Below are 57,545 nucleotides of genomic sequence, written 5' to 3'. Positions count from 1 at the left end.
TATCGGGCCCTGCGTGCTGCGATAAAGTGGCGGAACTTCCCGAGCCTGCCTTGCCCGTGACCGCGATTACCGACTACCACGCCTATCCGGACGCCTCCGGCCATTTCGGCCGCTACGGCGGCCGTTTCGTCGCCGAGACCCTGATCGGCCCGCTCGAGGAGCTGGCCGCCGCCTACGACGCCGCCCGCGTCGACCCGGCCTTCATCGAGGCGTTCGACCGCGACCTCGCCCACTACGTCGGCCGGCCCAGCCCGATCTACCACGCCCAGCGCCTGAGCGAGGAAGTCGGCGGCGCGCAGATCCTGCTCAAGCGCGAGGACCTGAACCACACCGGCGCGCACAAGATCAACAACACCATAGGCCAGGCGCTGCTCGCCAGCCGCATGGGCAAGACCCGGATCATCGCCGAGACCGGCGCCGGCCAGCACGGCGTCGCCAGCGCCACCGTGGCCGCGCGCCTGGGCCTGGAATGCGTGGTCTACATGGGCGCGACCGACATCGAGCGCCAGAAGATCAACGTCTACCGCATGAAGCTGCTGGGCGCGACCGTGGTCCCGGTGACCAGCGGCTCGGCCACGCTCAAGGACGCGCTCAACGAGGCCATGCGCGACTGGGTCACCAACGTGCGCGACACCTTCTACATCATCGGCACCGTCGCCGGCCCCGATCCGTACCCGCGCATGGTCCGCGACTTCAACGCCATCGTCGGCCGCGAAGCGAGGGCGCAGATGCTGGCCGAATACGGCCGCCTGCCCGACGCGATCACCGCCTGCGTCGGCGGCGGCAGCAACGCCATCGGCCTGTTCCACGCTTTCCTCAACGACCCGTCGGTGCGCATCGTCGGCGCCGAGGCCGCGGGCGAGGGCATCGCCAGCGGCCACCACGCCGCTTCGCTGGCGGCCGGCCGGCCCGGCGTGCTGCACGGCAACCGCACCTACGTGCTGTGCGACGACGAAGGCCAGATCATCGAGACCCATTCGGTCTCCGCCGGCCTGGACTACCCGGGCGTCGGCCCCGAGCATGCCTTCCTCAAGGACGCCGGCCGCGCCGAATACGTCGGCGTCAGCGACGACGAAGCCCTGGCTGCGTTCCACCAGCTCGCACGCACCGAAGGCATCCTGGCCGCGCTCGAATCCAGCCACGCCATCGCCCAGGCGGTGAAGCTGGCGAGGACGATGCCCAAGGATCGGATCGTGCTGTGCAACCTTTCCGGGCGGGGCGACAAGGACGTGCATACGATCGCCGGCCGCGAAGGCATCGTGTTTTAGGGCCGGGAATTAGTAGGCGAGGAAATAGGAACAAGTGGGTTCCGACTCGTCTTTCAATGGTTTCCGTCGCGTTTTCACTCGTTCTATTTCCTCTCAACCAGTTCCTCTCGCCGCCGCCCCTATGACCCGGATAGACACCCGCTTCGCCGCGCTCAAGGCGCAAAGCCGCAAGGCCCTGGTCCCCTTCGTCACCGCCGGCGATCCGTCGCTGGAGGCGACCGTGCCGGTGATGCACGCCCTGGCCGCGGCCGGCGCCGACGTGATCGAGCTCGGGGTGCCGTTCTCCGACCCGATGGCCGACGGCCCGACCATCCAGCGCAGCTCCGAGCGCGCGATCGCGCGCGGCGCCGGCTTGTCGTTCGCGCTGCGTTGCGTGGCCGAGTTCCGCGAGCGCGACGACGCGACCCCGGTGGTGCTGATGGGCTACCTCAACCCGATCGAAATCCGCGGCGCGACCCGTTTCGCGACCGAAGCGGCCGCCGCCGGTGTCGACGGCGTGCTGCTGGTCGACCTGCCGCCGGAGGAGGCCGCCGAACTGCGCGCCGCCTTCGCCGCCGCCGGCCTGCAACTGATCCTGCTGGCCTCGCCGACCACCACCGATCAGCGTCTGGCGCTGCTCTGCGACGATGCCCAGGGCTACCTTTATTACGTCAGCTTCGCCGGCGTGACCGGCGCCGACCGCCTCGACGCGGCCGCCGCCAACCAGCGCCTGAGCGAGATCCGCCAGCGCAGCCGGGTGCCGGTGGTGGCCGGTTTCGGCATCAAGGACGCCGCCAGCGCGGCCGCGATGGCGCGCGAGGCCGAGGGCGTGGTGGTGGGCAGCGCCCTGGTCGCGGCGATCGCCGCGACCCATTCCGAGGGTGCGGGCGCCGCCGCTGAGGCCGCGGCTGCGGCCGCCGCTGCATTCCTGACGCCGCTGCGACAGGCGCTGGACGGCCTGGCCTGAGTCCGGGCGGTTCCGCGAACCGCTCCTGCCTGGGCCAAACCTGGCTGCGCTAAACTGACCCGCTAGGCCGGGTTCCGCCACGGACCGTGGACCGGCACCCTCAGCAGCCTGAACGGGAAAATCGCAACGCATGTCCTGGCTCAAAAAACTCATGCCCGGCAGCCGCACCGGCATCCGCACCGACTCCGCCGGCGCCAAGCGCCGTAGCGTGCCCGAAGGGCTGTGGGAGAAGTGCGACCGCTGCGGCGCCGTGCTCTACCGGCCCGAACTCGAGGAAAACCTCGAGGTCTGCCCCAAGTGCAGCTTCCACATGCCGATTCGCGGCCGGGTGCGCCTGAACGCCCTGTTCGATCCCGGCAGCACCAGCGAGATCGGCGCCGAGCTGGGCCCGACCGACGTGCTCAAGTTCAAGGACCAGAAGAAGTACTCCGAGCGCATCAAGGCCGCGCAGAAGTCCACCGGCGAGCGCGACGCCCTGATCGCGATGCGCGGCACCCTCAAGCAGCGGCCGCTGGTCGCCGCCTCGTTCGATTTCGCCTTCATGGGCGGTTCGATGGGTTCGGTGGTCGGCGAGCGCTTCGCGCGCGCGGCCGAAACCGCGCTGGAGATCGGCTGCCCGTTCGTGTGCTTCTCCGCCAGCGGCGGCGCGCGCATGCAGGAAAGCCTGTTCTCGCTGATGCAGATGGCCAAGACCTCGGCCGCGCTCGGGCGCCTGCGCGAGGCCGGCCTGCCGTACATCTCGGTGATGACCCATCCGACCACCGGCGGCGTCTCGGCCTCGTTCGCGATGCTGGGCGACATCAACATGGCCGAACCCGAGGCCCTGATCGGCTTCGCCGGCCCGCGCGTGATCGAGCAAACCGTGCGCGAGAAACTGCCGGAAGGCTTCCAGCGCAGCGAGTTCCTGGTCGCCCATGGCGCCATCGACCAGATCTGCGACCGCCGCGAACTGCGCGAGCGCCTGGCTCACCTGCTGGCGATGATGATGAAACAGCCGCAGCCGGAAGACGACGCGGAGGCCGCCGCTTGAGCCGCAAGTACTTCGGCACCGACGGCATCCGCGGCCGGGTCGGCGAGGGCGTGATCTCGGCCGACTTCGTCCTGCGCCTGGGCAACGCCTACGGCCACGCCCTGGCGCGCCGCGACTGGCGCAATCCGGTGGTGATCATCGGCAAGGACACGCGCATCTCCAACTACATGTTCGAAGCCGCGCTCGAGGCCGGGCTGGTCGCGGCCGGCGTCGACGTGCAGCTGATGGGACCGATGCCGACCCCGGCGGTCGCGCACCTGACCCACTCGATGCGCGCCGACGGCGGCATCGTGATCTCGGCCTCGCACAACCCGCATTACGACAACGGCATCAAGTTCTTCTCGGCCGAAGGCGAGAAGCTCGACGACGCCACCGAACTGGCGATCGAGGCCGCGCTGGAACAGCCGTTCCGCACCGTGCCCTCCGAACAACTGGGCAAGGCGGTGCGCACGCGCGACGCGCTGGGCCGCTACATCGAGGCCTGCAAGGGCTCGGTGCCCAAGGGCTTCGACCTGGGCGGCATGCGCATCGCCATGGACTGCGCCAACGGCGCCACCTACCAGCTCGGCCCGCTGGTGCTGCGCGAGCTGGGCGCGCGCGTCGACGCCATCGGCGTCGATCCCAACGGTCTGAACATCAACGACGAGGTCGGCTCGACCCATCCGGAAACCGTGGCCGAGCGGGTCAAGGCCAGCGGCGCCGACCTCGGCATCGCCTTCGACGGCGACGGCGACCGGGTGTTGTTCGTCGACGGCGACGGCGTGGTCCGCGACGGCGACGACCTGATCTACGTCCTGGCCTGCGACTGGCAGGAGAGCGGGCGCCTGCGCGGCCCGGTGGTCGGCACCCTGATGACCAACTACGCCCTGGAGCGCGCGTTCCAGCAGCGCGGCATCGGCTTCGTCCGCGCCAAGGTCGGCGACCGTTACGTCCACCAGCAGCTGATCGCCCACGACGCCGTGCTCGGCGGCGAGGCCTCCGGCCACCTGCTGTGCCTGGACCGGGCCAGCACCGGCGACGGCATCGTCAGCGCCCTGCAGGTGCTGGAAGTGCTGCGCCGCCGCGGCATCAGCCTGGGGCAGGCGCTGCAGGGCTTCGCCAAGGTCCCGCAGAAGACCATCAACGTGCGTTACGAAGGCGGCGCCAAGCCGGCCGAAGCGCCGGAAGTGCAGGCCGCACTGGCGCAGGCGCAGGCCGCCGTGGCCGGTCGCGGCCGCGCGTTCCTGCGTCCCTCCGGCACCGAGCCGGTGGTGCGCGTCACCGTCGAAGCGGATGATCGGCAGCTGATGCTCGATACCCTGCAGCGGCTGTCCGACGCGGTGCGTATCGCCGCGCAATGAAACACGGCGGATCGGTGCGGCGCATCCGATCCGCGAGCGCGCCTTCGCCGGCGCGCGGAGCCCCTGAATGGTCAGCGGTTCCGAACCCATGAGACCGAATATGACTTCGCAAATCCCGACCCTCGATATCCGCCGCTTCGACACTGATCGAGAGGCCTTCGTCGCCGAACTCGGCGCCGCCTACCGCGAATGGGGCTTCGCCGGCATCCGTGGCCACGGCATCCCGGCCGCGCAGATCGACCAGTCCTACGACCTGTTCAAGCGTTTCTTCGCCCTGCCCGAAGAGGTGAAGCGCAAGTACCACGTGGCCGGCAGCGGCGGCGCGCGCGGCTATACCCCGTTCGGCGTGGAGACCGCCAAGGACTCCAAGCACTTCGACCTCAAGGAGTTCTGGCACGTCGGCCGCGAGATTCCGCGCGACTCCAAGTACGCCGCGGAGATGCCCGCCAACCTGTGGCCCGAGGAGATTCCGGAGTTCCGCGAACAGGCCTACGGCCTGTATCAGGCCCTGGACAACCTCGGTTCGCGCGTGCTCAGCGCGCTGGCCCTGCACATCGGCCTGCCGCAGGACTACTTCGCCGACAAGACCGACTCCGGCAATTCGATCCTGCGCCCGATCCACTACCCGCCGATCACCGCCGACAACATTCCCAACGAACGTGCCGGCGCGCATGAGGACATCAACCTCATCACTCTGCTGGTCGGCGCCAGCTCGGAAGGCCTCGAAGTCAAGTCGCGCAAGGGCGAGTGGGTACCGTTCACCGCCGACGCCGACACCATCGTGGTCAACATCGGCGACATGCTGCAGCGCCTCACCAACCACGTGTACCCGTCGACCACCCACCGCGTGGTCAACCCGCCCGGCGAGAAGGCGCGCCAGCCGCGTTACTCGACCCCGTTCTTCCTGCACCCGAACCCGGACTTCCTGATCGACGTGCTGCCCTCGACGATCACCCCGGACAACCCCTCGCGCTATCCGGAACCGATCACCGCGCAGGGCTATTTGGAAGAGCGGTTGCGCGAGATCAAGCTGAAGTAATCCGTGGGCAGCCCCTCTCTCATCTAAGTTGAGGGTAGTGACGCCTCGCTTTCGCTTTAGCCCCTCTCCCGCTCGCGGGAGAGGGGTTGGGGTGAGGGCGCGCGCGGTATCAAGCTCGCATCGCCGCTCATCTTTCGCGCCCTCATCCGGCCCTTCGGGCCACCTTCTCCCGCGAGCGGGAGAAGGGGAGCTACTCCGAAGCCTTCGCTTTTAGCCCCTCTCCCGCTCGCGGGAGAGGGGTTGGGGTGAGGGCGCGCGCAGGATCAAGCTCGCGTCGCCACTCATCTTTCGCGCGCCCTCATCCGGCCCATTCGGGCCACCTTCTCCCGCGAGCGGGAGAAGGGTAGCTACTCCGAGCCTCCGCTTTTGGCTTCTCTCCCGCTTGCGGAGTGAGGGGCAGCGCGCAGTGCTATCCCTGCCTCAAGCAAGCCCTCCCGCCAAGCCGCCAGCTTCGCCTCCGGCCGCTGCCCCGCATTCGCTGGGCTCGTCGAAGGCAAGCGCCGCAATACCGGCGGCGCCGACAAACCCGGCAACACCAGGCGACGAAAACTCGTCTCGGCCTGCGCGCCGTTGAACAGCACCGCGCCCACCCGCGGATGCGCGGCGAAGAAACCGGCGAAATCGTTGGCCAGCGGCGCGCGGATCGCCGCGTCCAGGCTGCCGGCCCGCTCGCAGCTGGCGAGCACGTCCCACAGCGCGATCCCGGCCTCGATCAGCCGTTGCAGACGCTGCTCGTAGGGCAGGGCGGGCGTGGCGCCGACCAGCGCGCCCATGATCGGCCAGAACCGGTTGTGCGGATGCGCGTAATAGCGCACCGCCGTCAGCGAGGCCACGCCGGGCATGCTGCCCAGCACCAGCACGCGCGCATCCGGGCCGGCCACCGGCGCGAAGCTGCTCACCCGCGCATCGGCCGCGTTCATTCGGCGTCGCGGAAATCGCTGGCGCGGCTGGCGACCAGGGCGGTGGCCAAACGCTCGGGCAGGTACTTCGACACGCCGGCGACGACCCGGTTGACTGCGCCGGTGACGCAGCGCGCGTCGCCGCGCTCGACCGCGTCCACGCCCAGGCGCGCGACCGTCGCAGCGTCCAGCCACAGCCAGCGGGGCAGCTTCGAGATCCGCTCGCGCATGCCGTTGACGTCGTGGAACTCGGTGTAGGTGAAGCCCGGACACAGCGCGGTCACGTGCACGCCGCGCGGCCGGCTTTCCAGCGCCAGCGACTCGCTGAAGCGGATCACGAAGCTTTTGGCCGCCCCGTACAGGGTGTGCCCGGCCGAGGCCGGCACCAGACCCGCCAGCGAGGCGACGTTGAGGATGCGGCCGTGGCCGCGCTGCTCCATTTCGGGCAGGTAGCGATGGGTGAGTTCCGCGACCGCGGTCACCATCACCTGCAGGAAGTCGGCGTGGACCTTCCAGTCGTCGGCGAGGTAGCGGCCGGGCACGCCGTAGCCGGCGTTGTTGACCAGGTGGCCGATCGCGAGCCCGCGCTGCCGGGTTTGCGCATGCAGCTGCGCCGGCGCCGCCGGATCGGCGAGATCGGCGGCGATCACCTCGACCGCGACGCGATCGCGCAGTTCGGCGGCCAGTGCCTGCAGGCGGTCCTCGCGGCGCGCGGTGAGCACCAGCGGCACGCCGCGGCGCGCGTATTCGCGGGCGAGGGCGGCGCCGATGCCGGCGGAGGCGCCCGTGATCAGGGCGTAGGGCGGGTTTGCGGTTTCGGGCATGCGGGGACTCGTTGCCGGTCGTGTCGGGATCCCTGACGGCGGCGCTCCGTGCGCGGCGCAGGGCTGCGGTAAACTTGCGCCCTTTCGTACCACGGAGTGGCCATGCGCCGCAGGATCGTCGCCGGAAACTGGAAGCTGCACGGCAGCCGCGAGTTCGCCTTCGGGTTGCTGGATCAGGTCGCCGCCGCGACGGCGCCGGCCGGGGTCGAACGCATCATCCTGCCGCCGTTGCCGTACCTGGGCGAGCTGGTCGAGCACTACATCGGCCAGGGTCTGGATTTCGGCGCCCAGGACGTGAGCACCAACGAGAAGGGCGCCTACACCGGTGAAGTCTCGGCCGCGATGCTTGTGGACGTGGGTGCGCGCTACGGCCTGGTCGGCCATTCCGAGCGCCGTCAGTACCACGGCGAAAGCAGCGAACTGGTCGCGCGCAAGTTCGCCGCGGCCAAGGCCGCCGGCCTGGTGCCGATCCTGTGCATCGGCGAAACCCTGGCCGAACGCGAGGACGGCCAGACCGAATACCGCCTGCAGGAGCAACTGGGCCCGGTCCTGGACCAGCTCGGCGTGGCGGCCCTGGAAGGCGCGATCCTGGCTTACGAGCCGGTCTGGGCGATCGGCACCGGCAAGACCGCCAGCCCGGAGCAGGCGCAGGCCGTGCACGCATTCATTCGTAGCGAAATCGCCGGACACGATGCTAGAATTGCTGGCTCGCTACCCATTCTGTACGGCGGTAGCGTGAAGGCCGACAACGCCGGCGCGCTGTTTTCGCAGCCCGACGTCGACGGCGGCCTGGTCGGCGGAGCCTCCCTGGTGGCCTCCGATTTCAACGCCATCGCAGCCGCGGCGGCACCCTGACGAACTTCGGGCCCGCCCGGCGGTCGTCACAACGTAGCCAAAGAAAAGAATTCAACGATGCTGTTGTTCCTCAACGTCATCTATGTACTGATCGCGATCGCCATGGTCGCGCTGATCCTGATGCAGCGCGGCGCGGGTGCGCAGGCGGGCTCGGGCTTCGGCGGCGGCGCTTCGGCGACCGTGTTCGGTGCCCGCGGTTCCTCCAACTTCCTGTCCAAAGCCACCAAGTGGCTGGCGATCGCGTTCTTTGCGATCAGCCTGTTCATGGCCTGGCAGGCCTCGCGCGGCGCGGCCGGTATCGGCAGCGCAGCCCCGGCCGAGCAGGACGCCGGCCTGGCGTCGGAGATCCCGACCACCGTTCCGGCCAAGCCCGCGACCGGCAGCACGGTTCCGGCTGCGCCTGCGCAGACGGTTCCGGCGGCTCCGGCCTCGACCGTGCCTGCCGCTCCGGCTACGACCGCGCCGCAGGCGCCGGCCGCCAGCGGGACCACGGTTCCGGCCGCTCCGGCCCCGCAGCAGACCCCACCGCAGTCGCAACCGGCTTCGGGCGGCTGACAAAGCGCGGTAACATATAGATTGTGAGTCAAGCGGCCTGGAACGGACGACCGGGGCGCGGTCAGCGATGACCGAACGGCTTCGGGCGGTACCGACGGAGCCAGGGCCAGGATGGCCAGGTTTGATTGCCCAGATGGCGGAATTGGTAGACGCACTACCTTGAGGTGGTAGCGACGCAAGTCGTGGGGGTTCGAGTCCCCCTTTGGGCACCACACCGAATCAGCTATACCACGCACCAACTACCCGAGGTGCGGCACGCAAGACGGGCCGCGCCACTGGCCTGATCGGCATTCCGAACAGCCAGACCGCCGAGCCAAGGCTGCGGAAACGCGGCCAAGTAGCCGAGAGAACACCGAGTGCTGGCCGAATACCTGCCGACCCTGCTGTTCCTGATCGTCGCCAGCGTCATTGGCGTCGCCCTGTTGGTGGTAGGCAACACGCTCGGGCCCAAGCGCCCGACTGTGGAGAAACTGTCTCCGTACGAATGCGGCTTCGAGGCCTTCGAGGCCGCGCGCATGCAATTCGACGTGCGCTACTACCTCATCGCCATCCAGTTCATCATTTTCGACCTGGAAATCATCTTCATCGTGCCCTGGGCCACCGTGTTCCGCGAACTCGGCGTGGTCGGCCTGATCGAGATGGGCATTTTCGCCAGCATGCTCCTGCTCGGCTTCGTCTACGTCTGGAAGAAGGGAGCGCTCGAATGGGAGTGATCCAAACCGTCAGCGACACCGTTTCGGGCCTGATGCACAACCCGATTCCGGAAGGCCGCCTCGACGACATCCTGCGCCCGGAAGGCGAGAACCCGCTGTTGCAGCAGGGTTTCGTCACCACCAATCTGGATACGCTCTGGAACTGGGCGCGCACCGGCTCGATGTGGCCGATGACCTTCGGCTTGGCCTGCTGCGCGGTCGAGATGATGCACGCCGGCGCCTCGCGCCTGGACCTGGACCGCTACGGCGTGGTGTTCCGCCCGTCGCCGCGCCAGTCCGACGTGATGATCGTGGCCGGCACCCTGGTCAACAAGATGGCCCCGGCGCTGCGCAAGGTCTACGACCAGATGCCCGACCCGAAGTGGGTGATCTCGATGGGCAGCTGCGCCAATGGCGGCGGCTACTACCACTATTCCTATGCGGTCGTGCGCGGTTGCGACCGCGTGGTTCCGGTCGACGTCTACGTGCCGGGCTGCCCGCCGACCGCCGAAGCGCTGGTCTACGGCATCCTGCAGCTGCAGCGCAAGATCCGTCGCGGCACCAATTTCGGCGAACACAAGCAGGGCATGCGCTGACATGACCGAGACCGTGAACGCCTTCGCAGAACGTCTGCGCGCCCGCTTCGCCGAGGCCGTCGTCATCGTCGCCCAGCCGCGCGGCGAAGTGACGCTGGAAACCAGCGCCGCCGGCTGGCTGGACGCCGCACGCGCGCTGCGCGACGAATTCGGCTTCGAACAGTGCGTCGACGTCAGCGGCGTCGACTACCTCAGCTACGGCAGCGACGAGTGGGACACCGATGTGTCCTCGGAAGGTTTCTCGCGCGGCGTCGAGGGCAAGAGCGCCGGCCGCTTCGTCTGGGGCGAGTCGCCCAACGGCGAGGCCACCGCGCCCGCGCGCCGCTACGCCGCGGTCGCGCACCTGCTGTCCTACCAGCACAACCGCCGCCTGCGCCTGCGCGCGTTCGCCGAGAACGACGACCTGCCGACCGTGCCGTCGCTGACCTCGATCTGGCCGGGCGTGAACTGGTTCGAACGCGAGGCTTTCGACCTGTTCGGCATCGTCTTCGACGGCCATCCGGACCTGCGCCGCATCCTCACCGACTACGGTTTCGTCGGTCACCCGTTCCGCAAGGATTTCCCGCTGATCGGCAACGTCGAAGTGCGTTACGACGCCGAAAAGAAGCGCGTGGTCTACGAACCGGTGTCGATCGAACCGCGCGTCGGCGTGCCGCGCGTGATCCGCGACGACGCCCGCTACCAGACCGCCGTCGGCGAAGCCGCGCAGCGCGCGGAGGTGAAGAAGTGAACGCCCAGGTTCCGAACAAGGCCAGCGGCACTTCCGGCCTCAACAACGCGGAAATCCGCAACTACACCCTGAACTTCGGTCCCCAGCATCCGGCCGCGCACGGCGTGCTGCGCCTGATCCTGGAAATGGACGGCGAAGTCGTGCAGCGCGCCGATCCGCACATCGGCCTGCTCCATCGCGGCACCGAGAAGCTGGTCGAGTCCAAGCCGTTCAACCAGTCGATCGGCTACATGGACCGCCTCGACTACGTGTCGATGATGTGCAACGAGCACGCTTACGTGCTCGCGATCGAGACCCTGCTGGGGATCCAGGCGCCCGAGCGCGCCCAGTACATCCGCACCATGTTCGACGAGATCACCCGCATCCTGAACCACCTGATGTGGGTGGGTTCGAACGCGCTCGACCTGGGCGCGATGGCGGTGTTCCTGTACGCCTTCCGCGAACGCGAAGAGCTGATGGACTGCTACGAAGCGGTCAGCGGCGCGCGCATGCATGCGACTTACTACCGTCCGGGCGGCGTCTACCGCGACCTGCCGGACCGCATGCCCAAGTACCGCGAATCGCCGTGGAAGAAGGGCAGCAGCCTCAAGCGCTTCAACGAATGGCGCGAAGGCTCGCTGCTGGACTACCTCGACGCGTTCACCGACGACTTCCCCAAGCGCGTCGACGAGTACGAGACCCTGCTGACCGACAACCGCATCTGGAAGCAGCGCACCGTCGGCGTGGGCGTGGTCTCGCCGGAACAGGCGCTGGCGCTGGGCATGACCGGGCCGATGGTCCGCGGCTCCGGCATCGCCTGGGACCTGCGCAAGAAGCAGCCCTACGCCAAGTACGCCGAGGTGGATTTCGACATCCCGGTCGGCGTCAACGGCGACTGCTACGACCGCTACCTGGTCCGGATCGCGGAAATGCGCGAGTCCAACCGCATCATCAAGCAGTGCGTTAAGTGGCTGAAGGCCAATCCGGGCCCCGTCATCGTCGACAACTTCAAGGTCGCGCCGCCCAAGCGCGAAGAAATGAAGGACGACATGGAAGCCCTGATCCACCACTTCAAGTTGTTCTCGGAAGGCTACTGCGTGCCGGCCGGCGAGACCTACGCCGCGGTCGAGGCGCCCAAGGGCGAGTTCGGCTGCTACCTGGTCTCCGACGGCGCCAACAAGCCGTTCCGCTGCAAGCTGCGTGCGCCGGGTTTCGCGCACCTGTCTTCGATGGACGAGATCGTGAAGGGCCACATGCTGGCCGACGTGGTGGCCATGATCGGCACCTACGACGTCGTGTTCGGCGAGATCGACCGCTGATCGCCCCGGGGCGAGCGGCGATCATTGAGGAAAAGAACGAATGAAGGCGACAGGCAATTTCGAAACCGCGCAGCATGTCGATCCGATGGCCGCGCTGTCGGACAAGACGCGCGCGCATATCGATCACTGGCTGAGCAAGTTCCCGCCGGATCGCAAGCGCTCGGCCGTGCTGCAGGGTCTGCATGCCGCGCAGGAGCAGAACGGCGGCTGGCTGAGCGACGAGCTGATCGCCGCGGTCGCCAAGTACCTGGACCTGCCGCCGGTGTGGGCCTACGAGGTCGCGAGCTTCTATTCGATGTTCGAGACCGAGAAGGTCGGCCGGCATAACGTCGCCTTCTGCACCAATATCAGCTGCTGGCTCAACGGCGCCGAGGACCTGGTCCGGCACGCCGAGAAGAAGCTGGGCTGCAAGCTCGGCGAATCCACCGCCGACGGCCGGGTCTTCCTCAAGCGCGAGGAAGAGTGCCTGGCCGCGTGCTGCGGCGCGCCGGTGGTCGTCGTCAACGGTCATTACCTCGAGAAGCTCGACACCGCCAAGGTGGACGAGATTCTCGACGGGCTGAAGTGAGGCAGGGCCAGATGGCGCATCACGATCACCACGACTATTCCAAGGGCTACGGCCCGGTCGGCCCGGCTCCGCAGGAGCATCAGGTCGTCTACACGACGCTGCATTTCGACACGCCCTGGTCGTACGAGAACTATCTCAAGACCGGCGGCTACGCGGCGCTGCGCAAGATCCTGAGCGAGAAGATCGATCCGGCCCAGGTGGTCGATATGGTCAAGGGCTCGGGCCTGCGCGGTCGCGGCGGCGCGGGCTTCCCGACCGGCCTGAAGTGGAGCTTCATGCCCAAGGGCAGCGGCACCCAGAAGTACATCCTGTGCAACTCGGACGAATCCGAGCCGGGCACCGCCAAGGACCGCGACATCCTGCGCTACAACCCGCACGCGGTGGTCGAGGGCATGGCGATCGCCTGCTACGCCACCGGTTCGACCGTGGCCTACAACTACCTGCGCGGCGAATTCCATCACGAGCCGTTCGAGCATTTCGAGCAGGCGCTGAAGGAAGCCTACGAGCACGGCTGGCTGGGCAAGAACGTGCTCGGCAGCGGCGTGGACATCGACATCTACGGCGCGCTCGGCGCCGGCGCCTACATCTGCGGCGAAGAAACCGCGCTGATGGAGTCGCTGGAAGGCAAGAAGGGCCAGCCGCGCTACAAGCCGCCGTTCCCGGCCAACTTCGGCCTGTACGGCAAGCCGACCACGATCAACAACACCGAGACCTACGCCTCGGTGCCGGCGATCATCCGCAACGGCGCCGAGTGGTTCCTCAATCTCGGCAAGCCCAACAACGGCGGCCCCAAGATTTTCTCGGTCTCCGGCCACGTGGCCAATCCGGGCAACTTCGAGGTTCGTCTGGGCACGCCGTTCGCCGACCTGCTGCAGATGGCCGGCGGCATGCGCGGAGGCCGCAAGCTCAAGGCGGTGATCCCGGGCGGTTCTTCGATGCCGGTGCTGCCGGGCGAGACCATGATGGGTCTGACCATGGATTACGACGCGATCCAGAAGGCCGGTTCCGGCCTCGGCTCGGGCGCGGTGATCGTCATGGACGAGACCACCTGCATGGTCCGTGCCTGCCAGCGCATCGCACGCTTCTATTTCAAGGAAAGCTGCGGCCAGTGCACGCCCTGCCGCGAAGGCACCGGCTGGATGTACCGCATGCTCACCCGCATCGTCGAGAAGCAGGCCACGCTGGACGACCTGCAGATGCTGCGCGCCGCCGCCGGCCAGATCGAAGGCCACACCATCTGTGCGTTCGGCGAAGCCGCGGCGTGGCCGGTGCAGGGCTTCCTGCGCCACTACTGGAGCGAGTTCGAGTACGCGATCGTGAACAAGCGTTTCCTGGTCGACGATCAAGCCGCCGGCACGGTCGAAAAGGTGGCCGCATGAGCGCTGCACGCTCCCGGAACCCCCATTGCCCGGGCGCGTCGCGCCCGAACAATGCGCCCCTTGCCTCAAGGGGCTCGTACGCCGCTTCGATGAGGGGCTCGCTGTGAGCGCTCAACCCGTTAATCCGAACCTGCCGCCGGATCACGTCACCGTCTTCATCGACGGCGTCGAGATGGCCGCGCCCAAGGGCTCGATGATCATCCAGGCCGCCGACAAGGCCGGCATTCCGATCCCGCGCTTCTGCTACCACGACAAGCTCAGCATCGCGGCCAACTGCCGCATGTGCCTGGTCGAAGTCGAGAAGATGCCCAAGCCGGCGCCGGCCTGCGCCACGCCGGTGATGGACGGCATGAAGGTCGTCACCCGCAGCGACAAGGCGCTGAAGTCGCAGCGCAACGTCATGGAATTCCTGCTGGTCAACCACCCGCTGGACTGCCCGATCTGCGATCAGGGCGGCGAGTGCGAGCTGCAGGACCTGTCGATGGGCTACGGCCGCTCGGTCAGCCGCTTCGCCGAGCGCAAGCGCGTGGTGCCCGACGAGGACATGGGGCCGCTGGTCGCCACCGAGATGACGCGCTGCATCCAGTGCACGCGCTGCGTCCGCTTCACCGCGGAAGTCGCCGGCACCTACGAACTCGGCGGCATGTACCGCGGCGAGAACCTGCAGATCGGCACCTACGACGGCAAGCCTTTGACCACCGAGCTGTCCGGCAACGTTATCGACGTCTGCCCGGTCGGCGCGCTGACCAACAAGGTGTTCCAGTTCCAGGCCCGTCCCTGGGAACTGACCGCGCGCGAGTCGCTGGGTTACCACGACGCGCTCGGCAGCAACCTGTTCCTGCACGTGCGCCGCGGCGACGTGCTGCGCTCGGTGCCGCGCGACAACGAAGCGGTCAACGAGTGCTGGCTGTCGGACCGCGACCGCTATTCGCACCAGGGCCTGTACGCCGAAGACCGCGCGACCGCGCCGATGGTCAAGGACGGCGGCGAGTGGCGCGAGACCACTTGGGAAGACGCGCTCGCGCGCGCCGCCAAGATCCTGCGCGACAACGGCGCCGACGCCCTCGGCATCCTGGCGCATCCGGCGACCTCGAACGAGGAGGGCGCGCTGCTGGCGCGCCTGGCCCAGGCCCTGGGCACCGGCAACCTCGACCATCGCATCGCTCAGCACGACCTGTCCGACGCCGCCGTCGCCGAAGCCTTCGCGATGCCGGTCGCCGAACTGTCGCAGGCCGACGTGATCGTGATCGTGGGCAGCAATCTGCGCCACGAACTGCCGCTCGCGCATCAGCGCGTGCGCAAGGCCTGGACCCGCGGCGCCAAGGTGCACGTGGTCAATCCGGTCGACTTCGATTTCACTTTCGACATCGCCGGCAAGCACATCGTCGCGCCGTCGCAGCTCGCCGCGGCGCTCGCCGACGCCGCTCTGCGCGACGCCGCCAAGGCCGGTACCCGCGTCGCCATCGTGCTCGGCGCTCTGGCCGAGAACGGCCCGTACGCATCCGCGATCCGCGCCGCCGCGGCCGATTTCGCCGCCGCCACCGGTGCCGCGCTGTGCCGCATCCCGCAGGGCGCCAACGCGCTCGGCCTGAGCCGCCACGGCGTGCTGCCGAGTGCGCGCGACGCCCAGGGCATGCTCGCCGATGCGCGCGGCGCCTACCTGATCTACGGCATCGAGCCTGGCCTGGATTTCGCCGACACCGCCAGCGCGCTCAAGGCGCTCGGTCAGGCCCAGGTCGTGGCCTTCAGCCACTACGCCTGCCGCTCGACCCGTGCCGTCGCCGACGTGATCCTGCCGATCGGTCTGCTGCCCGAAATCGACGCCACCCTGACCAACCTCGACGGTCGCGACCAGGCCGCCAGCGCCGGCGGCAAGCTGCAGGGCCAGGCGCGCGCCGGCTGGCGCGTGCTGCGCGCGCTCGGCGGCGAACTCGGTGCGGCCGGCTTCGACTTCACCGACCTGGCCGGTCTGCGCGCCGGCATCGAGCCGCGCTCGTTCAAGCCGGCCGCCGGCAAGGCCGCCAACGCGGCGGGCGAGGGCTTCGAGGTCGCGGCCAGCATCGCGATCTACCGCAGCGACGCCACCGTGCGCCGCGCCGCCGCCCTGCAATCGCATCCGCTCAACCTCGAACCGCGCGCCGTGCTGCATCCGCTCGACGCCCAGGCCGCCGGCCTGGCCGACGGTGCGGTCGGCAAGTTCAGCGCCGCCGCCGGCACCGCGACCCTGCCGGTCGCAACCAGCGACAAGGTCGCGCGCGGCACCATCTGGATCGAAACCGGCCACGGCGCCACCGCGCCGCTCGGCGCCGGTCGCGTCCAGGCGGGGAGGGCCTAAGCCATGACGGACGGAATGTTCACCACCCAGGTGGTCGACCCGATGCGCGACTGGTTCCTGTCGTTCGGCAACGCCGGCGCGGTCGCCTGGATCGTGCTGAAGATCCTGCTGATCGCGATGCCGGTGATCATCACCGTCGCGTTCTACGTGGTCTGGGAGCGCAAGCTGATCGGCTGGATGCACGTGCGCCGCGGTCCGATGTACGTCGGCATGGGCATCCTTCAGGCCTTCGCGGACGTGTTCAAGCTGCTGTTCAAGGAAGTGATCCAGCCGGCCAAGGCCGAGCCCTTCCTGTACAAGCTGGCGCCGCTGCTGACCCTGGCGCCCGCGTTCGCGGCCTGGGCGGTGGTGCCGTTCGACACCCGCGTGGTCCTGTCCAACGCCAACGCCGGCCTGCTGTACCTGCTGGCGATGACCTCGCTGGGCGTGTACGGCATCATCCTGGCCGGCTGGGCCTCGAACTCGAAGTACGCCTTCCTCGGCGCGATGCGCGCCGCGGCCCAGGTCGTGTCCTACGAGATCGCGATGGGCTTCGCCATGGTCGGCGTGATGGTCGGCGCCGGCAGCCTCAACCTCACCGACATCGTGATGGCGCAGTCCGGCAACGCCGGCGCGCTGGAATGGTTCATGGTGCCGATGCTGCCGCTGTTCGTGGTCTATTTCATCTCCGGCGTGGCCGAGACCAACCGCGCGCCGTTCGACGTGGTCGAAGGCGAGTCGGAAATCGTCGCCGGTCACATGGTCGAGTATTCGGGTTCGGCGTTCGCGCTGTTCTTCCTGGCCGAATACGCGAACATGATCCTGATCAGCTTCCTGACCTCGATCTTCTTCCTCGGCGGCTGGCTGAGCCCGTTCCAGGGCCTGGGCATTCCGTTCCTCTCGGTCGACGGCTGGTGGTGGCTGTTCGCGAAGGTGTTCTTCTTCGCCAGCTGCTTCATCTGGTTCCGCGCTTCGTTCCCGCGCTACCGCTACGACCAGATCATGCGCCTGGGCTGGAAGGTGTTCATTCCGCTGACCATCGCCTGGATCTGCGTGGTCGCCGTCATGGCGTACTACAACGTGTTCCAGCCGGGCGTGTAAGGACAGGCTCAAGACATGAATCGCATCGTTTCCTACTTCAAGAGCCTGCTGCTCATCGAGCTGGCGCAGGGCCTTGGGCTGACGCTCAAGTACCTGTTCAAGCCCAAGTACACGCTGATGTACCCGATGGAGAAGACGCCGCAGTCGCCGCGCTTCCGCGGCGTGCACGCGCTGCGCCGCTATCCCAACGGGGAAGAGCGCTGCATCGCCTGCAAGCTGTGCGAGGCCGTGTGCCCGGCGCTGGCGATCACCATCGACTCGACCAAGCGCGAGGACGGCACCCGCCGCACCACGCGTTACGACATCGACCTGTTCAAGTGCATCTTCTGCGGTTTCTGCGAGGAGTCCTGCCCGGTCGACTCGATCGTCGAGACCCACATCCACGAATATCACTTCGACCAGCGCGGACAGAACATCGTCACCAAGCAACAGCTGCTGGCGATCGGCGACCGTCTCGAGACCGAGATCGCCGAGCGCCGCGCTGCCGACGCCGCCTTCCGCTGAGTGCCCGATATGGATCTCGCCCAGATCGCTTTCTTCGTCTTCGCCTTCGCGGCCACGGCCGCCGCCGTGGCGGTGATCAGCGTCAAGAATCCGGTGCACGCCGCGCTCAGCCTGGTGCTGACCTTCTTCTCGGTCGCCTGCGTCTGGATCATCGCCGGCGCCGAGTTCCTCGGCGTGGCCCTGATCCTGGTCTACGTCGGCGCGGTGATGGTGCTGTTCCTGTTCGTGGTGATGATGCTCGACATCGATGTCGCGCCGCTGCGCGAGGGCTACGTGCGCTACCTGCCGGTCGGCCTTCTGGTCGCGGTGGTGATGCTGGTCGAGATGCTGACCCTGATCGGGGTCAAGGCCAACGTCGCCACGCCGCTGACCGCTGACCCGTCCGGCGGCGAAAACACCGCCTGGCTGGCGCGCGCGCTGTTCACCGAATTCCTGCTGCCGTTCGAGGTCGCTGCGGTGATCCTGACCGTGGCGGTGATCGCCGCGGTCATGCTGACCCTGCGCCGTCGTCCGGGCGCCAAGCACCAGAACCCGTCCGAGCAGGCGCGCGTCCGCGCCAGCGACCGCCTGCGCATGGTCAAGATGGACGCGGTCAAGCCGCTGCCGCCGGAACCCGAAGCGCCCGCCGAGGAGGCCAAGCCGTGAACGAATTCTTCGGAGCCGGTCTGGCCCTGGGCCACTACCTCGCGCTGGGCGCGGTGCTGTTCTGCATCAGCGTCGCCGGCATCTTCCTCAATCGCAAGAATGTGATCGTGCTGCTGATGTCGATCGAGCTGATGCTGCTCGCGGTCAACATCAACTTCGTCGCGTTCTCGCGCCAGCTGGCCGATCCGGCCGGTCAGGTGTTCGTGTTCTTTATCCTGACCGTCGCCGCCGCCGAGGCCGCCATCGGCCTGGCGATCCTGGTCACGCTGTTCCGCAACCGGCGCACGATCAACGTCGCTGAAATCGACTCGATGAAGGGCTGACCGGCATGCAACCCGTCGTACTCTCCAAGTCCGTCCTGCTCGCCATCGTGCTCGCGCCGCTGCTGGGCGCGATCGTCGCCGGCCTGTTCCGGCGTCAGGTCGGCCGTGCGGGTTCGCACACCGTCACGATCCTTGGCGTCGCGGTCAGCTGCGCGCTGTCGTGCTACGTGCTGTGGCAGCTGCTGGCGCAGGCCGCGATCCCGTTCAACGAGAACATCTACACCTGGTTCCAGGTCGGCGGCATCGAGGCCAATGTCGGCTTCATGGTCGACAAGCTCACCGCGATGATGATGGTGGTGGTCACCTTCGTCTCGCTGCTGGTGCATGTCTACACCATCGGCTACATGGCCGAGGACCCCGGCTACCAGCGCTTCTTCAGCTACATCTCGCTGTTCACCTTCTCGATGCTCATGCTGGTCATGAGCAACAACTTCCTGCAGCTGTTCTTCGGCTGGGAAGCGGTGGGCCTGGTGTCGTACCTGCTGATCGGCTTCTGGTTCAAGCGCCCGAGCGCGGTGTTCGCCAACCTCAAGGCCTTCCTGGTCAACCGCGTCGGCGACTTCGGCTTCCTGCTCGGCATCGCCGGCGTGCTTTGGGCGACCGGTTCGCTGGACTACGGCGTGGTGTTCGCCAAGGCCACCGACATCGCCGGCCGCACCATCGGCATCTGGGGCGGCACGGTCAGCCTGTTCGGCCAGACCTGGTCGGTCACCGCCGAACCGGTGGTCTGGTCGGCCGCGACCGCGATCTGCATCTGCCTGTTCATCGGCGCGATGGGCAAGTCGGCGCAGGTGCCGCTGCACGTCTGGCTGCCGGACTCGATGGAAGGCCCGACCCCGATCTCGGCCCTGATCCACGCCGCGACCATGGTCACCGCGGGCATCTTCATGGTCGCGCGCATGTCGCCGTTGTTCGAGCTGTCGCAGACCGCGCTCAACTTCGTGCTGTTCATCGGCGCCACCACCGCGTTCTGGACCGGCCTGATGGGCATCGTCCAGAACGACATCAAGCGCGTGGTCGCGTACTCGACCCTGTCCCAGCTGGGCTACATGACCGTGGCGCTGGGCGTGTCGGCGTACTCGTCGGCGGTCTACCACCTGATGACCCACGCCTTCTTCAAGGCGCTGCTGTTCCTGGCCGCGGGCTCGGTGATCATCGGCATGCATCACGAGCAGGACATGCGCAAGATGGGCGGCCTGCGCAAGTACATGCCGATCACCTACTGGACCAGCCTGCTGGGCACGCTGGCCCTGGTCGGCACGCCGTTCTTCTCGGGTTTCTATTCGAAGGACACCATCATCGAGGCCGCGCACCACGCCGCCACCGGCGCGCACGCGACCTGGGTCGCGCAGTACGCCTATTGGGCGGTGCTGCTGGGCGCCTTCGTGACCGCGTTCTACAGCTTCCGTCTGCTCTACATGACCTTCCACGGCAAGGAGCGTTTCCGCGACGCCCACGCCGATCACGGTCACGACGCGCATCACGACGCGCACGCCCACGATGAGCATGCCCATGACGACCATGGCCACCACGGCGCGCACGAGCCGCACGAGTCGCCCTGGGTGGTCACGCTGCCGCTGATCCTGCTGGCGATCCCGTCGGTGCTGATCGGCTACTTCACTGCAGGCCCGATGCTGTTCGGCACCGACTGGGCCGGTCACGTCCAACAGCTGCCGTTCTTCCTGGGCTCGATCGACCTGGCGCCGGCGCGCGACACCGTCGCCCTGGTCGGCGAGGAAGCCTGGCACGGTCCGCTCAAGTTCGCCCTGCACGGCCTCACGGCTCCGGCCTTCTTGCTGGCCTTCTCCGGCTTCGTCCTGGCCACGATCATGTACTGGTGGAAGCCCGAGCTGCCCGCCAAGGCGCGCCGGATGTTCGCCTGGCCGGTGCGCGTGCTCGAGAACAAGTACGGCTTCGACAAGCTCTGGATCGACGGCTTCGCCGCCGGTGGCGTGCGCCTGGGCAAGGCTTCGCGCGAAGTCGACAGCCGCGTCATCGACGGCGGCATCGTCGAGGGCAGCGCGCGCGCGGTCGACCTCGTCGCCGGAATCGTGCGCCGCGTGCAATCCGGTTATCTCTATCACTATGCCTTCGCGATGATCCTCGGCCTGATTGCACTGCTGGCCGTGCTGATTCGTTACTGGCGCTAACAGGACAAGGACCGAGACGTGAGCCCCGAGCCCTTGCTGAGCGTGGTTTCCCTGAGCACGCCCCCCTTGCTGAGCACGCACCTGCTGTCGGCGATCATCTGGCTGCCGATCGTCGGCGGCCTGGCCACCCTGGCGTTCGGCAACCAGCGCGCCGGTTCCGCGCGCTGGTTCGCGCTGGCCATCGGCCTGATCACCCTGGCCCTGAGCGTGTTCCTGTTCACCGGCTTCGACGCCGCCAACGCCGGCATGCAGTTCGTCGAGGATCGCGCCTGGATCCCGGCCTACGACATCCGCTACCACCTCGGCGTCGACGGCATCTCGATCGCCCTGATCGCGCTGACCACCCTGACCACGGTGCTGGTGCTGATCAGCGCCTGGGGCTCGGTCGACAAGCGCGTGAGCCAGTACTACGCCGCCTTCCTGGTCCTGGAGGGCCTGATGGTGGGCGTGTTCTCGGCCATGGACGCGATGCTGTTCTACGTGTTCTTCGAGGGCATGCTGATCCCGATGTTCATCATCATCGGCGTCTGGGGCGGCCCGCGCCGCGTCTACGCCGCGGTGAAGTTCTTCCTGTACACCTTCCTCGGCTCGGTGTTCATGCTGGTCGGGCTGATCTACCTGTACCTCAAGAGCGGCAGCTGGCAGCTGGCCGACTGGTACACCCTGCCGCTGACCGCGACCGAGCAGATGTGGTTGTTCTTCGGGTTCCTGATCGCGTTCGCGGTCAAGGTGCCGATGTTCCCGGTCCACACCTGGTTGCCGGACGCGCACGTCGAGGCACCGACCGCCGGTTCGGTGATCCTGGCCGCGATCATGCTGAAGATCGGCGGCTACGGCTTCCTGCGCTTCACCCTGCCGGTGGTGCCGGACGCGGGGCAGGAGTGGGCCTGGCTGGTGATCGCGCTGAGCCTGATCGCGGTGGTCTACGTCGGCCTGGTCGCGCTGGTCCAGGAGGACATGAAGAAGCTGATCGCGTACTCGTCGGTCTCGCACATGGGCTTCGTAACCCTGGGCACCTTCATCTCCTTCGCCCTGGTCCGCGACTACGGCAACGTCGACGCCGCCCGCCTGGGCCTGCAGGGCGCGATGGTGCAGATGATCAGCCACGGCTTCGTGTCGGGCGCGATGTTCACCTGCGTCGGCGTGCTCTACGACCGCATGCACAGCCGCATGATCAAGGACTACGGCGGCGTCGCCAACGTGATGCCCTGGTTCGCCGCGTTCGTGGTCCTGTTCGCCATGGCCAATTCCGGCCTGCCGGGCACCTCGGGCTTCGTCGGCGAGTTCATGGTCATCCTGGCCGCATTCCAGAAGCACCCGATGATCGCTTTCGCCGCGGCGACCACCCTGATCATCGGCGCCGCCTACACCCTGTGGCTGGTCAAGCGCACCATCTGGGGCGAGGTCGGCAACGCCCACGTCGCCGAACTGGAAGACATCAACCCGCGCGAGGCCCTGGTCCTGGGCGTGTTCGCCGCCGGCGTGCTGATCCTGGGCATCTGGCCCAAGCCGCTGACCGACCTGATGGAACCGGCGATCGCCAACCTGGCGACGCAGATCGCCACCTCCAAGCTGCAGATGGGGCTGTAACGCATGAACATGCCTGTACGAGGACTCGCCGACCTGATGCCGTTGCTGCCCGAGCTGGTGGTGATCCTCGGCGCGTTCGCGCTGCTGATGATCGACCTGTTCGTCCCCGAGCGCCGCCGCATCTTCAGCCACGCCTTCGCGATCGCGGTTTTGATCGCGGCGACCGCGCTGGTGGCGTTCGGCGTGGGCGGGCAGGGCACCGTGCTCAGCGGCATGTTCGTGCGCGACACCACCGCCGACGTGCTCAAGCTGGCGATCGGCGTGGTCAGCGTGCTGTCGATGATCTACACCTGGTCTTACCTGCGCGAGCGCGAGCTGTACAAGGGCGAGGTCGCGGTGCTGATGCTGTTCGCGACCGCCGGCATGATGCTGCTGGTCTCGGCCGGCAGCCTGGTGATGGTCTACCTCGGCCTGGAAATGCTGGCCCTGTGCTCGTACGCGCTGGTCGCGATCGACCGCGACAGCCCGCTGGCCTCGGAAGCGGCGATCAAGTATTTCGTGCTCGGTGCGCTGGCCTCGGGCCTGCTGCTGTACGGCCTGTCGTTGATCTACGGCGCTACCGGTTCGCTGGACCTGGGCCAGATCGGCGCCAGCGCCTACGGCAATCCGTCCTCGCTGATGCTGATCACCGGCGTGGTGTTCGTGGTCGCCGGCATCGCCTTCAAGTTCGGCGCCGCGCCGTTCCACATGTGGCTGCCCGACGTCTATCAGGGCGCGCCGACCCCGATCACCCTGTTCATCGGCTCGGCGCCCAAGCTGGCCGCGTTCGGCATGACCTACCGTCTGCTCGAGGTCGGCGCCGGCCCGCTCGACGACCACTGGCGCCTGGCCCTGGCCTGGCTGGCGGTGATGTCGCTGGCGATCGGCAACCTCAGCGCGCTGGTCCAGAGCAACCTCAAGCGCCTGCTGGCCTATTCGACGGTCTCGCACGTGGGCTTCCTGTTCCTGGGCATCGCCGGCGGCGGCGAGCAGGGACTGGCGGCGGCGATGTTCTACGCGATCAGCTACTCGCTGATGTCGGCCGCGGCCTTCGGCGCGATCGTGGTGATGTCCAACCGCGGCTTCGAGGCCGACCGGATCGACGACTACAAGGGCCTCAACGCGCGCAGCCCGTGGATGGCCGGCCTGATCCTGTGCGTGATGGCCTCGCTGGCCGGCCTGCCGCCGTTCCTGGGCTTCTGGGCTAAGCTCGCCGTACTGCGCGCCGCGCTGCAGGGCGGGATGCTGTGGCTGGCGATCGTGGGCATCGTGTTCGCGGTGGTCGGCGCCTTCTACTACCTGCGCGTGATCAAGGCGATGTACTTCGACGAGCCCGACGGCGAGCTGCCGGCGCTGCGCGAGGACCGTCCCTTGAACGTGGTGTTCGGCGTCAACGCCCTGGCGCTGCTGGCGCTGGGCCTGGCCTGGAACCCGATCATGGCCTGGTGCCAGAAGGCTTTTGCGGGCTGAGATTTTTAATTGCGGCCGGCGCTTGAAAACCGGCCGTGCGCCTACATGTTGTGTGTCGCGGCAAACCCCAATCACTGGATGTTGAAATAAAAGTGAATGCGGGCTTGCAGGAAGGTTAGCCGGCCGTTATGATGGTCGGCCTGATGCGGGGTGGAGCAGTCTGGCAGCTCGTCGGGCTCATAACCCGAAGGTCGCAGGTTCAAATCCTGCCCCCGCTACCAGCTTCGGTTCGAAGCCGCCGGTTCAACGGCGGTTAGCAGAAAGCCTCATCACTGAGGCTTTCTTTTCGAACCAGGTCGGGCTTTGTGATGGCGCTCTGCTCGCGCCGTCACACCGAAATCCAGTTGTACGGACAAGGGGCCCACCGGGCCCCTTGTTGTTTTTCGCGTTCGGTTTTCGCAAACAACGTTCAACGAAGCGATCGATCCCGCAAGCGCTGTCGGTCGATCGAAGCTGCAGGAGTCATGCGCGTGTCGGATAAAGCAGTCCAAATCGCCGCGATGCTCGCCCCGACGATCCGTTCGCTGGGCGTGGAGCTGCTCGGTGCCGAATACCTGCCGTCGCCCGGCAGCGCGGTGCTGCGCCTGTACATCGACGTGCCCGCCGACGACGCCGGCGGCGCCGACGGCGAGCCGCGTCTGGTCACCATCGAAGATTGCGAAGCGGTGAGCCGCGAAGTGTCGGCCCAGCTCGACGTCGAAGATCCGATCAGCGGCAATTACACCCTCGAAGTGTCGTCGCCGGGCATCGACCGCCCGCTGTTCGCGCTGGAGCACTACGTGCGCTTCGCCGGCGAGACTGCCAAGGTCGGCCTGAAGCTGCCGCACGAGGGCCGGCGCAGGCTGCAGGGCGAGATCGTCGGCGTGGAAGGCGCGCAGGTGGTGTTCGCGATCGACGGCGCGCGTTTCAGCGTGCCGTTCTCGAACATCGACAAGGCGCGCCTGGTTCCGGACTGGGCCGCGCTGGGTCTGGCGCCGACCAAGCCGGGCAAGCCGAAGCCCAAAGACGGCAAGAACAAACCGGCGAAGCCCAAGGCTTCATAAGAACCAGGCTTCGCGACGAATTGGCAGTCTAACGAGCATTAACCAACCCTAGAGCCGGCGGCCCGCGAGCCGACCCGTGCGGAGTGACGAGATGAGCAAGGAACTGTTGCTGGTAGTTGACGCGGTCGCCAACGAAAAGGGCGTGCCGCGCGAGGTCATCTTCGAGGCCATCGAGGCCGCGTTGGCGTCCGCCGCCAAGAAGCGCTACCACGACGAAGACGTGCTGGTGCGCGTCTCCATCGATCAGAAGGACGGCAGCTACGAGACGTTCCGCCGCATGGAAGTCGTGGCCGACGACGTGGTGATGGAATCGCCCGACCGCCAGGTGCGCCTGATGGACGCGATCGACGAAGTCGAAGGCGTCGAAGTCGGCGACTACATCGAAGAGCAGATCGAGAATCCGGACTTCGGCCGCATCGCCGCCCAGGCCGCCAAGCAGGTGATCGTGCAGCGAGTGCGCGAAGCCGAGCGCGCCCAGGTCGTCGACCAGTGGAAGGACCGCGTCGGCGAGCTGGTCACCGGCATCGTCAAGCGCGTCGAGCGCGGCAACATCTACGTCGACCTGGGCGGCAACGCCGAGGCGATCATCCCGAAGGACAAGGGCATCCCGCGCGACGTGCTGCGCGCTGGCGACCGCGTCCGCGGCTACCTGTTCGACGTGCGCACCGAGCCGCGCGGCCCGCAGCTGTTCATCAGCCGCGCCGCCCCGGAATTCATGATGGAGCTGTTCAAGCTCGAAGTGCCGGAAGTCGGCCAGGGCCTGGTGTCGATCAAGGCCTGCGCGCGCGATCCGGGCGATCGCGCCAAGATCGCCGTGCTCGCGCACGACAACCGCACCGATCCGATCGGCGCTTGCATCGGCATGCGGGGTTCGCGCGTGCAGGCGGTGTCGAACGAGCTCAACGGCGAGCGCGTAGACATCGTGCTGTGGTCGGACAACCCGGCCCAGTTCGTCATCAACGCGATGGCGCCCGCTGAAGTGCAGTCGATCATCGTCGACGAAGAAAAGCATTCGATGGACCTGGCCGTGGCCGAGGACCGTCTGGCCCAGGCGATCGGCAAGGGCGGCCAGAACGTGCGCCTGGCCAGCCGCCTGTCGGGCTGGCAGCTCAACGTCATGACCCAGGACCAGGTCACCGCCAAGTCCGAGGCCGAGCAGACCGCCGCGCGCCAGCTGTTCCAGGACAAGCTCGAGGTCGACGAGGAAATCGCCGGCATCCTGGTCTCGGAAGGCTTCAGCACGGTCGAGGAAATCGCCTACGTGCCGGTCGGCGAGCTGCTCGCGGTCGAAGGCTTCGACGAGGACATCGTCGAGGAACTGCGTGCCCGCGCCCGCGACGCGCTGCTGAACGAAGCTCTGGCCGCCGAGGAAGAGGTGGACGAGCATCAGCCGGCCGAGGATCTGCTGTCGCTGGAAGGCATGGACGACGAGCTCGCCTTCGTGCTGGCCGGCCGTGGCGTGGTCACGCGCGACGACCTGGCCGACCTGGCGACCGACGAACTGACCGATATCGAAGGTGTGGACGAGGCCCGCGCCGCGGCCCTGATCATGGAAGCGCGCAAGCACTGGTTCGAGTGAGGATTTAGCTTCAGGTCGGAAGAGGCCCCTGGCGGGCGTCTTCCGGCACCCCGGATCGAGGCCAACGCCCTGATCCGGCTTCGCTGGACCGGGCATGGGCCCGGTCCGCGGGCAGGCCATCCGGGCCTGTGCGGCGCCGAGGTGTTGGGCGCTGCGCAGGGCTAGAATGGCGCCACCACGCGCGGGACACGTCCCGCGCCACGAAGGAAACGGACACCGAATGTCGCAGCAAACCACCATCCGCAAGCTGGCCGAACTGGTGAACACGCCGGTCGAAAAGTTGCTGGAGCAGCTGGCCGAGGCCGGCATGAGCTTCAGCGGCCCCGACCAGGTCGTGACCAGCATCGAGAAAGTAAAGCTGCTCGGCTTCCTGAAGCGCTCGCACGGCAAGGTCGACAAGCCTGCCGAAGAGAGCGAAGCGGCGAAGAAGATCACGCTTAACCGCAGCCGCAAGCAGGAACTCACCGTCGGTGGCGGCAAGAACCGCACCACCGTCGACGTGGTCGTGCGCAAGAAGGTCACCCTGGTCAAGCCGAACGAGGCCCAGGGCGACCCGAGCGACGAGCGCGCCGAGATCCTGCGCAAGCTCGAAGAGTCCAAGCAGCGCAACCTGGCCGAGCAGCAAAAGCTGGCCGAGGTCGACAAGCGTCGTGCCGATGCCGCCGATGCCGCGCGCCGCGAAGCCGAAGAGGCTGCGCGCGCCAAGGCCGAGGAGGAGCAGAAGGCCAAGCTCGCCGACGCCAGCGCGATCGCCCCGGCCGCGGAAGACGAGGCTCCGGTGCGCAAGCCCCCGGCCACGCACGGCCACGGCCATCCGAAGCCGGCGCCCGCGCGTCCGGAACCGGCCCGCGTCGATCACAACGCGCCGCGCCACAAGACCCGCGGCTCGCACGCGATGGTCGCCGGGGTCGAGGACGACGATGCCGCCAACCGTTTCGCCGGTCAGCTGCACCTGAGCGCCACCGACCGCGCGCGCCGCACCAGCAGCACCCGCGGCAAGTCCAAGCCGCGCCGTCAGGCCGAGCAGAGCCGCTCCGGCGGCGGCGCCCACGGCTTCTCGCGTCCGACCGCACCGATCGTGCGCGAAGTCGCGATCGGCGAGACCATCACGGTCGCCGACCTGGCCCAGAAGCTCGCGCTCAAGGGCGGCGACGTGGTCAAGGCGCTGTTCAAGATGGGCGTCATGGCGACCATCAACCAGGGCATCGACTACGACACCGCGGCCTTGGTGACCGAAGAACTCGGCCACACCGTGGTCCGCACCAACGTCAACGCCGCCGAGGACGCGCTGATCGCGCATGCCGAGGAAGTGCAGGGCGACCGCGTCGCGCGTCCGCCGGTGGTCACGATCATGGGTCACGTCGACCATGGCAAGACCTCGCTGCTGGACTACATCCGCCGCACCAAGGTCGCCTCGGGCGAAGCCGGCGGCATCACCCAGCACATCGGCGCGTACCACGTCGAAACCGCTCGCGGCGTGATCAGCTTCCTCGACACGCCCGGCCACTCCGCCTTCACCTCGATGCGCGCGCGCGGCGCCAAGCTGACCGACATCGTGGTGCTGGTGGTGGCCGCGGACGACGGCGTCATGCCGCAGACCAAGGAAGCCGTGCAGCACGCCAAGGCGGCCGGCGTTCCGCTGATCGTGGCGATCAACAAGATCGACAAGTCCGGCGCCGACCCGCTGCGGGTCAAGAACGAACTGCTGGCCGAAGAAGTGGTCGCCGAGGATTTCGGCGGCGACACCCAGATGGTCGAACTGTCGGCCAAGACCGGCGACGGCGTCGACGATCTGCTCGACGCGATCTCGCTGCAGGCCGAAGTGCTGGAACTGCGTGCGGTGCCGATCGGCCGCGCCACCGGTACGGTGATCGAATCCGCGCTCGACAAGGGCCGCGGCCCGGTCGCGACCGTGCTGGTCCAGCAGGGTCAGCTCAAGAAGGGCGATTACCTCGTCTGCGGCGTGCAGTACGGCCGTGTGCGCGCGCTGTTCGACGAGACCGGCAAGCAGGTGGAATCCGCCGGCCCGTCGATCCCGGTGCAGGTGCTGGGCCTGTCGGGCGTGCCCGATGCCGGCGACGACTTCGTCGTGGTCGAGGACGAGCGCCTGGCCAAGGACGTGGCGCAGCAGCGCGACGCCAAGCGCCGCGAATCGCGCCTGGTCGCCGCCGCCGGCAACCGCATGGAAGACATCATGGCCCAGATGGGCAAGGGCGAGGGCCAGCTGAGCCTCAACCTGGTCATCAAGGCCGACGTGCAGGGTTCGGTGGAAGCGCTGCGTCAGTCGCTGATGGCGCTGTCCAACGACCAGATCCGCATCAACGTGATCAGCTCCGGCGTGGGCGGCATCACCGAGTCCGACGCCAACGCCGCGGCCACCGCCAAGGCCACCGTGATCGGCTTCAACGTCCGTGCCGACGCCTCGGCGCGTCGCATCATCGAAGGCAACGGCGTCGACCTGCGCTACTTCTCGATCATCTATGACGTGATCGACCAGGTGAAGCAGGTGGCGTCGGGCATCCTCGGCGTCGAGATCCGCGAAGAGATCATCGGCATCGCCGAAGTGCGCGACGTGTTCCGCAGCTCCAAGTTCGGCGCGGTTGCCGGCTGCATGGTGGTCGAAGGCGTGGTCAAGCGCTCCAAGCCGATCCGCGTGCTGCGCGACAACGCAGTGGTCTTCGAGGGCGAGCTGGAATCGCTGCGCCGCTTCAAGGAGAACGTCGACGAAGTGCGTAACGGCACCGAGTGCGGCATCGGCGTGAAGGCGTACAACGACGTCAAGCCGGGCGATCAGATCGAGTGCTTCGAGCGTATCGAAGTGCAGCGCACGCTGTAATCGAAATGGCGCAGAAGACGTTCTATCGCAGCGATCGCGTTTCCGCCCAGCTCCGTCGCGAGCTGGGCCGGATCGTGCACGAGGCCGTGCGCGAGCATTCCCTGCCGTCGGTCAGCGTGTCCGACGTCGAGGTCACGCGCGACCTGGCCCATGCCAAGGTGTTCGTGACCGCTCTGCAGGCCGAGCGTTCCAAGGAAGCGGTCAAGGCGCTGAAGGAACTCTCGCCGCAGATCCGCTTCCAGCTCGGCAAGGCGATGAAGCTGCGGCACGTGCCGGAACTGCATTTCCACTACGACGACTCGGTCGATCGCGGCGAACGCATCGACAACCTGCTGCGCGATCTGCCGCCGCAGGAGCCGGAGTCCGGGCAGGACTGATCGCCTCTCGACCAGCCTCGCGCCGCCTGGCTTCCTGTGGGAGCGGCGTGAGCCGCGATCGGTACCCGAACGGCACTCCAACTGGCGATGCGGTCGCGGATGCGCGATCGCGGCTCACGCCGCTCCCACAGCGTGCAGCGGACCATCCTCCTTCATTTCGTCGCGCCCCAGCGTCTGCCCGCCGGGCTGGTGCGCGCCCGCATCGCTCCTACAATGCCCGCATGAGCAAGAAGCCCCGCACCGTGTTCCGGGCCCTGGACGGCCTGCTGCTGCTCGACAAGCCGCCGGGCCTGAGTTCCAACCAGGCCCTGCAGCAGGTGCGGCATCTGTTCCGCGCCGAGAAGGGCGGCCACACCGGCAGCCTGGATCCGCTCGCGACCGGCTTGCTGCCGCTGTGCTTCGGCGAGGCGACCAAGATCGCCGGCCTGTTGCTGGGTGCGCGCAAGGCCTACGAGACCGTGGCCGTGCTCGGCGCGGTCACCGACACCGACGACGCCGACGGCGCGACCCTGCTGGAACGGCCGGTGCCGGAACTCGACGACGCGGCGATCGAAGCCGCGTTGGCGCCGCTGCGCGGCGAGATCCGCCAGCGCGCGCCGATCTATTCGGCGCTCAAGCAGGGCGGCGAACCGCTGTACGCGAAGGCGCGCCGCGGCGAGGCCATCGAGGCCCCCGAGCGCGACGTCAGCGTGCACGCCTTGGACCTGCTGGAGCGCGACGGCGCGCGCCTGAAGCTACGGGTCGAATGCGGCTCGGGCACCTACGTGCGCAGCCTGGTGCGCGACCTGGGCGAGCGCCTGGGCTGCGGCGCGCACGTGGCCACGCTGCGCCGGCTCTGGGTCGAGCCCTTCGTGCAGCCGCGCATGTACACCCTGGACGAGTTGCGCGCGCTGGCCGAGCGCGGCGAGTCCGAACTCGACGCCTGCCTGCTGCCGATCGAGGCCGGCCTGACCGCGTTTCCGCAAGTGCATCTGGACGCGGACGGCCAGCGCCGGCTCGGCTACGGTCAATCGGTGGCCGGTGTCGAGGGCGAGCCGGGGATGGTGGTGGTGTTCGGTGCCGACGGCCGTTGCCTGGGCCTGGGCCACCGCGACGAGCAGCAGCGCCTGCAACCGCAGCGGCTGTTCCGCTGGACGGTCTTGAGCGGCAGCCCGGGCGCGGCCAGCGTCGCCCGGGAACAGGCGTCCGGCACGGACGCGTAAGGGCCGCCGGCATTCGGCGTGTCCATGGACGGAGTAGGGGATCGATGATGAAGCGCTTGAACCTGATGCTGGCGACGGCACTGACCGCCGCCGCGGCGCCCGCCTGGGCGGTAGCGGCCGCCGTCGATACCCATAGCCCGGAAGCGGTGGTCGAAGCCACCGCGCAGTGCAGTCGCCGCGCGGACTGGCCATGCCTGGCCCGGCTGATGGACCCGGTCGCGCTCAAGCACATGCGCGGGTTTCTCGGCGAGGCCATCGAAATGTCGCCCGACGATCCGAATATCGCGGCGATGTTCGGCGGCAAGAACCTCGAACAGATCAAACGCCTGGACGATGCGGAGTTTTTCGCCGCCTTCCTGAGCGGCGCCGTCAGCAATATGGCCGGGGCCAAGGTCGAGAGCGTGCAGGTGGTGGGCGGCGTCGCCGAAGGCGAGGACCAGTACCACGCGGTGACCCGCACCAGCGTGCGCATGGGGCCGGCGCAGACCCGCCTGACCACCATGGGCGTGGTCAGCCTGCGCAGGATCGACGGCCAATGGCGGCTGCAGCTCAAGGGCGACATCAGCGCCATGACCGAGGCGATCCGGCAGGCGCGTGCCAAGGACGGTCCGACCGGGGCTGGTCCGACCGGGGCCGACGGCGAACCGGCCTCCGATCCGGCCGAAAGCCAGCCGGTGCGCTAGCGGTTCCAGGCCGTCCGGCAGCGGCGGACCGAGACTCCGGGAGGTCCCGGCTCCGGCATCGGCCGTCGCAAGCTGCACCGCAGCAACAGCCCGGAGCCGAAGACCGAAGCTGAACGCGGCGCGGCCCAAGGACCGAAGCTCTGAGCGCCATGGCGGCCGGGCCCCGCATCGATGCCGCTCGTCTGCCGCTGCCCCGCGCAGCCCAGGCCCCTTGCGCATCGGGCCGCGATTCAGGTCGCATTCGCCGCCGCGGGCTGGTACAATTCCGCCGCTTTTCAAGCACTTCCCAAGCACTTCGGCTTGAACGGCATCCCTAATCAATAGCAAACGGCGGGCCAGGCGGTGCGTCGGGGCGGCAATGCCGCGACCGATTCGCTTCTGCGGGCCGCGCATCGGAAGAGAAGATCATGTCCATCGACACCAGCAAAGTCATCGAAGATAACAAGCGCGGCGCCAACGACACCGGCTCGCCGGAAGTCCAGGTCGCCCTGCTCACCGCTCGCATCGAACAGCTCACCGGTCACTTCAAGCTGCACAAGCAGGACCACCACAGCCGGCGCGGCCTGCTGCAGATGGTCAACCGCCGCCGCAGCCTGCTCGACTACCTGAAGCGGAAAGACAACGAGCGTTACAAGGCCCTGATCGAGAAGCTCGGTCTGCGCCGCTAAACGATACCGACCGCGGCGCAGCGATGCGCCGCGGTTTCTTTTGCGGGATCGGAATCTCCGGAACCGCGCCCGCGGCGATGCAGGATGCAGCGCCAGCCGTTCGGTCTACAGGACCGCTTCGGCCCGGGTCCGGCGCCGCCGGACCGCGCGACCGGCCAGGGCGGATACCTGGCCAGGATGCACACCAAACCGCAGGCCGTTACGGCGGCCGACCGGGTGGGGCAAGGGCCCCGACCGGAACGTATCGAACCGAAGGAACCCAACGTGGCAAAAATTACCAAGACCTTCCAGTACGGCAACCATCAGGTGACCCTGGAGACCGGCGAAATCGCCCGTCAGGCCGGCGGCGCCGTCATCGTCAAGATGGAGGACACCGTGCTGCTGGTGACCGCCGTCGCCGCCAAGAGCGCGCGCGAGGGCCAGGACTTCTTCCCGCTCACCGTGGATTACCAGGAGAAGTTCTACGCCGGCGGTCGCATCCCGGGCGGCTTCTTCAAGCGCGAAGGCCGTGCGACCGAGAAGGAAACGCTGATCTCGCGTCTGATCGACCGTCCGATCCGTCCTCTGTTCCCGGAGGACTACCGTAACGAAGTCCAGATCATCGCCACGGTCATGTCGATGAATCCGGAAATCGACGGCGACATCCCGGCCCTGATCGGTGCCTCGGCCGCGCTCGCGCTGGCCGGCACCCCGTTCCAGGGTCCGATCGGCGCCGCCAAGGTCGGTTACAAGAACGGTCAGTACCTGCTCAACCCGACCGCCGCCGAGCTGGCCGACTCCGAGCTCGAGCTCGTCGTCGCCGGTACCTCGAACGCGGTGCTGATGGTCGAATCCGAAGCCAAGATGCTGTCCGAGGACGTCATGCTCGGCGCGGTGATGTTCGGCCATCGCGAGATGCAGAAGGTCATCAACATCATCAACGAGCTCGTCGTCGAAGCCGGCACCAAGCCGTCGACGTGGGAAGCTCCGGCGAAGAACGAAGCGCTCATCGCCGCGCTCAAGGAAGCCGTGGGCGACCAGCTCAACGCCGCCTTCCAGGTGCGCGACAAGCTGCAGCGCCGCGACGCCATCGGCGCGATCAAGAAGGACGTGCTGCAGCGCCTGGCCGGCCGCGCCGAAGCCGACGGCTGGAGCACCTCGGAGCTGTCGAAGGAATTCGGCGAGCTCGAATACCAGACCATGCGCAACTCGGTGCTCGACACCAAGGTCCGCATCGACGGCCGCGCCCTCGACACCGTGCGTCCGATCGCCTCGCGCGTCGGCGTGCTGCCGCGTACCCACGGCTCCTCGCTGTTCACCCGCGGCGAGACCCAGGCCATCGTGGTCGCCACCCTCGGCACCGCGCGCGACGGCCAGATCATCGACGCCGTCTCGGGCGAGTACAAGGAACACTTCCTGTTCCATTACAACTTCCCGCCTTACTCGGTCGGTGAAGCCGGCCGCATGATGGGCCCGAAGCGTCGCGAAATCGGCCACGGCCGCCTCGCCAAGCGCGGCGTGCTCGCGGTCATGCCGACCATGGAAGAGTTCCCGTACACGATCCGCATCGTGTCGGAAATCACCGAGTCGAACGGTTCGTCCTCGATGGCTTCGGTCTGCGGCAGCTCGCTGGCGCTGATGGATGCCGGCGTGCCGATCAAGGCGCCGGTCGCGGGCATCGCGATGGGCCTGGTCAAGGAAGGCGACAACTTCGTCGTCCTGTCCGACATCCTGGGCGACGAGGATCACCTCGGCGACATGGACTTCAAGGTGGCCGGTACCAGCGCGGGCATTTCCGCCCTGCAGATGGACATCAAGATCCAGGGCATCACCGAAGAAATCATGAAGGTCGCGCTGGGCCAGGCCAAGGCCGGTCGTCTGCACATCCTCGGCGAAATGGCCAACGCGCTGACCGCGCCGCGTCCGGAGCTGAGCGACTTCGCGCCGCGCCTGATCACCATCAAGATCCACCCCGACAAGATCCGCGAAGTGATCGGCAAGGGCGGTTCGGTGATCCAGGCGATCACCAAGGAAACCGGCACCCAGATCGACATCCAGGACGATGGCACCATCACCATCGCGTCCGTGAACGCGCTCGCCGGCCAGGCCGCCAAGTCGCGCATCGAGCAGATCACCTCGGACGTCGAGCCGGGCCGCATCTACGAAGGCAAGGTCGCCAAGATCATGGACTTCGGCGCCTTCGTCACCATCTCGCCCGGAAAGGACGGTCTGGTCCACGTGTCGCAGATCTCCAACGAGCGCGTCGAGAAGGTCAGCGACAAGCTCAAGGAAGGCGACGTGGTCAAGGTCAAGGTGCTGGAAGTCGACAAGCAGGGCCGTATCCGCCTGTCGATGAAGGCCGTCGAGGAAGGCGAGGGCGTCTCGGCCGAGTAAGCCGACGCGCAACGCTGCACTCCGGAAAAGCGGGCTTCGGCCCGCTTTTCTTTTGTGCGTTTGCCGCGAACGGCGAATACCCGGGATGGCGCGCGATCGCTTGGCTCGGCCTACATGCGGCTGCGAGTACCGGCCCGCGCACGGCCTTGGGTCGGTACGAGCCCGCGCGTGCGCCCCCGCACGCGCAGCGGGACGTAGCTCCGCCCGCACCCGCCGGTAGCGTAGGGCTAGACCCTGGCGATCGTCGGGAGCCTTGCTGGCGAAGCTGCTAGATTCGCCTCGTCCATACACGGAGAACGGGGCATGGCAGCGGGAACCCAGGAACTGGAGCTGTTCGTACGCGAAGCGCTGTTGCGCGGCCAATCCAAGGAGGCGATCGCCCAGGCCCTGGGCCAGGCCGGTTGGACCTCCGAGCAGACGCGCGGCGTGCTCGATGCCTATGCCGACGTGGGCTTCGTGGTGCCGGTGCCGAAACCGCGCGCTTCCTTGTCCGCGCGCGAGGCCTTCCTCTATCTGGTGCTGTTCGCGACGCTGTACTTCGTCGCTTTCAATCTGGGCAGCCTGCTGTTCGACCTGATCGACACCTGGCTGGCGGATCCGGTGGACCCGATCCAGCAACTGCATTTCCGACTGGGGCCGGAACTCCACTGGTCGGTGGCGGCCGTCATCATCTCCTTCCCGGTGTTCGCGTTCGTGAGCGCCTATCTGGCGGGCGAGGTCGCGCGCTATCCGATCAAACGCTTGTCGCCGGTGCGGCGTTGGCTGACCTATCTGACTCTGTTCGTGGCCGCATCGGTGCTGATCGGCGACATGACGGCGCTGGTCTACAACCTGCTCGACGGCGAGCTCAGCCTGCGCTTCGCGCTCAAGGTGCTGGTGGTCGCCGCGATCGCCGGCACGGTGTTCGGCTACTACCTGCGCGACCTGCGGCGCGAGGAGACCGAGGGCCCCAGTGGACGCGCGGTGGGGCGCGGGCTGCTGATTCTGACCGGCGCCGTGATGGTCGCGGCGGTGGCGACGGCGCTGTGGATCACAGGCGGGCCCGGTGCGCAGCGGCTGATCCGTCTGGATCAACGTCGCGTGCAGGATTTCGAGCGTATCCGCACCGCGGTGGCCGGCTACGTCATCCAGCACGATCGTCTGCCGCCGGATCTGAAGACGCTGGCCGAGCAGCCTGGTGTGAGCCTGCCGCATGCCGATCCGGTCAGCGGCGCGCCCTATGCCTATGAGCCGGGCGCGGGCCATGCCTATCGTTTGTGCGCCAGCTTCGCCACCGACACCGGCGCCGACGGCAAAGACGGCTGGTACGAGCGGGAGTGGCCGCATCCGGCCGGCAAGCACTGCTTCGATCTGAATGGCGACAAGCGGTAGTCCTGCCGCGGTCGCGGACGGTTTGCACGTGCGCCGACGATGACGTGACGTCGTCGGCGGGTGCGGTCCGAACGGGATGGCATCATGTCCGCACCCGTTTTTCCGCACCCGTTGTCCGCACCTTTTTGGATCGCAATCGCATGCCGTGCCCCGCGTCGGCCCTGGCCTCGTCGTATCGAAACGCGCAACCGCAGCGGCGCTGTCTTGCGGTCGCCTGCGGCCTGTTCTTGAGCGCGCTGCTAGCCGCGCCGGCATCGGCGCAGCAGGCCGTGCCGGACGCGCGCACCCTGGACACGGTCGAGGTGGTCGCGCCGCGACGCCCCCTGGCGAGTTTCCCGGGCGCGGTCACCGTGATCGACGGCGAAACCCTGCGCGCCGGCCAGCGCCAGGTGAATCTGTCCGAGGCGCTCGCGCGGGTGCCCGGAATCAGCGTGCTAGACCGCCAGAATTACGCCCAGGATCTGCAGCTGCAGAGCCGCGGCTTCGGCGCGCGTTCGACCTTCGGCATCCGCGGCATCCGCCTGGTGGTCGACGGCATTCCGGCTTCGGCCGCGGACGGGCAGGGCCAGGCGGCGACCTTTCCGCTGGATGCGCTGGATCGGATCGAGGTGCTGCGCGGTCCGCTGGCGCTGCAGTACGGCAACGCCGCCGGCGGCGCGATCGTCGCCGCGACCGATCTGGAACGCCTGCGCGGCGCCAGCTTGCAGGCCTGGGGCGGCGATCACGGCAGTTTTCGTCTGAGCGCGGTGGCCGACGCGGCCAGCGACGACGGACGCTGGCGCGGCCGGGTCGGCGCCAGCCGCTTCCGCACCGACGGCGAACGTGAGCACTCCGCCGCGCAGCGTACGCAGTTCGACGCGGTGGCCGAGTGGGCGCCGCGCGAGGGCGAGCGCCTGCGCCTGGTACTGAATTCCCTGTCGCAGCCCGACACCCAGGACCCGCTGGGCCTGGACCGTGCCGGCCTGCGCGCCGATGCGCACGGCACCGACGCGGTCGCGCTGCGTTTCGACACCCGCAAGCGGATCGAGAACCACCAGGCCGGTCTGCGCTGGCAGCGCGACTACGCGCCAGGGCGTGAGTTCTGGATCGGCGGCTACCGCATCGAGCGCGACGCGCTGCAGTACCTGGCCTTGCCGGTGGCGGCGCAGACTGCGCCGGGCAGCGCCGGCGGCGTGATCGATCTGGGCCGGCAGTCGACCGGCATCGACGCCGGGCACCGCTGGCGCGGCGCGCGCGGCGCGTTCGCGCTCGGGGTCGAACTCGCGCGCCTGGACGAGGACCGTCGTGGCTACGAGAACTTCGTCGGCGACCGGCTCGGCGTGCGCGGCCGGTTGCGGCGCGACGAGCGCAACCGCATTTCCGACCGCGAGCTGTACGCCATCGGCGACTACGCCCCGGCGCCGGGCTGGACCGTACTCGGCGCGGCGCGGCATGCGCGACTGGATTTCCGTTCCGACGACCGCTACTTCGCCCCGGGCAACGGCGACGACGGCGGCGCTGCCGACTACCGCGAAACTTCGGCGGCGGTCGGCGTGGCGCGCGCGTTCGCGCACGGCGAAGCTTTCGCCAGCGTGGGCCGCGGCTTCGAAACGCCGACCGCGACCGAACTGGCCTATCGAGCCGACGGCAGCGCCGGCTTCAACCGCGAACTGCGGCCGGCGCGCTTCGACACCGCCGAACTCGGCCTGCGCTGGCGCTACGGCGGTGGGCGCTTCAGCGTGGCGGCGTACCGGGTCGAAGGCGAGCACGAGATCGTGCCCGCCGACAGCCGCGGCGGCCGCGCCAGTTTCGCCAACGCCGGCCGCACCCGCCGCGACGGTATCGAACTGGGCCTGGACGGCGCCTGGGGCGAGCAGTGGCGCTATGCGGTGGCGGCGAACTGGATCGACGCGCGCTTCGAACAGAGCTTCGCTTACCGCGTGCAGGGCGCGACGCGCACGGTCGCGGCCGGCAACCGCGTGCCCGGCGTGCCGCGCGCCGACGGCTACGCCGAAATCGCCTGGCGTTCGCGCGAGGGCGCCTTGGCTGCGGCGCTGGAAGGGCGTTTCAGCGACCGCATCGCGGTCGACGATCGCAACACCGACGCCGTCGCCGGCAACGCGCGCTACGCGCTGCGCCTGGAATGGCGCCCGCGCAACGCGCGCGGCTGGCGCGGCTTCGCGCGCATCGACAATCTGTTCGACCGCGACTACGTCGGCTCGGTGATCGTCAACGAAGGCAATGCACGCTACTTCGAGCCCGGCGCCGGCCGCGGCTTCACTCTAGGCCTGGCCTGGGACGCCGTGCCGCGCGCCGACTGAGCCGCGAAGCTCAGGCCAACCAGCGCAGCAGCTGGCGATAGACGCCGGCGTCGCCGAGCAGTTCCAGATGATGCACGCCATAAGCGATGTGCTGGCGGGACTTGGCGATGCGCAGATCGTAGGCGCGATCCGGGTGCCGGCCCAGCGCGCTGGCGACCGGGACCAGACCGTCGCCCTTGGGCAGTTCCCCGTCGCCCGGCATGGCCTGCGCGCTGGCGGTGCTCGCGGCGATCGCATGGCAGCGCACGCCTTTGGGCAGCGGCGAGGGCAAGCGGCCGTCCTCGTGGCCGTCGCCGTCCGCGTCCAGCCAATCTTCTTCGCGCACGTTGCCATGGCGCAGGTCCTGGATGCCGGCGCTGCGGACCTTGCCCAGGCGCGCGAACGGCGCGGTATAGGGGCTCAGGCCGATCAGCCGGTCGACCCAGCTGCCGGCGCGTTCCAGCGGCGCGCCCTGGTGCGGGGTACCGAGGAAGACCAGCCGATCCAGTCGCGCCAGCCAGTCCGACTGCTCTTGCTGCGCGACCAGGCAGGCGCTGCGTGCGACCAGGCCGCCCATGCTGTGGCACAGGATCGCCAGCCGCTCGACCGGCACCGGCCAGTGCTGCAGCAGTTGCTCCATCAGCGCGGCGAACTCGCGCCCGTTGACCGAGATATGCCGGCCGCTGTTGTAGTGCAGGTACAGCGGCGTGTAGCCCAGCTCGCGTGCGAGCGCGGCACCGTGGTCGTGGCCGGCGTACTCCCATTGCAGGTCGTTCATGCACAGGCCGTGGACCAGCACCAGCAGCTTGCCGCCGGCCTCGGGCAAGGCCGCCGCCAGCTCGCGGCGGCGCAGCTTCAGCGTCACGCCTTGGTGGCGCAGGCGCATTTCGATCGCCAGCGGATTGCGGGTCGCGTCGAGGTGGTCGCCGAGCACGCCGTTGACGGCGGCGACCACGGCTTCGCGTTGCGGCGGTGGGCGTACCACGTCGAGCAGCGGCGCGAGCTTGGCGAAGGCCAGATCGAGGCCGTCGCCGACGAAACGGGTGACCCCGCGCACGCTGCGGTAGACCAGGCCGGCGATGCCGGGGGCCGGGCCGGCGGCGGCGTCGCCGAGCACGCCCGGCAGCCGACTGATGTTGGCGTGCATCGCCTCGACCAAGTCGGTGACGCCGGTGATCGCGTCGATGGTCAGGCGGTTGACGCCGCGCAGGTCGTTGCCGTTGCGCGCCCGGCTGCGGCCGGACGCGGATGGGGAGCTCGGCATGAGGGCCTGCGCGCGCTGTGGATACGATTCAGCGTATAGCACGCGGGCGGCGTCGCCCGCAGCGGCTTCAGACCAGTCCGGTGGCGTAGTACAGGCTGATCACCACGAACACCGCCAGGGTCTTGACCAGGGTGATCGCGAAGATGTCCTTGTAGGCCTGGCGATGGCTGAGGCCGGTGACCGCCAGCAGGGTGATCACCGCGCCGTTGTGGGGCAGGGTGTCCATGCCGCCGGAGGCCATGGCCGCGACCCGGTGCAGCACCTCCATCGGGATGCCGGCGGCGTTGGCGTTGGCGATGAAGGTCTCCGACATCGCCGCCAGGGCGATGCTCATGCCGCCGGAGGCCGAGCCTGTGATGCCGGCCAGCGCGGTCACGGTGACGGCTTCGTTGACCAGCGGGTTCGGGATCGAGCTCAGCGCATTGGCGACGATCAGGAAGCCCGGCAGCGCCGCGATCACCGCGCCAAAGCCATATTCGGAGGCGGTGTTCATCGCCGCCAGCAGAGCGCCGCCGATCGCCGACTTGGTGCCTTCGGCGAAACCGGCCATCACCGGCTTCCAGGCGAAGGCGAGCACACTGAGGATGCCGATCAGCAGCGCGCCTTCCACCGCCCAGATCGCCGAGACCTTGGCCACTTCCTGTACCACCGGCGCGGTGTTGCCGATCACCGCCGGGTCGAAGCTGTGGCTGGCGCCGTAATAGCTCGGTATCCACGAGGTCAGCAGCTTGTTGGCGACGCCGACCAGCAGCAGCGGCAGGATCGCCAATGCCGGATTGGCCAGCTTTCCGCCCACGAACGGCGCCGGTTCGTTGAGCAGTTGGTCGCCGTAGCCTTCGCCGGCCTTGAGCGCGCCGCGCCGGCGCCAATTCAGATAGCTCAGGCCGACGATCAGGATGAACACGCCGCCCAGCGTGCCCAGCCACGGCGCGGCCCAGGCGTTGGTGCCGAAGAACGAGGCCGGGATGATGTTCTGGATCTGCGGCGTGCCCGGCAGCGCGTCCATGGTGAAGGTGAACGCGCCCAGCGCGATGGTGCCGGGGATCAGGCGCTTGGGGATGTCGCTCTGGCGGAACAGCTCGGCCGCGAACGGATACACCGCGAACACCACCACGAACAGCGACACGCCGCCGTAGGTCAGCAGCGCGCACACCACCACGATCGACAGCATCGCGCGCTCGCGGCCGAGCAGGCGGATGGTCGCGGCCACGATCGCCTTGGAGAAGCCGGACAGCTCGATCAGCTTGCCGAAGATCGCGCCGAGCAGGAACACCGGGAAGTACAGCTTGAGGAAGCCGACCATCTTGTCCATGAACAGGCCGGTGAACATCGGCGCGACCAGCGACGGATCGGTCAGCAGCACCGCGCCCAGCGCCGCCACCGGCGCGAACAGGATCACGCTGTAGCCGCGGTAGGCCACGAACATCAGGAAGCACAGCGCGGCCAGCACGATCAGAAAATCCATTGAACAGTCCCAGTCCCGTCTGCGGGCGGTTGTCCCCGCGTAGGGGCGCAGTGTCCGCATCGCGGCGGCGCGCGGGCATTGTCCGAAGGTACAGCTGCCGCCGGCCGCGGCCGCCTCCTAGTCTGTGCCGCATGACGGGAATGCCCGTCCGCCGCCTGCGCGGGTCGCACCGCCGCCGGCGTCACCTTGAGGAGGAGAGCATCGTGATCGGACGTACCACCATGAGCCGTCGCAGTCTGAGTCTGGCCATCGCCTGCGCGCTGTTGGCGCCGACGGCCTGGGCGCAGGAGGCCGCGCCCGCCGCCGAAGGCAGCCAGGCCAAGACCCTGGGCTCGGTCACCGTCACCGCGCGCAAGCGCGAGGAGACGCTGCAGGAGGTGCCGGTCGCGGTCACCGCGTTCACCGCCGATTCGCTGGATCGGCTCAACGTCGAGGACCTCAGCGACCTCGACGCCCAGGTGCCCAACCTGACCATCTACGCCGCGCGCGGCTCCAGCAGCACCATCACCGCCTACATCCGCGGCGTCGGCCAGTCCGATCCGCTGTGGGGCGTGGATCCGGGCGTGGGCATCTACATGGACGACGTCTACATCGCGCGGCCGCAGGGCGCGCTGCTGGACGTGTTCGATGTCGACCGCATCGAAGTGCTGCGCGGCCCGCAGGGCACCCTGTACGGCAAGAACACCATCGGCGGCGCGATCAAGTACATCTCGCGCGGCCTGCCGACCTCGTTCGACGGCTTCGCCTCGGTGACGGTGGGCAACTACAACCAGCTCGACGTCAAGGCCGCGATCGGCGGCCCGATCGGCGGCGACGACGCGCTGCGCGGCCGGATCGCGGTGGCCAGCCTCAACCGCGACGGCTTCGGCGAGAACGTGGTCACCCACCAGGACGTCAGCGACAAGGAAATCCTGGCCCTGCGCGGCCAGCTCGGCGCCTACGTCAGCGACGACCTCAACATCCAGTTCGCCTTCGACTGGATGGACGACCAGTCCGGCGTGCGCGGCGCCAAAATGCTCGGTGCGAACCGCTTCGCCCCCGGCACCCAGCCCTTGAACAGCCGCTACGACGTGCGCAACGGTATGCCCAACGTCAACGACACCACGATCAAGGGCGCCTCGGTCGCGGTCAACTGGAACGCCAACGAGAACTGGGGGTTCAAGTACGTGCTGGCCAAGCGCGAGTCCGACACCGAGACCAACATCGACTTCGACACCCTGCAGAACAAGATCGCCGACGTGAAGGCGTTCTACAGCGACCAGCAGGTCAGCCACGAGCTGCAGGCCAACTACGACGGCGGCGGCCGCGCGCGCGGCGTGATGGGCATCTACGCCTTCGACGGCGAGGCCGGCGGCCAGGTCCTCAACAACTTCTTCAACCTGTCCTTCGGCGACACCCAGGGCATCGTCTACACCAAGAGCATCGCCGCCTACGCCGACTGGACCTTCGACCTGACCGAGCAGCTCAAGCTCGACGTCGGCGTGCGCTACACCGACGAGGACAAGCGCGCCAAGGTGCTCAACCGCGGCTATCGCGACGCCAGCTTCACCGTTCCCAACGGCGTGGTCGCGGCCAACTTCGACAAGCGCATCGGCTTCAAGAACACCTCGCCCAAGGTCTCGCTGGACTACCAGATCACCCCGGACATCCTGCTCTACGGCCTGGCCACGCGCGGTTTCAAGTCGGGCGGCTACAACATCCGCGCCCAGGCCACCGCGGTGCCGCGCTCGGCCGAGCCGTTCGACGACGAGGTCGTCGACAGCTACGAGATCGGCAGCAAGATGTCGTTCCTGGACCAGACCATGTTCTTGAACCTGGCCTACTTCCACAACAAGTACAAGGACATCCAGCTGTCGGTGTTCACCGCCTACGACAGCAACGGCGACGGCACCAACGATGCCTTCTTCGGCGACTTCACCAATGCCGGTTCCGGCACGGTCGACGGCCTGGAAGTCGAGTACCAGTGGCTGCCGAACCAGAACTGGCTGATCTCCGGCAACCTGGCCTGGCTGGACGCGAAGTACGACGAGTTCCTGTACGCCGGCGTCAACATCGCCAAGGAGCAGGAGTTCACCAACGCTCCGGAATTCTCCGGCGCGCTCAACGTCGAATACCGCACCGACCTGGCCAGCGGCGGCAACTTGGCCGCGCGCGTGGGCTACAGCTACCAGAGCGACGTGGTCGCGACCACCGAGATCGTGCGCACCGGCGCGGTGCCGATCACCCAGGACGGCTACGGCCTGATCAACGCCGGCGTGACCTGGAAGAGCGGCGGCCCGTGGACGGTATCGCTGCAGGGCACCAACCTGGCCGACAAGGAATACCGCACCACCGGTTACAGCCTGAACTCGGCCCTGGGCGTGTTCACCGGTTTCTACGGCGCGCCGCGCCAGTACACGCTGTCGGTGCGCTACGACTTCTGATCGGCAGCGGCGGCGGATCGAACACGTCCGATCCGTCGCCGCAGGCCAAGGGGAGGGCGGTGGTTCGCGGTCGAGCGCCCGTCTGGGGAGACCGGGCGCTCGATCGCGGCTCACTTCGCTCCCGCACGGGGATACGCCGTCCGTTTCGACCCGCCGCCAGCGATCCCGCGGCCTTCTGTGGGAGCGGCGTGAGCCGCGATCGCTTTCCCCGCGCCGCGCCATGCAAGGCCGGCATCGCCGCCGCCTCCGCCGCATCCGCCGCATCGCCTGCGTCGCGCCCTGGCCCTGATCGCCGGCTACGTTATTCTCAGCCGATGCCGCCGCAACGCCACCCATGCTGAGCCTCACCGCCGTCGCCCTGGCCAGCATGGCCTGGCTGGCGCTGATGTTCGGCACCGCGCTCTACGCCGAGCGCCGGCCGGCCGTACTGGCGCGGCATTGGCGGCATATCTATTCCCTGTCGCTGGCGGTGCACTGCACCTCCTGGACCTTCTACGGCACCGTGACCCAGGCCGCGCGCTACGGCTGGCCGCTGCCGCCGACCTTCCTCGGCTCGATCCTGCTGTACGCGCTCGCGGTCGGTTTCATGATGAAACTGGTGCGGCTGGCGCGCGAGACCAACGCGACCTCGCTGGCGGACCTGATCGCGACGCGATTGGGCAAGGATGCCTGGCTGGCCGCGACCGTGACCCTGATCGCCGCGCTCGGCCTGATCCCCTACATCGCGCTGCAGCTCAAGGCCGTGGCGATGAGCTTCGCGATGCTGACCACGCGCTCGCCGGATGCGGTCGCATCGCCGGCCTGGCAGGACAGCGCGCTGTACGTGGCGCTGGCGATGGCGCTGTTCGCGATGCTGTTCGGCACCCGCCGCGCCAGCGCCGCCGAGCACAACCGCGGCCTGGTCCTGGCGATGGCGTTCGAGTCGGTGTTCAAGCTCGCCGCGATGCTGTCGCTGGGCCTGTTCGTGTGGTTCGGCCTGGACGTGCCGACGACGGCGGCCGCGCCGCCGCCGCCCGCGGACCCGGCCGGCGGCTTCGCGCCGCTGGTGCTGCTGGGCGCGCTGGCGATGTTCATCCTGCCGCACCAGTTCCATGTCGGCGTGGTCGAGTGCCGCGACGAGGGCGACGTGCGCACGGCGCGCTGGCAGTTTCCGCTGTACCTGGTGCTGATCGCGCTGCCGGTGCTGCCCTTGGCCAAGGCCGGGCAGGCCTTGCTGGGCGGCAGCGGGGTGCCTTCGGATCTGTACGTGCTGGCGCTGCCCTTGTCGCAGGGGCACGAAGGGCTGGCCCTGTTCGCGTTCCTCGGCGGGCTCAGCGCAGCCACCGGCATGGTCGTGGTCAGCACGCTGACCCTGAGCCTGATGATCGGCAACCACTGGTTCGCGCCGGGTCTGCTGCGCGGGCTGTGGTCGCGCAACGACGGCAGCGATCTGCGCGGTCACGTGCTGGCGCTGCGCCGCAGCGGCATCGTCGTGATCATGCTGCTGGCCTGGGCTTACAGCCGCCTGATCGCCGGCAGCGAAGCGCTGGCGGACGTCGGCGCGGTGTCGTTCTCGGCGCTGGCGACGCTGGCGCCGGCGCTGGGCTTCGCGGTGTGGCGGCCGCAGACGCCGCCGCGCGCGGCGGTGATCGGCGTGCTTGCCGGTTTCGCCGCCTGGGCCTGGGTGCTGCTGCTGCCGATGATGCTGTCGGCGCGCGGCGTGGCTCCGGCCTGGCTGGAGAACGGGCCGTTCGGCCTGGGCTGGCTGTCGCCGGAAGGGCTGTTCGGGCTCACCGGCTGGAGCCGGCTCGGGCGTGCGGTCGGCGCCAGCCTGTTCGTGGGCACGCTGACCACGGTGATCGCGGCGGTGTGGCGGCGCGAGGCGCCGCGGCGCGCGCAACGCGGCCTGGACGTGCAGACCCTGCGCGACACCGGCCTGCGTTTCCTGCCGCGCGAGCGCGTCGCGCAACTGCTGCAGGGCGTGCCCAGCGGCGAAGCGGTGGCGGCGCAGATCGAGGCCCGGGTCGAACGCGAACTCGCGGCGGTGCTGGGTTCGGCCTCGGCGCGCGTGCTGCTGGACGCCGCGCGCCGCGACGCCGGACGCGATCTGGACACGGTCGCGGCGATCGTCGGCGAGGCTTCTGCCGACCTGCGCTTCAACCAGCGCGTGCTGGAAGCGGCGCTGCAGAACATGAGCCAGGGCATCAGCGTGGTCGACGCGCAGTTGCGCCTGGTGGCCTGGAACCGGCGCTACGCCGAGCTGTTCGATTTCCCGCCCGAACTGCTGCAGGTCGGGCGTCCGATCGCCGAACTCTCGCGCTGGGCCTTGCAGCGCATGCCGCCCTCGGGCCGGCCCTTGCAGGGCCAGCTCGAACGCGCGCTGGAACGGCGCCTGGCGTTCATGCGCGCCGGCACCCCGCACCTGTCCGAACGCGTGCTGCCCGACGGCAGCATCGTCGAGATCCGCGGCAACCCCATGCCCGGCGGCGGCTTCGTCGCCACTTTCACCGACGTCACCGCGTTCCGCCGCGCCGAGGCCGGGCTGATCCAGGCCAACGAAACCCTGGAACAGCGCGTGATCGAGCGCACGACCGATCTGGAGATCGCCAAGGGCGAAGCCGAACGCGCCAACGACGCCAAGAGCCGCTTCCTGGCCGCGATCGGCCACGACCTGATGCAGCCGCTGCACGCCGCGCAGTTGTTCGCCGACGCGCTGTCGCAGCAGGTGCAGGGCGCGCAGCAGCGCGAAACCGTGGCCCAGATCAGCGGCGCGCTGGATTCCACCGGCGACCTGCTGACCGGCTTGCTCGACATGTCGCGCCTGCAGGCCGGCGGCCTGGTGCCGCAGCCGCGCGAGTTTCCGCTGGCCGAGGTGCTGGAGCCGCTGGCTTCGGAATTCGGCGCGATCGCGGCCGCGCGCGGGCTGCGCTTCCGCTTCATCGCCACCGACGCCTGGATCCACAGCGACCCGCAGCTGCTGCGCCGGGTGCTGCAGAACTTCCTCGCCAACGCGGTGCGCTACGCCCTGCGCGGCAGCGTGCTGCTGGGGGTGCGTCGCGACGGCGGCCACCTGCGCATCGAAGTGCACGACACCGGCCCGGGCATCGCCCTGGAACATCAGGTCGCGATTTTCGAGGAGTTCCGCCGTGGCGAAGACGCGCCTGGGCAGGGCCTGGGCTTAGGTCTGTCGATCGCCGACCGCATCGCCCAGCTGCTGGATGCGCCGCTGAGCCTGCGCAGCCATCTCGGCCGCGGTACCGCATTCGCGGTGCGGGTGCCGCGGGTGCCCGCGCGCGGCGCGCATACCGGCGCCTACGCCGGGGCGCATCGCGCGCGCGGCCGCGCCGGCCTGCGCGTGCTCGCGGTCGACAACGATGCGCAGGCGCTGGCGGCGCTGGCCGAACTGCTGCGGCGCTGGGGTTTCGAAGTCGCGACCGCGGCCGACGGCGAGCATGCCCGGCAGCTGATGCACGATGCGCCGGCCTCGCTGTGGCTGTTCGACTACCATCTCGACCGCGGCGATACCGGCGTCGCCCTGGCCGAACGCCTGGCGGCTGAGTTCGGGCCGCGGCCGAGCCTGATCCTCAGCGCCGACAGCGGCGAGAGCGTGCGTCGCGCCGTGCACGAGGCCGGGCTGTCGCTGCTGACCAAGCCGCTCAAACCGCTGGCGCTGAAGTCGGTGCTGGACCGGATGCTGGCGGCGCGCGAGTTGGAGTGTTCGTAGCTGGAGTCGGCTGCGGTCACTGCAGCGCCGTATCCGAGTTGTCGGGTGGGCATCGAGTGCCGGCTCTCGCAATAGCGCGATGGGCGCTCGACCCGCATCCACGCAGTCGCGCCGCCATCGACCTCCGTTCCTCGCAATGATGCGATGCGCAACGTCCCATCGATGAATGCGACGATTTTCTTGCGCTGCGTCCAGGAATCGCGCATCGCCGCGGCTTTCCGGCGACCTGCGGCCCGGGCCTGAGATAGGGTCCGCCCGGCAGGGGGTTCGCGTTTCAAAGGAGAGGAACGATGAAGACCAAGTCGATGGTGCTGTCGTATATGTTGGCGGCCGGTATCGGCCTGTTCGCGGCGCTGCCCGCGCAGGCTTCGTGTCAAAGCATCTGCGTGCGTCTGTACAACATCTGTCTGGCCAGCGGCGAGACGCCGGCCGCGTGCGAGGCCGAACGCGCGGCGTGCTTCGCCGATTGCGGGTCCGGGGGCGGGGCCATGGCCCTGACCCTGCAGCCGCACAAGCAAACGTGCGAGGCGGCGGCGCAGCGGGCGCAGTGCGACTACCGCGCGCCGCAACGGCTGCGGTTGAGCGCGAGCTGATTCGGGTCCGGATCGGTTCCGGATTGGGCCCGCGTCGGGAGCGGCGTCCATCGGCGCCGCTCCCCTTGCTGGGTATCCCTGCTTCCTGTGGGAGCGGCGTAAGCCGCGATCGCGGCATTCAGTAACGACGCAAGCTCGCTCGCCCATGCTCTGCTTTGCATGAGGAGCCGAATCTCGTCGCCGGAGGAGTGTCCTTATCGCGGCTTACGCCGCTCCCACAGGAAGCGGCGGCATCGCTCAGTCGGCGATCCGGCGCGCCGGATCGCTGAGTTCGAGTTCGCGCAGGACCACGCCGGCCTGGGTGCGGTTGCGCACGCCGAGACGGTCGAAGATCGCCGACAGGTGAGCCTTGACCGTGCGTTCCTGCACGTCCAGGCGGTCGGCGATCTGCTTGTTGAGCAGACCGTCGGCGACCAGGGCCAGCACCCGGAACTGCTGCGGCGACAGGCTGGCCAGGCGCGCGGCGAGGTCGGCGTCGGCCGTGGCGCTGTCGGTGCGCGCGACCGCGGCGCGCAGCGAGGCCGGCAACCATTGCTCGCAAGCCAGCACGGCACGGATCGCGTCGCGCAGCTCGTCCAGGCCCGAACTCTTGGGCAGATAGCCGGCGGCGCCGTGGTCGAGCGCGCGCCGGACCACGCGTGGGTCGTCGTTGGCCGAGACCACGACCACCGCCACGCCCGGGTACTGGGCGCGGATCGCCGCCAGTCCGGCCAGGCCATGGTTGCCGGGCATGTGCAGGTCGAGCAGGACCAGGTCGATCCCCGGTTCGGCGTCGAGCACGGCGAGTACGCCGTCGAGGGTGTCGGTCTCGCGCACCTGGGTGTCGGCGACCGCGTCCGCGGCGGCCTGGCGCAATGCGGCGCGGAACAGCGGGTGGTCGTCGGCGATCAGCAGGGTCGGCATCTTCGCTAGCCTAGCGCACCGGGCCGCCGCGCACGGCGGGCCTGTACGAAAGTACGATGAGGGCGCAACGGCGGCTTGCTACGCTCGGCGTATGAATCCGCCCAATAGAAAGCCGCCCGTCCTGCGTGCCGCCGCGGCCTGCGCCGCACTGCTCGTTCCCTTCGTGCTCGCCGCCTGCGCCAGCGGCGGCGCGCGCCTCGCCAAGGAGTCCGCGCCGATGTTCACCGCGCAACGCGTCAGCGAGCACCGCGGCGACGACGATCTGCTCACCGCCGGCCTCGGCTTGGCCGGGCTGCGCGCGCTGGCGCCGCCGGCGTTCGCGCAGGCCGACGCGCCCAGCGTGGCGGAGCTGCGCCGGCGCGCGATCTGGGCCAACTGGCGTGGTATCGCCGACCTCGCTCCGGGCGGTGGTTACGGCGAGCTCTACGGCAGCACCGTCGCGGTGCCGGGCCGTGAGTTCAGCGCTCTGGCCACCGTGCCCGGCGCCAGCAAGCCGCACCGCGTGCTGGTGCAGGTGCCGGACGGCTTCGACGCCGGCAAGCGTTGCGTGGTGGTCGCCGCTTCCTCGGGCTCGCGCGGGATCTACGGCGCGATCTCGGTCGCCGCGGCCTGGGGCCTGCCCAAGGGCTGCGCGATCGCCTACACCGACAAGGGCACCGGCACCGATTACTTCGATCTGGACGCGGGCGAGGGCGTGCGCGCCGACGGCACGGTCGGCGCGCGCGACGCGACGCTGGCGTTCCCGCCGGACGCGGCCGTCGGCGTCACCGGCATCGCCTTCAAGCACGCGCATTCGACCGACAACCCCGAGGCCGACTGGGGCCGGCACGTGAAGCAGGCCGCGCAGTTCGCCTTGCATGCGTTGGACCAGGCGCTGCCGCAATCGGCTCCGTTCACCTTCGCCAATACCCGGGTGATCGCGGTCGGTATTTCCAACGGCGGCGGCGCGGTGCTGCGCGCGGCCGAACTCGAAGGTGACTGGTTGGACGCGGTGGTCGCCGGCGAACCCAGCGTGCTCGCCGAAGGCGGCCGCGCCCTTTACGACTACACCACGCAGGCCGCGCTGCTGATGCCCTGCGCGCTGCTCGATCCCGCCCTGGGCCCGCTGCCGCAGCCGCCGCTGGCGGCCCAGGTCGCGCCGCTGTGGACGCAGCGCTGCGCCTCGCTCAAGGCCGCCGGCCTGGTCGAAGGCGACGACACCGCGGCGCAGGCGCGTTCGGCGCACGAGCAACTCAGGGCCCAAGGCTGGACCGAGCAGGCGCTGCGCTCCGGCGCGCTGTCGGTCGGTTTCGACCTGTGGCGCGCGGTGGCGGTCACCTACGCCTCGGCCTACGGTCGCTATCGCGTCGGCGAGCACCCCTGCGGCTATTCGTTCTCGGCCTTGAATCCGGATTTCAGCCCGCGTGCGGCCACCGCCGCCGAGCGCGCGGCGTGGTGGGCCGATGGCAGCGGCATTCCGCCGGGCGCGGGCGTGGGCATCGTCGATAGCAAGATGCAGCTGCCCGATCCCGGTTTCGCCGGCCTGCAATGCCTGCGCGCACTGTGGCAAGGGCAGGGCGCCGACGCCGATCGCGTGCGCAAGGGCGTGGCCGAAACCCGCGCCGGCCTGCCGCGTGCGGGGCTGCCGGTGCTGGTGATCCACGGCAGCGACGACGGCCTGATTCCGCCCGCGTTCACCAGCGCGCCCTACGTGCGCCAGGCCCAGGCGGCCGGACGCGACGTGCGCTACTGGCAGGTGCGCAACGCCCAGCACTTCGACGCCTTCCTCGGCCTGCCGGACTACGGCGCGCGTTATCTGCCGCTGCTGCCCTACGTGTACGAGGCGCTGGATCGGGTCTCGGCGCACCTGGACAGCAGCGCGCCGCTGCCGGCCGACGCGACCATCGCGACCGTGCCGCGCGGCGCCGGCAAGCCGATATCGGCGGCGAATCTGGCGATGCCGCGCTGAGGCGCTCGCGGCCTCGACCGGGTCGAGGCCGTCCTGTGACGACAGGAACGAGCTCAGTCGCGTTCGCCAGCCCGCGTCATCGCGACTGACCTCGCTCTCAGCAGACGCCGCCATGACGGGCCGTCGCGGCACGCCCTGACATAGGGCTTCCGCGTCAGATTCCTGTCCGCTCAGCGCATCGCCGCGGGCAACCGCGCCCCTCCGCCCATTCGTCAAGCCCTTGCCTGCCTCGCACCGCCTTTGGCAGGCTGTCGGTTTCCACCACCGGTCCTCGTCCGCGACGGCCGGCCCAGGGAGCGCCGCATGAAGCGCCATTTTTCGATGCTCCGCGATTTCCACCTTGCGGACTGGTTCACCCTCGCCAACGCCTTCTGCGGCACCGGCGCGATCTTCGCGGCGATGCGTTTCCTGCAGGAGGGCGGGGTGCGCGATCTGATGATCGGCATGGCCCTGATCCCGCTGGCCTTCATCTTCGATGCGCTGGACGGCCGCGTCGCGCGCTGGCGCAAGTCTTCGTCCACGCTCGGGCGCGAGCTGGATTCGCTGGCCGACGTGATCTCTTTCGGCGTGGCTCCGGCCGCGCTGGCCTACGCCTGCGGCCTGCAGGGCGGCTGGGACTGGGCGGTGCTGAGCTACTTCGTCGGCTGCGGCGTGAGCCGCCTGGCGCGCTACAACGTCACCGCCGAGGCGCTGGCGGGCGAGGACGACAAGGTCAAATACTTCGAAGGCACGCCGATCCCGACCAGCCTGCTGCTGGTGGTGGTGCTGGCGGTCGCGGCCTGGCAGGGCGCGATCGGCCAGGATCTGTGGCTGGGCGTGGTCCGGCTCGGCCCCTGGCAGTTCCACCCGCTGGTGCTGATGTTCGCGCTCTCGGGCTCGCTGATGATCAGCAAGACCTTGCGCATCCCCAAGCCCTGAACGGGTCCCCCGGCGCGTGCGCGCGAGCCACGGCGCGGCGCGGCGCGAGCGACCTGGGTCGCGATGGGGCCTGCGGCCTTCTATGCCGCCACGACCGTTGCCCGCATCGACCTTAGGGCGATGCGAGGCGGCTGATTCGCCCGATCGCGTGCCGCCCGGCACAGGCTGACGCGACGCAACATCGCGTTGTTATGATCGACCCAAACTTGGAGGGTGCGATGGCCAATCACGGATTCGGCGGTTTCAAGCCAGGCGGCGGCTTCGATGCGGGCAGCTTTGGACAGGGCGGCCTTGGACAGGGCGGCTTCGGACAAGGCGGCTTCGGACAAGGCGACTTCGACGCGGTCGCGCGCCAGTACTGGAACGCCTGGGGCGAAATGATGCGCGGCGCGCCCGCGCCGACCCAGACCGCGGCGCCAGGCTGGAACGAGGCCGTGCAGTGGTGGTCGCAGTTGGCCCAGGGCGGCCGCAGCGAGGCCAACGAGGCGCTGGAGCGTTTCAACACGCAGGCGCGCGGCTGGTTCGGGCAGATGCAGCAGCTGGCGGCGCAGTTCGCCGGCCGCGACGCCTCCGCCGGCGACATCGCCCAGGCCTGGAAGCAGGCGCTGGGCGGCGCCGGCGCCAATCCCTTCGCCGACGTGTTCGGCAGCATGCGCGGCCCGGGCCAGAACGATCTTTCGCAGTGGCTGGAACAGGCCGCGCCATATCTGCAGCAATGGCAGCGCGATGGCCAGTCCTGGCTGGGCATGCCCGCGTTCGGCTTCGCCCGCGAGCACCAGGAACGCCTGCAGGCGCTGGCCTTGGCGCAGTCGAACTACCAGCAGCAAAGCCAGGCCTACAACGCCCTGATGGCCGAAGCCGGGCAGAACGCGTTCGCGCGCTTCGAGGACAAGCTCGCCGAGCGCAGCGAACCGGGCCGCCAGCTGCAGTCGGCGCGCGCGCTGTTCGATCTGTGGATCGACGCCGCCGAAGACGCCTACGCCGAGATCGCGCTGTCGCCGCGTTTCCGCGACGCCTATGCCGCGCTGGTCAATTCGCAGATGAAGCTGCGCGGCGCGATCCAGACCGAAATCGAGCACGCGACCGGCCAGTTCGGCATTCCCACCCGCACCGAGATCGACGCCGCGCACCGCAAGATCGTGCAGCTGGAACGCGAAGTGCGGCGCCTGCGCGACGCCATCCAGGCGCCGGCGCCCGCGCGCGCGAACCCGCGCACGAGCGAGCCGGCCGCCAACGACGCTGCGCGCGCCAAGCCAGTACCTGCGCCTGCACCGAAACCAGCGGCGACGGCGAAGCAGGCCAGCGCCAGCAAACCCGCCGCGAAGAAAGCCGCCGCGAAGAAATCGGCGATCGCCCGTCCGCAACCGCCGGCGCGGCCGGTCGCGAGCAAGGCTGCCGCCAAGCAGGCCAGCAAGCCGACCAAGGTGAGCAAGCCGGGCAAGGCCGGCAAGACCCAGGGAGCGCGCTGACATGACTGGTCCGATCCAGTTCACTCCCGAATCGCTGGCCCAGGAAGCGATGCGCACCCAGGCCAAGCTGCGCGCCGGCCTGGACACCTTGCGCGAGGTCGACGACGTCGACTACGGCGCGACCCGCAAGGAAGAAGTCTGGCGCGACGGCAAGGTCGTGCTGTACCGCTACCGCGGCGAAACCGCGCCCACGGCCAAGGTGCCGCTGCTGATCGCCTACGCCCTGGTCAACCGGCCGTACATGGTCGATCTGCAGTCGGACAAGTCGATCGTGCGCGGCCTGCTCGAGCGCGGCGAGGACGTCTACATCCTCGACTGGGGCTACCCCGACCGCTCCGACCGCTACCTCGAACTCGAGGACTACATCCAGCGCTTCCTCGGCGGCGCCGTGGACTACCTGCGCGGCGCCCACCGCATGGATGCGGTCAACCTGCTCGGCATCTGCCAGGGCGGCGCGTTCTCGCTGTGCTACAGCGCCCTGAACCCGGGCAAGATCCGCAACTTCATCGCCATGGTCACGCCGGTGGATTTCCACACCGGCGACAACATGCTGTCGAACTGGACCCGCAACCTCGACGTCGATCAGTTCGTCGACACGCTCGGCAACGTGCCGGCCGACCTGATGAACTGGTGCTACCTCACGCTCAAGCCCTGGCGCCTGTTCGTGCAGAAGTACGTCGGCCTGGTCGACATCCTCGACGACAAGCGCGCGCTGGAGGATTTCCTGCGCATGGAAAAGTGGATCTTCGACTCGCCCGACCAGGCCGGCGAAGCCTTCCGCCAATTCATCAAGCAGTTCTACCAGGGCAACGGCTTCGTCAAGGGCGGCATCGACATCGGCGGGCGCGCGGTCGACCTGCGCTATCTGGACATGCCGGTGCTGAACATCTACGCCGAGCAGGACCATCTGGTCCCGCCCGACGCTTCGCGCGCGCTGCGCGGGCTGGTCGGCACCACCGACTACACCGAACTCTCGTTCAAGGGCGGCCACATCGGCATCTACGTGTCCAGCCGCGCCCAGCGCGAAGTGCCCAGCGCGATCCACGAGTGGCTGGAGCAGCGCTCGCGCTGAAGGCCGGAGGGCAGGGCCCGGCTTCAGGGCCCTGACGCCTGCGGCACGACAGTCCGCGCACCGTCGCGCTAGGCTAGGGCCCCCACGCCCGAGACCGCCCCGCGTATGCGCCGTCTGCTCGTACCGCTGCTGCTGATCCTGCTCGCCGCCTGCCGCGGCACCGCTCCGGCGGCCGATACCGCCGCGGCTTCGCCCGTACCGGCGACTGCGCCGGCTGCTGCGGCGCCCGCGCCCGCGCAGCCGAAAGCCCCCAACGACTGGGCCCGATTCGAACCCGACATCGCCGCCTTCGAGGCCGAAGACAGTCGCGTGCGCCGCATGCCCGGCGCGGTGGTGTTCGTCGGCAGTTCCTCGTTCCGGCTGTGGACCACGCTGCACGAGGATCTGCCCGGCATCGTTGCGATCAACCGCGGCTACGGCGGCTCGCGCGTGTACGACTCGGTCCATTACGCCGACCGCATCGTCACCCCGTACCAGCCGCGCGCGGTGGTGTTCTACGCCGGCGACAACGACCTCCAGGAAGGGCGCACGCCGCGCGAAGTCGCCCAGGATTTCGCGGCCTTCGTCGAGCGCGTGCGTGCGGCGCAGCCGAAGCTGCCGGTCGCCTTCGTCTCGATCAAGCCCAGCCCGGTGCGCGCGCAGCTGCTGCCGCAGGTGCGCAGCGCCAACCTGCTGATCCGCGAATACGCCGCCAGCCACCAGGTCGCCTATCTGGATGTCTACACGCCGATGCTCGACGCCCGGGGCCAGCCGCGCGAGGAGCTGTTCGTCGCCGACCGCCTGCACATGAACGAAAAGGGCTATGCGATCTGGGCGGGCGTGCTCGGTCCCTGGCTGCGTGGGTTGTAATGCCGGCATGAATACGCGTCTGTCCGCCGTCCTGTTCGCGCTGTTGGCCCTGGTCGCGGCCCCGGCCCAGGCCGCGCCGCCGCCGCAGGCCGAGCGCGAGATCGAACAGCTGATCGCCGCCCTGGCGCGCTCGGGCTGCCAGTTCCAGCGCAACGGCAGCTGGTACGACGCGGGCCAGGCCCAGGCCCATCTGCGCAAGAAGTACGCTTACCTGCGCAAGCGCGACATGGTCGCCAGCGCCGAGCAGTTCATCGAGCGCGCCGGCAGCGAAAGCAGCATGAGTGGACGCGCCTATCAGATCCGTTGCGGTACCGCCGCGGCGCTGCCGTCGGCGAACTGGCTGCGCGCGCGCCTGAACGAAATTCGCGGCAAGCCCGCAGCCAAACCGGCCGCCGCGCCGCCGCCGCGCTGAGGCGTTAGACTGCCGGCGTCGCCGCCAGGAGCGTGTATATGAGCCAAGCATCGCGACCCTTCGTCCGTTCGCGCCACGACCGCATGATCGCCGGCGTGGTCGGCGGCATCGCTCAGCGTTTCGGCTGGAACGCGACCCTGCTGCGCGCGATCTACGTGATCGTGTCGATCGCCTCGGCCGCGTTTCCCGGCATCCTCGTGTACCTGATCCTGTGGCTGCTGATGCCCGAAGAGGGCTCTTCCTGAATCCGCAGCTGCGCGTCGTCGGTCGCGCGCTCGGCGTCGTCTGGGCGTCGCCGGTGAGCGTGTTGGGCCTGCTCGCGGGCGTGGTCGGAATGGCCTTCGGCGCTCACGCCCACCTGCGCCGGCGCGAGTTCGCGCTGGTGTTCCACCGCTGGCCCTGGGGGCCGGGCGGCGCGATCACCCTCGGCAACGTGATCCTGCACACCGGCGACAGCCTGGATTCGCCCTGCGTGACCTATGCCCATCGCGCAGGTCACGGCGACGAGCCGGACATCCAGCTCGCCGACCACGAACGCGCGCACGTCTACCAGTACATGGTGCTGGGGCCGCTGTTCCTGCCGCTGTACCTGCTCTGCGGCGGAGTCAGCGTGCGCAACCGTTTCGAGCGCGCCGCCGACCGTTATGCCCAGTCCGGCCGCGGCTGGTGGCCTTGGACGAAGTGATGTGGGCCATCGTTACAGAAATTTGACCGGGTCCTAACGCTGCCGCGGATATCCTTCCAGCGTCGGAGAAAAACCAACGGGCGCAAGCCCGATGCAACCGCTCCGACACGGAAGGCCCGGCCACCGAGGTAACACTCGAAGACTGGGCCTTCTCATTTTTGCGGCATCTATCCGCAAAACCTTTCTGGCCCCCTGTGGGAGCGGCGTAAGCCGCGATCGCGCGATCCCACGCGCCCGCGCGGCCATCGGCAAGCTCATCGCGGCTTACGCCGCTCCCACAGAAAGCGGCGAAGGTGCTTGGGGCTGCAGCGTTGGTGCGGGAACGGGAGCCGGATCCCCAGCGCTCGCGGATCGTCGCTATCGGCGAGTTCTTCGCGGCTTACGCCGCTCCTACAGAAAGCGGCGAAGGTGCTTGGGGCTGCAGTGCTCGCGGATCGTCGCCATCGGCGAGTTCTTCGCGGCTTACGCCGCTCCTACAGAAAGCGGCGAAGGTGCTTGGGGCTGCAGCGCTCGCGAATCGTCGCTGTCGGCGAGTTCATCGCGGCTTACGCCGCTCCCACAGAAAGCAATGTACGCCGCGCCACAGAACGCGATGCCGGCGCTCAGCCTTGCAGCGGCAACACCGCCGCCGTCTCGCCGCCGGGCGCGGCATCCGGGCCGTAGCGCCTTTCCACGAACACGATCGACTCCGAGCCGACCAGCACGATGGTGCTGCAGCGGGTGCCGTAGCGTTCGCCGCGCACGAACGGCGGCGACAGCACGCGTTCGAGTTCCAGGCCGACGCCGGTATCGGGCAGTTCCGCATCCGGCGCGGGCGTGGTGTCGGCGAGCGCGGCGAACAGCGGTCGCAAGGCCGCGGCATCGGGCCGGGCCTGTGCGGACGCGGGCGAGTCCAGCCAGGCCGAGAGCGCGCGCGTGGCGTGGCCGCTCTTGGGCCACTGCGCATCGAAGGCGCCGTTGGACATGGCGTGCACGCCGGGCGCGATCGGGTATTCGGTGTATGTCGGGTAGTTGCTGGCGAAAGCCAGCGCCTGTCCGTCCCACAGCACCAGGTTGAAGCGGCCGTAGTCGGGCGCCTGTTCGCGTACCGTCGCCAAGGTCTCGTGCGCGGATGCGCTGCCGCGCACGAAGCCGCGCACCAGCGCGCCGCGCGAACGCGGCGCGGCATCGGGCGCGAGGCCGGCGCGGACGTTGGTGACTGCGGCCAGGCGCCCGCGCGTGGACACCATCAGCCAGCCGCCGCCCTGGACCAGGTCGCGGCCGCCATAGACGTCGGGCGATTCGGGGTCGGGACCGGCCGCGGCGGCGGCGCGCACGTGCGATTCGTCGCGGTTG

At 68.8% G+C, this 57,545-nt stretch carries 48 protein-coding genes and 2 tRNA genes (1 of these 50 cut by a window edge); 44 read left to right on the top strand and 6 right to left on the bottom strand.

Going from position 1 to position 57,545, the window contains the following annotated elements; translation table 11 throughout:
• Positions 1-50: 50 nt before the first annotated feature.
• From trpB to ASD78_RS11945, 5 genes are all read left to right on the top strand, one after another.
• The gene (trpB, locus tag ASD78_RS11965; protein ID WP_056101628.1) at positions 51-1,268 is read left to right on the top strand and encodes a tryptophan synthase subunit beta; all 1,218 of its coding nucleotides are present in this window, start codon (positions 51-53) and stop codon (positions 1,266-1,268) included.
• A gap of 121 nt (positions 1,269-1,389) precedes the next feature.
• On the top strand, positions 1,390-2,214 hold the full coding sequence (trpA, locus tag ASD78_RS11960) for a tryptophan synthase subunit alpha (protein ID WP_056101626.1): 825 nt from the start codon (positions 1,390-1,392) through the stop codon (positions 2,212-2,214).
• A 130-nt stretch (positions 2,215-2,344) separates the two neighbouring features.
• Entirely contained in the window at positions 2,345-3,244 is a 900-nt protein-coding gene (gene accD / locus ASD78_RS11955) for an acetyl-CoA carboxylase, carboxyltransferase subunit beta (protein WP_055899776.1), read from the top strand.
• Positions 3,241-4,584, top strand: coding sequence for a phosphoglucosamine mutase (gene glmM / locus ASD78_RS11950; RefSeq protein WP_055899773.1), 1,344 nt, complete (start codon positions 3,241-3,243; stop codon positions 4,582-4,584). The genes accD and glmM overlap by 4 nt, the downstream gene beginning before the upstream one ends.
• Before the next feature lie 100 nt (positions 4,585-4,684).
• Complete coding sequence (locus tag ASD78_RS11945; RefSeq protein WP_055899770.1) at positions 4,685-5,623, top strand: 2-oxoglutarate and iron-dependent oxygenase domain-containing protein; 939 nt, start codon at positions 4,685-4,687, stop codon at positions 5,621-5,623.
• Positions 5,624-5,970: 347 nt separating this feature from the next.
• Here the strand turns inward: ASD78_RS11945 and ASD78_RS11940 are convergent, their stop codons facing one another.
• Both ASD78_RS11940 and ASD78_RS11935 read right to left on the bottom strand, forming a co-directional pair.
• Positions 5,971-6,543 (bottom strand): DNA-deoxyinosine glycosylase, encoded by a 573-nt coding sequence (locus ASD78_RS11940; protein WP_055899767.1) that lies wholly within the window; start codon positions 6,541-6,543, stop codon positions 5,971-5,973.
• The gene (locus tag ASD78_RS11935; RefSeq protein ID WP_055899764.1) at positions 6,540-7,346 is read right to left on the bottom strand and encodes an SDR family oxidoreductase; all 807 of its coding nucleotides are present in this window, start codon (positions 7,344-7,346) and stop codon (positions 6,540-6,542) included. Before ASD78_RS11935 ends, ASD78_RS11940 begins: the two co-directional genes overlap by 4 nt.
• A gap of 102 nt (positions 7,347-7,448) precedes the next feature.
• On the opposite strand from ASD78_RS11935, the gene tpiA reads away from it, so the two are divergent.
• From tpiA to ASD78_RS11795, 28 genes are all read left to right on the top strand, one after another.
• Positions 7,449-8,201, top strand: coding sequence for a triose-phosphate isomerase (tpiA, locus tag ASD78_RS11930; RefSeq protein WP_056101623.1), 753 nt, complete (start codon positions 7,449-7,451; stop codon positions 8,199-8,201).
• Between the two features lie 57 nt (positions 8,202-8,258).
• A complete protein-coding gene (gene secG, locus ASD78_RS11925) occupies positions 8,259-8,756 on the top strand; it encodes a preprotein translocase subunit SecG (RefSeq protein WP_055899758.1) in 498 nt (165 codons plus the stop codon).
• Positions 8,757-8,883: 127 nt separating this feature from the next.
• A tRNA-Leu gene (locus ASD78_RS11920) sits at positions 8,884-8,968 on the top strand.
• 144 nt (positions 8,969-9,112) lie between these two features.
• A complete protein-coding gene (locus ASD78_RS11915) occupies positions 9,113-9,469 on the top strand; it encodes an NADH-quinone oxidoreductase subunit A (protein WP_055899755.1) in 357 nt (118 codons plus the stop codon).
• Positions 9,460-10,044 (top strand): NADH-quinone oxidoreductase subunit B, encoded by a 585-nt coding sequence (locus tag ASD78_RS11910; RefSeq protein WP_055899751.1) that lies wholly within the window; start codon positions 9,460-9,462, stop codon positions 10,042-10,044. Before ASD78_RS11915 ends, ASD78_RS11910 begins: the two co-directional genes overlap by 10 nt.
• A 1-nt stretch (position 10,045) precedes the next feature.
• Positions 10,046-10,774, top strand: coding sequence for an NADH-quinone oxidoreductase subunit C (locus tag ASD78_RS11905; protein WP_055899748.1), 729 nt, complete (start codon positions 10,046-10,048; stop codon positions 10,772-10,774).
• Positions 10,771-12,072 carry an NADH-quinone oxidoreductase subunit D gene (locus tag ASD78_RS11900; protein WP_055899745.1) on the top strand — a complete coding sequence of 434 codons (1,302 nt, stop codon included), beginning with the start codon at positions 10,771-10,773 and terminating at the stop codon, positions 12,070-12,072. The genes ASD78_RS11905 and ASD78_RS11900 overlap by 4 nt, the downstream gene beginning before the upstream one ends.
• Positions 12,073-12,112: 40 nt before the next feature.
• Entirely contained in the window at positions 12,113-12,640 is a 528-nt protein-coding gene (nuoE, locus tag ASD78_RS11895) for an NADH-quinone oxidoreductase subunit NuoE (RefSeq protein WP_055899743.1), read from the top strand.
• Positions 12,641-12,651: 11 nt separating this feature from the next.
• Positions 12,652-14,019 carry an NADH-quinone oxidoreductase subunit NuoF gene (nuoF, locus tag ASD78_RS11890; protein ID WP_055899742.1) on the top strand — a complete coding sequence of 456 codons (1,368 nt, stop codon included), beginning with the start codon at positions 12,652-12,654 and terminating at the stop codon, positions 14,017-14,019.
• Between the two features lie 103 nt (positions 14,020-14,122).
• Entirely contained in the window at positions 14,123-16,354 is a 2,232-nt protein-coding gene (gene nuoG, locus ASD78_RS11885; protein WP_056101618.1) for an NADH-quinone oxidoreductase subunit NuoG, read from the top strand.
• A 15-nt stretch (positions 16,355-16,369) separates the two neighbouring features.
• On the top strand, positions 16,370-17,434 hold the full coding sequence (gene nuoH / locus ASD78_RS11880) for an NADH-quinone oxidoreductase subunit NuoH (protein WP_156087743.1): 1,065 nt from the start codon (positions 16,370-16,372) through the stop codon (positions 17,432-17,434).
• A 15-nt stretch (positions 17,435-17,449) separates the two neighbouring features.
• Positions 17,450-17,938 carry an NADH-quinone oxidoreductase subunit NuoI gene (gene nuoI / locus ASD78_RS11875; protein ID WP_055899736.1) on the top strand — a complete coding sequence of 163 codons (489 nt, stop codon included), beginning with the start codon at positions 17,450-17,452 and terminating at the stop codon, positions 17,936-17,938.
• A 9-nt stretch (positions 17,939-17,947) separates the two neighbouring features.
• Positions 17,948-18,583: an NADH-quinone oxidoreductase subunit J gene (locus ASD78_RS11870; RefSeq protein ID WP_055899734.1), complete on the top strand. Its 636-nt coding sequence runs from the start codon at positions 17,948-17,950 to the stop codon at positions 18,581-18,583.
• A 26-nt stretch (positions 18,584-18,609) separates the two neighbouring features.
• On the top strand, positions 18,610-18,906 hold the full coding sequence (gene nuoK, locus ASD78_RS11865; protein ID WP_200944187.1) for an NADH-quinone oxidoreductase subunit NuoK: 297 nt from the start codon (positions 18,610-18,612) through the stop codon (positions 18,904-18,906).
• A gap of 5 nt (positions 18,907-18,911) precedes the next feature.
• Positions 18,912-21,056 (top strand): NADH-quinone oxidoreductase subunit L, encoded by a 2,145-nt coding sequence (nuoL, locus tag ASD78_RS11860; RefSeq protein WP_056101615.1) that lies wholly within the window; start codon positions 18,912-18,914, stop codon positions 21,054-21,056.
• A 66-nt stretch (positions 21,057-21,122) separates the two neighbouring features.
• Positions 21,123-22,646, top strand: a complete 1,524-nt coding sequence (locus ASD78_RS11855) for an NADH-quinone oxidoreductase subunit M (protein WP_055899730.1) — start codon at positions 21,123-21,125, stop codon at positions 22,644-22,646.
• Positions 22,647-22,649: 3 nt separating this feature from the next.
• Positions 22,650-24,095 (top strand): NADH-quinone oxidoreductase subunit NuoN, encoded by a 1,446-nt coding sequence (gene nuoN, locus ASD78_RS11850; RefSeq protein ID WP_056101612.1) that lies wholly within the window; start codon positions 22,650-22,652, stop codon positions 24,093-24,095.
• Between the two features lie 144 nt (positions 24,096-24,239).
• A tRNA-Met gene (locus ASD78_RS11845) sits at positions 24,240-24,316 on the top strand.
• A gap of 249 nt (positions 24,317-24,565) precedes the next feature.
• A complete protein-coding gene (gene rimP, locus ASD78_RS11840) occupies positions 24,566-25,138 on the top strand; it encodes a ribosome maturation factor RimP (RefSeq protein WP_056101900.1) in 573 nt (190 codons plus the stop codon).
• A 91-nt stretch (positions 25,139-25,229) separates the two neighbouring features.
• Entirely contained in the window at positions 25,230-26,717 is a 1,488-nt protein-coding gene (gene nusA / locus ASD78_RS11835; RefSeq protein ID WP_055899726.1) for a transcription termination factor NusA, read from the top strand.
• Positions 26,718-26,937: 220 nt separating this feature from the next.
• Positions 26,938-29,553 carry a translation initiation factor IF-2 gene (infB, locus tag ASD78_RS11830; protein WP_055899724.1) on the top strand — a complete coding sequence of 872 codons (2,616 nt, stop codon included), beginning with the start codon at positions 26,938-26,940 and terminating at the stop codon, positions 29,551-29,553.
• A gap of 5 nt (positions 29,554-29,558) precedes the next feature.
• Positions 29,559-29,930 (top strand): 30S ribosome-binding factor RbfA, encoded by a 372-nt coding sequence (gene rbfA, locus ASD78_RS11825; RefSeq protein ID WP_056101608.1) that lies wholly within the window; start codon positions 29,559-29,561, stop codon positions 29,928-29,930.
• A gap of 221 nt (positions 29,931-30,151) precedes the next feature.
• Positions 30,152-31,132 carry a tRNA pseudouridine(55) synthase TruB gene (truB, locus tag ASD78_RS11820; protein WP_082575589.1) on the top strand — a complete coding sequence of 327 codons (981 nt, stop codon included), beginning with the start codon at positions 30,152-30,154 and terminating at the stop codon, positions 31,130-31,132.
• Between the two features lie 44 nt (positions 31,133-31,176).
• Positions 31,177-31,815 (top strand): hypothetical protein, encoded by a 639-nt coding sequence (locus tag ASD78_RS11815; protein WP_156087723.1) that lies wholly within the window; start codon positions 31,177-31,179, stop codon positions 31,813-31,815.
• 407 nt (positions 31,816-32,222) lie between these two features.
• On the top strand, positions 32,223-32,483 hold the full coding sequence (gene rpsO / locus ASD78_RS11810) for a 30S ribosomal protein S15 (RefSeq protein ID WP_055899718.1): 261 nt from the start codon (positions 32,223-32,225) through the stop codon (positions 32,481-32,483).
• A 264-nt stretch (positions 32,484-32,747) separates the two neighbouring features.
• Positions 32,748-34,856, top strand: a complete 2,109-nt coding sequence (gene pnp / locus ASD78_RS11805) for a polyribonucleotide nucleotidyltransferase (RefSeq protein WP_055900197.1) — start codon at positions 32,748-32,750, stop codon at positions 34,854-34,856.
• A 303-nt stretch (positions 34,857-35,159) separates the two neighbouring features.
• On the top strand, positions 35,160-36,227 hold the full coding sequence (locus ASD78_RS21220; protein ID WP_200944169.1) for a DUF5671 domain-containing protein: 1,068 nt from the start codon (positions 35,160-35,162) through the stop codon (positions 36,225-36,227).
• A gap of 227 nt (positions 36,228-36,454) precedes the next feature.
• Positions 36,455-38,527 (top strand): TonB-dependent receptor, encoded by a 2,073-nt coding sequence (locus ASD78_RS11795; RefSeq protein WP_162250166.1) that lies wholly within the window; start codon positions 36,455-36,457, stop codon positions 38,525-38,527.
• A gap of 10 nt (positions 38,528-38,537) precedes the next feature.
• Here ASD78_RS11795 and ASD78_RS11790 read toward each other — a convergent pair whose 3' ends face one another.
• Together ASD78_RS11790 and ASD78_RS11785 are read right to left on the bottom strand one after the other, a co-directional pair.
• Complete coding sequence (locus ASD78_RS11790) at positions 38,538-39,770, bottom strand: alpha/beta hydrolase (protein WP_056101601.1); 1,233 nt, start codon at positions 39,768-39,770, stop codon at positions 38,538-38,540.
• Positions 39,771-39,837: 67 nt separating this feature from the next.
• The gene (locus tag ASD78_RS11785; protein ID WP_055899712.1) at positions 39,838-41,235 is read right to left on the bottom strand and encodes a GntP family permease; all 1,398 of its coding nucleotides are present in this window, start codon (positions 41,233-41,235) and stop codon (positions 39,838-39,840) included.
• 221 nt (positions 41,236-41,456) lie between these two features.
• On the opposite strand from ASD78_RS11785, the gene ASD78_RS11780 reads away from it, so the two are divergent.
• The 3 genes from ASD78_RS11780 to ASD78_RS11770 all read left to right on the top strand — a co-directional run bounded on the left by ASD78_RS11780 (position 41,457) and on the right by ASD78_RS11770 (position 47,954).
• The gene (locus ASD78_RS11780) at positions 41,457-43,658 is read left to right on the top strand and encodes a TonB-dependent receptor (RefSeq protein ID WP_056101596.1); all 2,202 of its coding nucleotides are present in this window, start codon (positions 41,457-41,459) and stop codon (positions 43,656-43,658) included.
• 334 nt (positions 43,659-43,992) lie between these two features.
• On the top strand, positions 43,993-47,361 hold the full coding sequence (locus tag ASD78_RS11775; protein ID WP_056101592.1) for a PAS-domain containing protein: 3,369 nt from the start codon (positions 43,993-43,995) through the stop codon (positions 47,359-47,361).
• Positions 47,362-47,651: 290 nt separating this feature from the next.
• Positions 47,652-47,954 carry a hypothetical protein gene (locus ASD78_RS11770; protein ID WP_056101589.1) on the top strand — a complete coding sequence of 101 codons (303 nt, stop codon included), beginning with the start codon at positions 47,652-47,654 and terminating at the stop codon, positions 47,952-47,954.
• 237 nt (positions 47,955-48,191) lie between these two features.
• On the opposite strand, the gene ASD78_RS11765 is transcribed toward ASD78_RS11770, so the two are convergent.
• Positions 48,192-48,857 carry a response regulator transcription factor gene (locus tag ASD78_RS11765; protein WP_056101586.1) on the bottom strand — a complete coding sequence of 222 codons (666 nt, stop codon included), beginning with the start codon at positions 48,855-48,857 and terminating at the stop codon, positions 48,192-48,194.
• Between the two features lie 91 nt (positions 48,858-48,948).
• Here ASD78_RS11765 and ASD78_RS11760 point away from each other — a divergent pair, with 91 nt between their 5' ends.
• From ASD78_RS11760 to ASD78_RS11725, 8 genes are all read left to right on the top strand, one after another.
• Complete coding sequence (locus tag ASD78_RS11760; protein WP_082575588.1) at positions 48,949-50,805, top strand: 3-hydroxybutyrate oligomer hydrolase family protein; 1,857 nt, start codon at positions 48,949-48,951, stop codon at positions 50,803-50,805.
• A gap of 303 nt (positions 50,806-51,108) precedes the next feature.
• Positions 51,109-51,723 (top strand): CDP-alcohol phosphatidyltransferase family protein, encoded by a 615-nt coding sequence (locus tag ASD78_RS11755; RefSeq protein WP_055899699.1) that lies wholly within the window; start codon positions 51,109-51,111, stop codon positions 51,721-51,723.
• A 218-nt stretch (positions 51,724-51,941) separates the two neighbouring features.
• Positions 51,942-53,192 carry a class III poly(R)-hydroxyalkanoic acid synthase subunit PhaE gene (phaE, locus tag ASD78_RS11750; protein WP_056101581.1) on the top strand — a complete coding sequence of 417 codons (1,251 nt, stop codon included), beginning with the start codon at positions 51,942-51,944 and terminating at the stop codon, positions 53,190-53,192.
• 1 nt (position 53,193) lies between these two features.
• Positions 53,194-54,264, top strand: coding sequence for a class III poly(R)-hydroxyalkanoic acid synthase subunit PhaC (locus ASD78_RS11745; protein ID WP_055899693.1), 1,071 nt, complete (start codon positions 53,194-53,196; stop codon positions 54,262-54,264).
• Between the two features lie 105 nt (positions 54,265-54,369).
• A complete protein-coding gene (locus ASD78_RS11740) occupies positions 54,370-55,113 on the top strand; it encodes an SGNH/GDSL hydrolase family protein (protein WP_056101577.1) in 744 nt (247 codons plus the stop codon).
• Between the two features lie 7 nt (positions 55,114-55,120).
• Entirely contained in the window at positions 55,121-55,525 is a 405-nt protein-coding gene (locus ASD78_RS11735) for a DUF5329 domain-containing protein (protein WP_056101574.1), read from the top strand.
• 38 nt (positions 55,526-55,563) lie between these two features.
• The gene (locus tag ASD78_RS11730; RefSeq protein WP_055899684.1) at positions 55,564-55,770 is read left to right on the top strand and encodes a PspC domain-containing protein; all 207 of its coding nucleotides are present in this window, start codon (positions 55,564-55,566) and stop codon (positions 55,768-55,770) included.
• Between the two features lie 89 nt (positions 55,771-55,859).
• A complete protein-coding gene (locus ASD78_RS11725) occupies positions 55,860-56,210 on the top strand; it encodes a hypothetical protein (RefSeq protein WP_235566493.1) in 351 nt (116 codons plus the stop codon).
• 602 nt (positions 56,211-56,812) lie between these two features.
• On the opposite strand, the gene ASD78_RS11720 is transcribed toward ASD78_RS11725, so the two are convergent.
• Positions 56,813-57,545 carry the 3' portion of an NRDE family protein gene (locus ASD78_RS11720; RefSeq protein WP_056101570.1) on the bottom strand. 59 nt of this gene lie beyond the right edge of the window, so only the last 733 of its 792 coding nucleotides appear in the window; the start codon falls outside the window, past its right edge — the gene reads right to left on this strand; the stop codon is at positions 56,813-56,815.

The organism is Lysobacter sp. Root667, assembly GCF_001427715.1.
In the GTDB taxonomy this organism is placed as follows: Bacteria; Pseudomonadota; Gammaproteobacteria; order Xanthomonadales; family Xanthomonadaceae; genus Lysobacter.
The sequence above is the reverse complement of the archived record's forward strand: the minus strand, read 5'-3'. Positions and strand labels throughout refer to the sequence as shown.

What these genes read in the sequence shown, in the direction of transcription:
- nuoN (WP_056101612.1), top strand. Translation starts at nt 22,650, where the DNA reads ATGAACATGCCTGTACGAGGACTCGCCGACCTGATGCCGTTGCTGCCC.
- nuoL (WP_056101615.1), top strand. Translation starts at nt 18,912, where the DNA reads ATGCAACCCGTCGTACTCTCCAAGTCCGTCCTGCTCGCCATCGTGCTC.
- ASD78_RS11745 (WP_055899693.1), top strand. Translation starts at nt 53,194, where the DNA reads ATGACTGGTCCGATCCAGTTCACTCCCGAATCGCTGGCCCAGGAAGCG.
- ASD78_RS11755 (WP_055899699.1), top strand. Translation starts at nt 51,109, where the DNA reads ATGAAGCGCCATTTTTCGATGCTCCGCGATTTCCACCTTGCGGACTGG.
- nuoI (WP_055899736.1), top strand. Translation starts at nt 17,450, where the DNA reads ATGAATCGCATCGTTTCCTACTTCAAGAGCCTGCTGCTCATCGAGCTG.
- ASD78_RS11780 (WP_056101596.1), top strand. Translation starts at nt 41,457, where the DNA reads ATGAGCCGTCGCAGTCTGAGTCTGGCCATCGCCTGCGCGCTGTTGGCG.
- phaE (WP_056101581.1), top strand. Translation starts at nt 51,942, where the DNA reads ATGGCCAATCACGGATTCGGCGGTTTCAAGCCAGGCGGCGGCTTCGAT.
- ASD78_RS11740 (WP_056101577.1), top strand. Translation starts at nt 54,370, where the DNA reads ATGCGCCGTCTGCTCGTACCGCTGCTGCTGATCCTGCTCGCCGCCTGC.
- ASD78_RS11785 (WP_055899712.1), bottom strand. Translation starts at nt 41,235, where the DNA reads ATGGATTTTCTGATCGTGCTGGCCGCGCTGTGCTTCCTGATGTTCGTG.
- ASD78_RS11870 (WP_055899734.1), top strand. Translation starts at nt 17,948, where the DNA reads ATGGATCTCGCCCAGATCGCTTTCTTCGTCTTCGCCTTCGCGGCCACG.
- nuoH (WP_156087743.1), top strand. Translation starts at nt 16,370, where the DNA reads ATGTTCACCACCCAGGTGGTCGACCCGATGCGCGACTGGTTCCTGTCG.
- ASD78_RS11790 (WP_056101601.1), bottom strand. Translation starts at nt 39,770, where the DNA reads ATGCCGAGCTCCCCATCCGCGTCCGGCCGCAGCCGGGCGCGCAACGGC.
- nuoE (WP_055899743.1), top strand. Translation starts at nt 12,113, where the DNA reads ATGAAGGCGACAGGCAATTTCGAAACCGCGCAGCATGTCGATCCGATG.
- nusA (WP_055899726.1), top strand. Translation starts at nt 25,230, where the DNA reads ATGAGCAAGGAACTGTTGCTGGTAGTTGACGCGGTCGCCAACGAAAAG.
- ASD78_RS11735 (WP_056101574.1), top strand. Translation starts at nt 55,121, where the DNA reads ATGAATACGCGTCTGTCCGCCGTCCTGTTCGCGCTGTTGGCCCTGGTC.
- ASD78_RS11765 (WP_056101586.1), bottom strand. Translation starts at nt 48,857, where the DNA reads ATGCCGACCCTGCTGATCGCCGACGACCACCCGCTGTTCCGCGCCGCA.
- ASD78_RS11775 (WP_056101592.1), top strand. Translation starts at nt 43,993, where the DNA reads ATGCTGAGCCTCACCGCCGTCGCCCTGGCCAGCATGGCCTGGCTGGCG.
- ASD78_RS11910 (WP_055899751.1), top strand. Translation starts at nt 9,460, where the DNA reads ATGGGAGTGATCCAAACCGTCAGCGACACCGTTTCGGGCCTGATGCAC.
- ASD78_RS11815 (WP_156087723.1), top strand. Translation starts at nt 31,177, where the DNA reads ATGATGAAGCGCTTGAACCTGATGCTGGCGACGGCACTGACCGCCGCC.
- ASD78_RS11760 (WP_082575588.1), top strand. Translation starts at nt 48,949, where the DNA reads ATGAATCCGCCCAATAGAAAGCCGCCCGTCCTGCGTGCCGCCGCGGCC.
- ASD78_RS21220 (WP_200944169.1), top strand. Translation starts at nt 35,160, where the DNA reads ATGGCAGCGGGAACCCAGGAACTGGAGCTGTTCGTACGCGAAGCGCTG.
- secG (WP_055899758.1), top strand. Translation starts at nt 8,259, where the DNA reads ATGCTGTTGTTCCTCAACGTCATCTATGTACTGATCGCGATCGCCATG.
- ASD78_RS11770 (WP_056101589.1), top strand. Translation starts at nt 47,652, where the DNA reads ATGAAGACCAAGTCGATGGTGCTGTCGTATATGTTGGCGGCCGGTATC.
- nuoF (WP_055899742.1), top strand. Translation starts at nt 12,652, where the DNA reads ATGGCGCATCACGATCACCACGACTATTCCAAGGGCTACGGCCCGGTC.
- truB (WP_082575589.1), top strand. Translation starts at nt 30,152, where the DNA reads ATGAGCAAGAAGCCCCGCACCGTGTTCCGGGCCCTGGACGGCCTGCTG.
- rbfA (WP_056101608.1), top strand. Translation starts at nt 29,559, where the DNA reads ATGGCGCAGAAGACGTTCTATCGCAGCGATCGCGTTTCCGCCCAGCTC.
- accD (WP_055899776.1), top strand. Translation starts at nt 2,345, where the DNA reads ATGTCCTGGCTCAAAAAACTCATGCCCGGCAGCCGCACCGGCATCCGC.
- rpsO (WP_055899718.1), top strand. Translation starts at nt 32,223, where the DNA reads ATGTCCATCGACACCAGCAAAGTCATCGAAGATAACAAGCGCGGCGCC.
- ASD78_RS11940 (WP_055899767.1), bottom strand. Translation starts at nt 6,543, where the DNA reads ATGAACGCGGCCGATGCGCGGGTGAGCAGCTTCGCGCCGGTGGCCGGC.
- ASD78_RS11945 (WP_055899770.1), top strand. Translation starts at nt 4,685, where the DNA reads ATGACTTCGCAAATCCCGACCCTCGATATCCGCCGCTTCGACACTGAT.
- ASD78_RS11905 (WP_055899748.1), top strand. Translation starts at nt 10,046, where the DNA reads ATGACCGAGACCGTGAACGCCTTCGCAGAACGTCTGCGCGCCCGCTTC.
- tpiA (WP_056101623.1), top strand. Translation starts at nt 7,449, where the DNA reads ATGCGCCGCAGGATCGTCGCCGGAAACTGGAAGCTGCACGGCAGCCGC.
- ASD78_RS11725 (WP_235566493.1), top strand. Translation starts at nt 55,860, where the DNA reads ATGGCCTTCGGCGCTCACGCCCACCTGCGCCGGCGCGAGTTCGCGCTG.
- ASD78_RS11730 (WP_055899684.1), top strand. Translation starts at nt 55,564, where the DNA reads ATGAGCCAAGCATCGCGACCCTTCGTCCGTTCGCGCCACGACCGCATG.
- ASD78_RS11935 (WP_055899764.1), bottom strand. Translation starts at nt 7,346, where the DNA reads ATGCCCGAAACCGCAAACCCGCCCTACGCCCTGATCACGGGCGCCTCC.
- infB (WP_055899724.1), top strand. Translation starts at nt 26,938, where the DNA reads ATGTCGCAGCAAACCACCATCCGCAAGCTGGCCGAACTGGTGAACACG.
- trpA (WP_056101626.1), top strand. Translation starts at nt 1,390, where the DNA reads ATGACCCGGATAGACACCCGCTTCGCCGCGCTCAAGGCGCAAAGCCGC.